55 protein-coding genes, 2 pseudogenes and 1 riboswitch (1 of these 58 running past the window's edge) are annotated in these 57671 nt (G+C 39.9%); of the genes and pseudogenes, 39 read left to right on the plus strand and 18 right to left on the minus strand.

All coding sequences use genetic code 11. The annotated features are described in order from the left end of the window. Nucleotides 1-227: 227 nt before the first annotated feature. Entirely contained in the window at nucleotides 228-1247 is a 1020-nt protein-coding gene (locus ACG916_RS14660; protein ID WP_419330279.1) for a carbon-nitrogen hydrolase family protein, read from the minus strand. A 247-nt stretch (nucleotides 1248-1494) separates the two neighbouring features. Between ACG916_RS14660 and ACG916_RS14665 the strand changes: the two genes are divergently transcribed. The 3 genes from ACG916_RS14665 to ACG916_RS14675 all read left to right on the plus strand — a co-directional run bounded on the left by ACG916_RS14665 (nucleotide 1495) and on the right by ACG916_RS14675 (nucleotide 3547). Further along, nucleotides 1495-1806 carry a cupin domain-containing protein gene (locus tag ACG916_RS14665; RefSeq protein ID WP_419330280.1) on the plus strand — a complete coding sequence of 104 codons (312 nt, stop codon included), beginning with the start codon at nucleotides 1495-1497 and terminating at the stop codon, nucleotides 1804-1806. 39 nt (nucleotides 1807-1845) lie between these two features. Next, on the plus strand, nucleotides 1846-2436 hold the full coding sequence (locus ACG916_RS14670; RefSeq protein ID WP_419330281.1) for a helix-turn-helix transcriptional regulator: 591 nt from the start codon (nucleotides 1846-1848) through the stop codon (nucleotides 2434-2436). Nucleotides 2437-2788: 352 nt separating this feature from the next. Continuing rightward, entirely contained in the window at nucleotides 2789-3547 is a 759-nt protein-coding gene (locus ACG916_RS14675; RefSeq protein WP_034611176.1) for an SIMPL domain-containing protein, read from the plus strand. 67 nt (nucleotides 3548-3614) lie between these two features. On the opposite strand, the gene ACG916_RS14680 is transcribed toward ACG916_RS14675, so the two are convergent. Beyond that, entirely contained in the window at nucleotides 3615-4934 is a 1320-nt protein-coding gene (locus tag ACG916_RS14680; protein ID WP_419330283.1) for a DUF445 domain-containing protein, read from the minus strand. A 28-nt stretch (nucleotides 4935-4962) separates the two neighbouring features. After that, nucleotides 4963-5529 (minus strand): CC0125/CC1285 family lipoprotein, encoded by a 567-nt coding sequence (locus ACG916_RS14685; RefSeq protein WP_004718687.1) that lies wholly within the window; start codon nucleotides 5527-5529, stop codon nucleotides 4963-4965. 239 nt (nucleotides 5530-5768) lie between these two features. Here ACG916_RS14685 and ACG916_RS14690 point away from each other — a divergent pair, with 239 nt between their 5' ends. Continuing rightward, entirely contained in the window at nucleotides 5769-6296 is a 528-nt protein-coding gene (locus tag ACG916_RS14690) for a dihydrofolate reductase family protein (protein ID WP_419330285.1), read from the plus strand. A gap of 99 nt (nucleotides 6297-6395) precedes the next feature. On the opposite strand, the gene ACG916_RS14695 is transcribed toward ACG916_RS14690, so the two are convergent. Further along, entirely contained in the window at nucleotides 6396-6935 is a 540-nt protein-coding gene (locus ACG916_RS14695; RefSeq protein WP_004718682.1) for a DUF924 family protein, read from the minus strand. 210 nt (nucleotides 6936-7145) lie between these two features. Between ACG916_RS14695 and gshA the strand changes: the two genes are divergently transcribed. The 3 genes from gshA (at nucleotide 7146) to ACG916_RS14710 (ending at nucleotide 9838) form a co-directional block, all read left to right on the plus strand. Then, on the plus strand, nucleotides 7146-8723 hold the full coding sequence (gene gshA / locus ACG916_RS14700; protein WP_419330287.1) for a glutamate--cysteine ligase: 1578 nt from the start codon (nucleotides 7146-7148) through the stop codon (nucleotides 8721-8723). Between the two features lie 28 nt (nucleotides 8724-8751). After that, entirely contained in the window at nucleotides 8752-9246 is a 495-nt protein-coding gene (locus ACG916_RS14705) for a disulfide bond formation protein B (protein ID WP_004818338.1), read from the plus strand. 76 nt (nucleotides 9247-9322) lie between these two features. Next, nucleotides 9323-9838, plus strand: a complete 516-nt coding sequence (locus ACG916_RS14710; RefSeq protein WP_419330288.1) for a hypothetical protein — start codon at nucleotides 9323-9325, stop codon at nucleotides 9836-9838. 36 nt (nucleotides 9839-9874) lie between these two features. Here ACG916_RS14710 and ACG916_RS14715 read toward each other — a convergent pair whose 3' ends face one another. Then, nucleotides 9875-11206: a PGAP1-like alpha/beta domain-containing protein gene (locus ACG916_RS14715; protein ID WP_004818342.1), complete on the minus strand. Its 1332-nt coding sequence runs from the start codon at nucleotides 11204-11206 to the stop codon at nucleotides 9875-9877. 243 nt (nucleotides 11207-11449) lie between these two features. Here ACG916_RS14715 and ACG916_RS14720 point away from each other — a divergent pair, with 243 nt between their 5' ends. The 7 genes and pseudogenes from ACG916_RS14720 (at nucleotide 11450) to urtE (ending at nucleotide 20158) form a co-directional block, all read left to right on the plus strand. Further along, nucleotides 11450-12034, plus strand: coding sequence for a YqiA/YcfP family alpha/beta fold hydrolase (locus ACG916_RS14720; protein ID WP_419281163.1), 585 nt, complete (start codon nucleotides 11450-11452; stop codon nucleotides 12032-12034). Nucleotides 12035-12050: 16 nt separating this feature from the next. Next, nucleotides 12051-13931 carry a DNA topoisomerase IV subunit B gene (parE, locus tag ACG916_RS14725; protein ID WP_004718669.1) on the plus strand — a complete coding sequence of 627 codons (1881 nt, stop codon included), beginning with the start codon at nucleotides 12051-12053 and terminating at the stop codon, nucleotides 13929-13931. Between the two features lie 575 nt (nucleotides 13932-14506). Then, on the plus strand, nucleotides 14507-15796 hold the full coding sequence (gene urtA / locus ACG916_RS14730) for an urea ABC transporter substrate-binding protein (protein WP_151802412.1): 1290 nt from the start codon (nucleotides 14507-14509) through the stop codon (nucleotides 15794-15796). A gap of 227 nt (nucleotides 15797-16023) precedes the next feature. After that, a pseudogene (urtB, locus tag ACG916_RS14735) lies at nucleotides 16024-17538 on the plus strand (urea ABC transporter permease subunit UrtB); the annotation flags it as partial. Nucleotides 17539-17542: 4 nt separating this feature from the next. Then, nucleotides 17543-18613, plus strand: coding sequence for an urea ABC transporter permease subunit UrtC (gene urtC / locus ACG916_RS14740; protein WP_419330290.1), 1071 nt, complete (start codon nucleotides 17543-17545; stop codon nucleotides 18611-18613). Further along, nucleotides 18613-19449, plus strand: a complete 837-nt coding sequence (urtD, locus tag ACG916_RS14745; protein WP_410004151.1) for an urea ABC transporter ATP-binding protein UrtD — start codon at nucleotides 18613-18615, stop codon at nucleotides 19447-19449. Before urtC ends, urtD begins: the two co-directional genes overlap by 1 nt. A 10-nt stretch (nucleotides 19450-19459) precedes the next feature. Beyond that, complete coding sequence (gene urtE / locus ACG916_RS14750; RefSeq protein ID WP_419330292.1) at nucleotides 19460-20158, plus strand: urea ABC transporter ATP-binding subunit UrtE; 699 nt, start codon at nucleotides 19460-19462, stop codon at nucleotides 20156-20158. Between the two features lie 62 nt (nucleotides 20159-20220). On the opposite strand, the pseudogene ACG916_RS14755 reads toward urtE, so the two are convergent. From ACG916_RS14755 to ACG916_RS14765, 3 genes and pseudogenes are all read right to left on the minus strand, one after another. Then, nucleotides 20221-20959, minus strand: a pseudogene (locus ACG916_RS14755) (hypothetical protein). Between the two features lie 106 nt (nucleotides 20960-21065). Next, a complete protein-coding gene (locus ACG916_RS14760; RefSeq protein ID WP_096732573.1) occupies nucleotides 21066-21569 on the minus strand; it encodes a GNAT family N-acetyltransferase in 504 nt (167 codons plus the stop codon). Nucleotides 21570-21682: 113 nt separating this feature from the next. Next, nucleotides 21683-22405 carry an outer membrane protein OmpK gene (locus ACG916_RS14765; protein WP_239046670.1) on the minus strand — a complete coding sequence of 241 codons (723 nt, stop codon included), beginning with the start codon at nucleotides 22403-22405 and terminating at the stop codon, nucleotides 21683-21685. Nucleotides 22406-22908: 503 nt separating this feature from the next. Here ACG916_RS14765 and ACG916_RS14770 point away from each other — a divergent pair. The 4 genes from ACG916_RS14770 to ACG916_RS14785 all read left to right on the plus strand — a co-directional run bounded on the left by ACG916_RS14770 (nucleotide 22909) and on the right by ACG916_RS14785 (nucleotide 25609). Beyond that, nucleotides 22909-23262, plus strand: coding sequence for an HPF/RaiA family ribosome-associated protein (locus ACG916_RS14770; protein WP_004718651.1), 354 nt, complete (start codon nucleotides 22909-22911; stop codon nucleotides 23260-23262). A 195-nt stretch (nucleotides 23263-23457) separates the two neighbouring features. Beyond that, complete coding sequence (locus ACG916_RS14775) at nucleotides 23458-24000, plus strand: ankyrin repeat domain-containing protein (protein WP_034611217.1); 543 nt, start codon at nucleotides 23458-23460, stop codon at nucleotides 23998-24000. A gap of 15 nt (nucleotides 24001-24015) precedes the next feature. After that, nucleotides 24016-24783, plus strand: coding sequence for a transporter (locus tag ACG916_RS14780; protein ID WP_004818363.1), 768 nt, complete (start codon nucleotides 24016-24018; stop codon nucleotides 24781-24783). A gap of 145 nt (nucleotides 24784-24928) precedes the next feature. Next, nucleotides 24929-25609, plus strand: a complete 681-nt coding sequence (locus tag ACG916_RS14785) for a glutathione S-transferase family protein (protein WP_419330295.1) — start codon at nucleotides 24929-24931, stop codon at nucleotides 25607-25609. A gap of 15 nt (nucleotides 25610-25624) precedes the next feature. Here ACG916_RS14785 and ACG916_RS14790 read toward each other — a convergent pair whose 3' ends face one another. The 3 genes from ACG916_RS14790 to ACG916_RS14800 all read right to left on the minus strand — a co-directional run bounded on the left by ACG916_RS14790 (nucleotide 25625) and on the right by ACG916_RS14800 (nucleotide 28846). Then, nucleotides 25625-26812, minus strand: coding sequence for a GGDEF domain-containing protein (locus ACG916_RS14790; protein WP_419330297.1), 1188 nt, complete (start codon nucleotides 26810-26812; stop codon nucleotides 25625-25627). A gap of 184 nt (nucleotides 26813-26996) precedes the next feature. Then, the gene (locus ACG916_RS14795; RefSeq protein WP_303576965.1) at nucleotides 26997-27599 is read right to left on the minus strand and encodes a GGDEF domain-containing protein; all 603 of its coding nucleotides are present in this window, start codon (nucleotides 27597-27599) and stop codon (nucleotides 26997-26999) included. Nucleotides 27600-27931: 332 nt separating this feature from the next. Beyond that, nucleotides 27932-28846 carry an alpha/beta hydrolase gene (locus tag ACG916_RS14800; RefSeq protein ID WP_004818371.1) on the minus strand — a complete coding sequence of 305 codons (915 nt, stop codon included), beginning with the start codon at nucleotides 28844-28846 and terminating at the stop codon, nucleotides 27932-27934. A gap of 153 nt (nucleotides 28847-28999) precedes the next feature. On the opposite strand from ACG916_RS14800, the gene ACG916_RS14805 reads away from it, so the two are divergent. Next, entirely contained in the window at nucleotides 29000-29431 is a 432-nt protein-coding gene (locus ACG916_RS14805) for a DUF2147 domain-containing protein (RefSeq protein WP_034611232.1), read from the plus strand. Nucleotides 29432-29496: 65 nt separating this feature from the next. Here ACG916_RS14805 and ACG916_RS14810 read toward each other — a convergent pair whose 3' ends face one another. Together ACG916_RS14810 and ACG916_RS14815 are read right to left on the minus strand one after the other, a co-directional pair. Continuing rightward, nucleotides 29497-29853 carry a Spx/MgsR family RNA polymerase-binding regulatory protein gene (locus ACG916_RS14810; protein WP_034611235.1) on the minus strand — a complete coding sequence of 119 codons (357 nt, stop codon included), beginning with the start codon at nucleotides 29851-29853 and terminating at the stop codon, nucleotides 29497-29499. A 517-nt stretch (nucleotides 29854-30370) separates the two neighbouring features. Next, on the minus strand, nucleotides 30371-31189 hold the full coding sequence (locus tag ACG916_RS14815; protein WP_004818376.1) for an exodeoxyribonuclease III: 819 nt from the start codon (nucleotides 31187-31189) through the stop codon (nucleotides 30371-30373). Nucleotides 31190-31229: 40 nt separating this feature from the next. On the opposite strand from ACG916_RS14815, the gene pyrE reads away from it, so the two are divergent. Both pyrE and ACG916_RS14825 read left to right on the plus strand, forming a co-directional pair. Then, entirely contained in the window at nucleotides 31230-31880 is a 651-nt protein-coding gene (gene pyrE, locus ACG916_RS14820) for an orotate phosphoribosyltransferase (protein ID WP_004718641.1), read from the plus strand. Nucleotides 31881-31955: 75 nt separating this feature from the next. After that, nucleotides 31956-32489, plus strand: a complete 534-nt coding sequence (locus ACG916_RS14825; RefSeq protein WP_419330301.1) for a hypothetical protein — start codon at nucleotides 31956-31958, stop codon at nucleotides 32487-32489. 2 nt (nucleotides 32490-32491) lie between these two features. On the opposite strand, the gene ACG916_RS14830 is transcribed toward ACG916_RS14825, so the two are convergent. The 4 genes from ACG916_RS14830 to ACG916_RS14845 all read right to left on the minus strand — a co-directional run bounded on the left by ACG916_RS14830 (nucleotide 32492) and on the right by ACG916_RS14845 (nucleotide 34678). Continuing rightward, nucleotides 32492-33202 (minus strand): VanW family protein, encoded by a 711-nt coding sequence (locus ACG916_RS14830; RefSeq protein WP_419330303.1) that lies wholly within the window; start codon nucleotides 33200-33202, stop codon nucleotides 32492-32494. A gap of 16 nt (nucleotides 33203-33218) precedes the next feature. Then, a complete protein-coding gene (locus tag ACG916_RS14835) occupies nucleotides 33219-33923 on the minus strand; it encodes a class I SAM-dependent methyltransferase (RefSeq protein ID WP_419330304.1) in 705 nt (234 codons plus the stop codon). Between the two features lie 66 nt (nucleotides 33924-33989). Next, nucleotides 33990-34400 carry a hypothetical protein gene (locus ACG916_RS14840; RefSeq protein ID WP_051670976.1) on the minus strand — a complete coding sequence of 137 codons (411 nt, stop codon included), beginning with the start codon at nucleotides 34398-34400 and terminating at the stop codon, nucleotides 33990-33992. 89 nt (nucleotides 34401-34489) lie between these two features. Further along, nucleotides 34490-34678, minus strand: a complete 189-nt coding sequence (locus ACG916_RS14845) for a DUF3565 domain-containing protein (RefSeq protein WP_419330318.1) — start codon at nucleotides 34676-34678, stop codon at nucleotides 34490-34492. A gap of 110 nt (nucleotides 34679-34788) precedes the next feature. Between ACG916_RS14845 and gshB the strand changes: the two genes are divergently transcribed. From gshB to lpxC, 8 genes are all read left to right on the plus strand, one after another. Continuing rightward, nucleotides 34789-35724: a glutathione synthase gene (gshB, locus tag ACG916_RS14850; RefSeq protein ID WP_270383104.1), complete on the plus strand. Its 936-nt coding sequence runs from the start codon at nucleotides 34789-34791 to the stop codon at nucleotides 35722-35724. Nucleotides 35725-36039: 315 nt separating this feature from the next. Next, complete coding sequence (gene murG / locus ACG916_RS14855) at nucleotides 36040-37137, plus strand: undecaprenyldiphospho-muramoylpentapeptide beta-N-acetylglucosaminyltransferase (RefSeq protein WP_270383102.1); 1098 nt, start codon at nucleotides 36040-36042, stop codon at nucleotides 37135-37137. A gap of 13 nt (nucleotides 37138-37150) precedes the next feature. Next, nucleotides 37151-38599, plus strand: a complete 1449-nt coding sequence (gene murC / locus ACG916_RS14860) for a UDP-N-acetylmuramate--L-alanine ligase (RefSeq protein WP_004818388.1) — start codon at nucleotides 37151-37153, stop codon at nucleotides 38597-38599. A gap of 81 nt (nucleotides 38600-38680) precedes the next feature. Beyond that, nucleotides 38681-39610 (plus strand): D-alanine--D-alanine ligase, encoded by a 930-nt coding sequence (locus tag ACG916_RS14865; RefSeq protein ID WP_004818390.1) that lies wholly within the window; start codon nucleotides 38681-38683, stop codon nucleotides 39608-39610. 4 nt (nucleotides 39611-39614) lie between these two features. After that, a complete protein-coding gene (locus tag ACG916_RS14870; RefSeq protein WP_303576957.1) occupies nucleotides 39615-40469 on the plus strand; it encodes a cell division protein FtsQ/DivIB in 855 nt (284 codons plus the stop codon). 63 nt (nucleotides 40470-40532) lie between these two features. Next, nucleotides 40533-41795 (plus strand): cell division protein FtsA, encoded by a 1263-nt coding sequence (ftsA, locus tag ACG916_RS14875; protein WP_004718623.1) that lies wholly within the window; start codon nucleotides 40533-40535, stop codon nucleotides 41793-41795. A 163-nt stretch (nucleotides 41796-41958) separates the two neighbouring features. Continuing rightward, on the plus strand, nucleotides 41959-43152 hold the full coding sequence (gene ftsZ / locus ACG916_RS14880; protein WP_004718620.1) for a cell division protein FtsZ: 1194 nt from the start codon (nucleotides 41959-41961) through the stop codon (nucleotides 43150-43152). A 125-nt stretch (nucleotides 43153-43277) separates the two neighbouring features. Further along, on the plus strand, nucleotides 43278-44180 hold the full coding sequence (gene lpxC / locus ACG916_RS14885; RefSeq protein ID WP_016539103.1) for a UDP-3-O-acyl-N-acetylglucosamine deacetylase: 903 nt from the start codon (nucleotides 43278-43280) through the stop codon (nucleotides 44178-44180). Nucleotides 44181-44277: 97 nt separating this feature from the next. On the opposite strand, the gene ACG916_RS14890 is transcribed toward lpxC, so the two are convergent. Beyond that, nucleotides 44278-44727, minus strand: coding sequence for a hypothetical protein (locus tag ACG916_RS14890; RefSeq protein WP_034611264.1), 450 nt, complete (start codon nucleotides 44725-44727; stop codon nucleotides 44278-44280). A 105-nt stretch (nucleotides 44728-44832) separates the two neighbouring features. Between ACG916_RS14890 and ACG916_RS14895 the strand changes: the two genes are divergently transcribed. The 10 genes from ACG916_RS14895 to recJ form a co-directional block, all read left to right on the plus strand. Continuing rightward, nucleotides 44833-45510, plus strand: a complete 678-nt coding sequence (locus ACG916_RS14895) for a M23 family metallopeptidase (protein WP_004718614.1) — start codon at nucleotides 44833-44835, stop codon at nucleotides 45508-45510. Nucleotides 45511-45798: 288 nt separating this feature from the next. Continuing rightward, nucleotides 45799-48507, plus strand: a complete 2709-nt coding sequence (gene aceE, locus ACG916_RS14900) for a pyruvate dehydrogenase (acetyl-transferring), homodimeric type (RefSeq protein WP_004818397.1) — start codon at nucleotides 45799-45801, stop codon at nucleotides 48505-48507. Nucleotides 48508-48509: 2 nt separating this feature from the next. Further along, on the plus strand, nucleotides 48510-50495 hold the full coding sequence (locus ACG916_RS14905) for a 2-oxo acid dehydrogenase subunit E2 (protein WP_244015942.1): 1986 nt from the start codon (nucleotides 48510-48512) through the stop codon (nucleotides 50493-50495). A 362-nt stretch (nucleotides 50496-50857) separates the two neighbouring features. After that, nucleotides 50858-51015: riboswitch (yybP-ykoY riboswitch) on the plus strand. Nucleotides 51016-51103: 88 nt separating this feature from the next. After that, nucleotides 51104-51682: a TMEM165/GDT1 family protein gene (locus tag ACG916_RS14910; RefSeq protein WP_004818402.1), complete on the plus strand. Its 579-nt coding sequence runs from the start codon at nucleotides 51104-51106 to the stop codon at nucleotides 51680-51682. Nucleotides 51683-51895: 213 nt separating this feature from the next. Further along, nucleotides 51896-52693 carry an oxygen-binding di-iron domain-containing protein gene (locus tag ACG916_RS14915; RefSeq protein ID WP_004718609.1) on the plus strand — a complete coding sequence of 266 codons (798 nt, stop codon included), beginning with the start codon at nucleotides 51896-51898 and terminating at the stop codon, nucleotides 52691-52693. 89 nt (nucleotides 52694-52782) lie between these two features. Next, nucleotides 52783-53148, plus strand: coding sequence for a YkgJ family cysteine cluster protein (locus ACG916_RS14920; protein ID WP_081407361.1), 366 nt, complete (start codon nucleotides 52783-52785; stop codon nucleotides 53146-53148). 223 nt (nucleotides 53149-53371) lie between these two features. Further along, nucleotides 53372-54838, plus strand: coding sequence for an IMP dehydrogenase (guaB, locus tag ACG916_RS14925; protein ID WP_004718605.1), 1467 nt, complete (start codon nucleotides 53372-53374; stop codon nucleotides 54836-54838). A gap of 118 nt (nucleotides 54839-54956) precedes the next feature. Beyond that, on the plus strand, nucleotides 54957-56288 hold the full coding sequence (gene glmM, locus ACG916_RS14930; RefSeq protein ID WP_004818404.1) for a phosphoglucosamine mutase: 1332 nt from the start codon (nucleotides 54957-54959) through the stop codon (nucleotides 56286-56288). 32 nt (nucleotides 56289-56320) lie between these two features. Beyond that, a complete protein-coding gene (gene pdxH / locus ACG916_RS14935) occupies nucleotides 56321-56977 on the plus strand; it encodes a pyridoxamine 5'-phosphate oxidase (protein ID WP_224964561.1) in 657 nt (218 codons plus the stop codon). After that, a protein-coding gene (recJ, locus tag ACG916_RS14940) for a single-stranded-DNA-specific exonuclease RecJ (RefSeq protein ID WP_303576956.1) crosses the window boundary here: on the plus strand, nucleotides 56978-57671 show its 5' portion. It continues 1010 nt past the right edge of the window; 694 of the gene's 1704 nt are visible here — the first part of the coding sequence; its start codon is at nucleotides 56978-56980; the stop codon falls past the right edge of the window. It abuts the gene before it with no gap.

Consider the following 57671-nt stretch of genomic DNA (forward strand, 5'->3'; position numbering starts at 1 on the left):
TTTTGATTGTTGCTTCATCCATGTGAAGTACCTTTTGTAATTATCCTCTGAAGGATAAATGAAAATTAAGTACTTACACAAAATTTAGAACAGTCCCGAGATTTTAATTACATAAAACATTTCACATAAGAGCCTCTATTAAAGAAAGGCCCTTATAGAACCTTCCTTTAATTAAAAATTGACCAAGATTGAGTTCGCCTTCACAACTAAAAATAGCAAATCCTTATTTATTCTCCTTCAACCTCCAATTCTGCTGTCACATCTACATTTGTTGGCTCTATAGCGGAACGTACAGAGGGTGCTGAATAAATCACGTTGGGTTTATGTTGAGCATTAAATACCAACTGAAAAACATCTGGACGAGAATAATGCCCTACAGGATCTGCTGCATTTTTGGCAAAAATAATATGATTAAGATCAATGTCAGCGATTAACAGACCTTCTTCATCTTCGGCAAGTGGAGTGACAAGATTACCACCATCAGGGCCATAAATTCGTGATGCGCCACCACCAGTTTTTAGTAACTGTTTCTTTGTTTCATCGGTACATAAAGCGTCAATCATTTCCTGCGAAACCATCGCACAAGATGCAAGCACAAAACACTGTCCTTCAGCTGCATACAAACGTGAAGCCGCATTGTTGACTTCTGCACCAAGTGCGGCAGTCATATCTGTATATAAGCTAAAACTAGGCCATGCTGCGATATGGATTTGTTCGTGCTGAGAATACATTGCATAACGATTTAAGGGTTGTAAATGTTCCCAGCAGCACAGCGCTCCAATGCGACCAAGCGCAGTGTCATAGACTTGCAGAGAACTACCATCACCTTCACCAAATAAAGTCCGTTCTACATGGGTGGCTTTTAATTTTCGACGAACAGCAATGGTTTCCCCATGATGATCAATAATCCATTGGGAAATATACAGACTGCCATGATCACGCTCACTCAAGCCTAAAACCACATGCATATTATATTTTTTTGCAGCATCCGCAATTTGTTTGGCTTGTTCACTGTTAAGTTCAAGAGAGTTGAGATGGTATTGATATACCCAAGGCATATTTGCAGCGGGAGAATCTAACCACAAAAACCATGGGTAGCCTGGAATCCAAGTCTCTGGAAAGGCGATAAGTTCAACTCCTTTTTCCGCTGCTTCGGCAATAATTTTGATGGTTTTGTCTACGCTTCCTTGTAAGTCGAGAAATGCAGGAACCGCTTGTACACAAGCGACTTTAATTGAAGTTTTCATGAGTGATCCTTTCTCAATAACTAAGCAATATTGCACTTTTGGTTATAAAGCCAAAGATTGATCAGGGGGTATGCTGAGCAGGAACAAAAAATAGATCTATACGGAACTAAAAATCCAAAAATGATTTCAAATTTAAAAGAGATAAATTTTGCTTGATCTCAAAATTAGGGGGCGCTGAGTTGAAGGTTTACAAATTATGCTAAACGGATTAGCTTTATTGCATAAGCGTCTAAAAATAAGAGAGACAATGATGTTTAACTATGACACAAGGCGTGTCAAAAATAAGCTGCAACGTGACTATTGGCAGGATGCGATTAGTCAAGTATTTGTACCATTGACCTGTAATGTTTCTGTACAGCATGGCTTTTTTGGTGCTTTGTCTGCAAAACATATAGGCAATATTCAACTGGTTGAAATCAAAGGCTATGGTCAACATGTTGAACGGCATGCCTCCAATATTAGACATAGTCATCATGATGAGATTTTATTTATCTTCCTGATAGAAGGCCAAATGGGTGTTCAGTATCATGGTCGTGAACAATGCCTCAGCAAAGGGTAATTTATTTTTCATGATACCCAGCAGCCGTATGATTTGTATTTGAATGGACAATTCAATCAACTGGTTCTCATGTTCCCTCGTGAACAATTTCAACAGTATTTTGGGCGACCTGACCAGTTGTGCGGTCATGCTTTTGGTGATGGGCATCCACTGAAAATTTTATTATTAAATTACGCACATGATTTATTTTGGTTCCCTGAGCAGGCTTCAACAGAACTTCAGCAGGTGGTACTGCATAAATTTTTTGATTTACTCCGTTATGTGGTTCTTGATCAGATCAAAGACAAAACGCCTCGATCAAGTAGCCACAGCATGCTCGTACAGGTCAAGCATTTAATTCTGGAGCACTTAAACAATAGTGGGCTGAGTATTCATGATATTGCTCAAGATCTTCGTATTAGTTCGCGATATATCAGTAAACTTTTTCAACAGAACGAAACCACATTTGGCCGTTATGTGATGCAAAGTCGTCTGCAATTAGCCAAGAAGATGTTGATACAGACCAATGAACATACGCATAAAATTAATCAAATTGCCTATCAATGTGGATTTGATGATATGTCGAAATTCTCACGTGAATTTAGAAAACATTATGGTATATCGCCGAGTATGATGCGTAAGATTAACTAAATAGAACTACAAAATAGTGAGAAGTAAAATTACCGATAAGATGAATGCTAAATTTTTCATTTTTAAGCCCACAAGTTTAAGGCCATAAGGTCAAAACTGAAATTTCATTCATGCGTTTCAGAGCAATTTTAGATGGCTTAAACGCACTTTAGCAGTGATTTTAAGCGCTGAATCAGATCATGTAAATTTCATATAATGATTAGATGAATTATTTTGATTTTTATAAGGCGTTATTAATCTTTATCAGCAATGCAAACCATAAAGCAATATTGTTTATAGGGGCAAAGTGGGTTGACTTGTTGTAGGATCCTTACTATAACTTATTTATAATAATTTTAGCGATACTAAAATAATGGAAAATAAATCAATCACATATAAAACTTTATGGGTCTTTGCACTCATTCTAAGTTTAGGATTCATTATCTCAGCAAGTGTCATGGGCTATGCACTTAAGCAGTTTAATGGTGAAAAAAATTCAATAGTGGTCAAAGGGTTGGCTGAAAAACCCATACAAGCAGATCTAGCGCGCTGGGAAATTCATCTGCAAACCAGTCGTGCTTCAGACAGTGTTTCAGCCGCCTATCAATTGTTGGATCAAGAAATAAAAGCACTACAAGATTTCTTTATTGAGCATGGATTTAAAGCAACAGAAATGAAACTGGGTAATAAAAGCTCTCAACCCTATTATGAAGAAGTGAATCAAGGTGAGGGAAAATTTACCCGCGAGTTTAGAGGTTATACTGCGATGCAATCGCTAGTGATAAATAGTCGTGATATTCAAAAGATTGAGAAAGCCGCAAAAGATGCGTATTTATTAGATGAAAAAGGCATCTCCATCGAGCAAAAACCGCAGTATTTGGTGTCGAATCTAGAAGAAATAAAAATGTCATTGATCGCCAATGCAACTAAAAATGCGCATAGCCGTGCCAATGAGTTTGCAAAAGTTGGTGGGGTAAAAGTCGGTGCAATGCGTTCTGCAAGTCAGGGTGCGTTTTATATTTTACCTGAAAGTGGTTCTGATGATGATAGCGATTATGGTGGTGCTTACGACAAAGCCACCATTAATAAAATTGCGCGGGTTGTGGTGACCATCAATTATGCGATTGATTGATACAGCATTTAAATTGATAAAAGTGCAGTGCTAAAAAATGGGAGCTAGACTCCCATTTTTTATATTCTTAAATCGCAAAATCAATCACAGCACGAATCACACCTAAACTTAGACCAATAAATGCACCCACCACAACACCATTAACACGGATCATATGTAAATCACCGCCTACCTCATTTTCAATCTTGGCGATCATTTCGGTAGAGTCCCATTCATGGATACGTTGACTAATAAACTTAATCACTTTCTCACTATATTGGTCACTTAAATTGATGGCAATTCCGCTGATTCGATCATTCAGCAATTCACGTACAGACTTATTTTGCATCAAGTTTTCACCAAGCTGTTGAATGGCGATTCTTAAATTCATGGCAATACCCGAGTCTGCTTTAAGTAAGTCAGATTTAACCGCATCACATAAAATCACCACAGCACCAGTAATAAAGTTGAGTACCGGTTCACTGTCTAAAAGGGCATTCTTGGTTTCATTTAAGCTTATGCTGGCATGACTGTTGTTATCTGCCAATTGCAGCATAAGTTCATGTGCAGCTTCTTCAATTTTTTGACGAATAGGATGTTCTTGATCAGCAAGCATGGATTCCACTTTTTCAATCACTGAATCAATGGTGCGTTGCTCAACATCAATCCCAATCCAGCTGGCACCTTTGGCAAGGCGTGAAACACCAAGCTCTTTAAACATGGTTTGAGTGATTTCACGGGTTTTTTCAGGATGGGTCATCATCCATTCATGAGCAATATCTAGTCCACGTTGTAATACATCTTGATGGAAATCATTTTCTAAAACCGCACGCAGCATTTCACTTGCCAATTGGTTCATTCGAGTATTTCGAATCCATTGCACACTGTTGTTTTGAATAAAGCGTCCAATTTGATCCTGCCCCACAAATTCGAAAATTTTCGGAACCGTTTGCTGAATAACATCCACCACTTGACCGTTATTTTTAGGATTGGCTAGCCATTGACCCACAGCAAAACTAAGATCAATACTTTTTAAACTACGCTCAACAATTTGTGGGGAGAGAAAATTCTCTTGGACAAATTTACCCATCGATTCCGCAATACGTGCTTTATTACGTGGAATGATTTCGGTGTGATCTTTGAGAAATTTAGGAATGGGAATTTTCCCAAAGGGATTACGAAACAACACGGTAATCGCATACCAATCGGCTAAGCCTCCGACCACGCCAGCTTCAGCACCCAGCATGAGAATATGAATAAACCAAGCATACTCAGGCATCAGTTTGGCGGAAATGATCAAAGCAAACCATGCGACAACAGCCACCACCAAGGCGATGGTCGCAAAGCGTTTGCTTCGATCTAAGTTTGGAATTTCATTGAGAACTTCACTTTGTTCAATTCCGCTCATTCATTTTCCTAAATCGATTTCTGCATTTTTATTTCGTTGATGTTACCGCATCAGGCTGTGGTTGCAGTACTTGTCCTGTCGGACTAACACCATATTTTTGTCCTAAAGATTGCAAAATCAGACGAGCGTCAAATGCATCATTTGGCGATGACTTTTTATCTTTATAACATTCTATCGTATAGGAAATTTGCACAGGGTCAATGGTCACCACTTGTGGCATATCATAAAATGGGTCATTCCAGAACACAGGATGACGACGATAGCCCCAGCCATATGGATAGTAGTTTGATGAAGGGTAAACTACCGCTTTACGAGGCGGTTGCTGAGTGCGATTGCTTGGGTCATCTAAAACCTTGAAGTACGTAAATCCATTTAAAAGCGTGGTTTGTGCGGCTTTAACAAGATTAATTTCTTCAGCTGTCCCAAAACTCATATTGCTATTGCCTTGGAAGCTGATGCGATAGCTATGATCGTTAAGTGGAACCGTAGTGTATTGCCCAAGTTGGTCAAAGGTACGTGGTTTGCTTGGTGTCGTCGCACAACCTGTGATGGTGAGCGCCGCTGCAATAGTTAGACCAATGAGTACTTTGTTCATGTGTCTCTCCTTTCCATTCTTTTGGATGGAATTTAATGAATTTATAATCCTCAGTATATTGTTCTAAATTGATGGACTGACAATGAATTTCAAGAAGAATTTTGTTAATTCAGGATGATACTCAACAAGATAAATGACTGTTCACGTAAAATTTAAACAACAAGCACGGTATTATGCGTATTTGATCCATGATAAAAAATCAAGACTGTTAAGAGTGAAGGCTGTTGAGAGAGGGTTAAATGAGTATTCAAATTAAAGGTTATATTGCAACAAGTGCAGATGGTTATATCGCAACACCAGATGGTTCTGTAGCCTTTTTAGCGCCATTTCAAAGTATTGACTGTGGATATGATGATTTTATCCAAGATATCGATATTGTGATTATGGGGCGTAAAACCTATGAAGTGATTTGTTCTTTTGGTGAGGCGTGGCCTTATCCAAACCAGAAAGGATTTATTGTCACTTCTAATCCTGATTTAGCTTTAACACATGCCTCGCTTTCGCGGTGGAACTTAGCTGTGGATGAACTTGTTGAGCACCTTAAACAGAATTATAACGGCAATGTCTGGATTGTCGGTGGAACACAATTGCAGAATACCTTTATTGAACAGAAGCTGCTCAATACTTTAGAGGTTTTTATCATGCCTGTTCTTCTTGGAAAGGGCATACCGCTATTTCCAAGTTTTGACTCGCATGAACAGCAGTTAAAGTCCATACATGCTGAAATGATTGAAAATACCATTATTAAACACAGCTATGTTTTCTAACGCTTGTTGTTTCTGATGGATCAGTATGCTTTGATGTGCGGGTCAAACAGCTTATGCAAAATGTTTCTGCATAAGCTGTTTAGATAAAAATAAATAGGATTAAAAATGACTATTTGGTTGTTTTAAAAATTCAATTTCTTCTGCCGTTGAGCTTCGCCCTAAAATTTGATTACGGTGAGGATAACGCCCAAAACGATCAATAATCACTTTATGCTTTTTCTCAAAATCTAAATTGAGTGGATTGCCCAACTCTTCAAAAAGCTGTAAAGCTTGGATATGGATAATTTTTGATTCACTATGCATAAATGGCATATACAGGAATGAACGCTGTTCGGGGCTTAATTGTTGATCTAAATTCAGCTGAATTGCTTCTTGTGCTAGCGCAAGTGCCAAGGCATCTTGTGCAAAAGATTCAGCATGATCTCGATACAAATTACGCGAGAATTGATCTAAAACAATAATTTCAGCCAAGCGACCTTCTGCTGTGGCACGCCAAGTCCATAGCTCACAATGTTTGGCTTGATCCAAGGTATGTGCAAATCGCTGGTGCAAAGTTTGATCGAATGCGTCACTTTTTGCGAACCAAAATGGTTGAGTTTCTTCACTAAACCAAAAATCGATAATTTCTTGATAATTCATAGTAGTTACAATTCTTTAGTGGTAATTTTTCTATAAAATCACAAATTTTAGATGTCTTGTAGAGGTAGTTTGTGTTAAAAACTTTTCCGAAATAAAGTGAATAATTCATTTAAAACAACGATGCTTATACGTGTATATCGATAAATAACGTTATACTGCGCGCATCAAAACATTTTATTTTAAAAAATTCTTTAAGATAAGCGAGTAAGTATGAGTCAACCCGAAACGATTTCCCAATCTTTAGTACCAAATTGGGTGGATTCTACCTTATTCAGAGGCATGTTACGTGGCATCGAACGTGAAAGCCTGCGTATGCAAAGTAATGGCTTTTTATCACAGGCTGATCATCCTCAGTCTTTAGGCTCAGCCCTAACACATCCGCATATCACCACAGATTATTCAGAAGCTTTGATGGAGTTTATTACACCTCCCAAAGAAAGCATTCCTGAAGCGTTAAGCTTTTTAACCGATGTACATGCTGTTGTGCATCGCCATTTAGAAAATGATGAAAAGCTGTGGACTTTGTCCATGCCATGTATGTTGGATGACAAAGAAGAAAATATCCGTTTGGCACAATATGGCACATCCAATATTGGTCAATTCAAAACCTTATACCGTCATGGTCTCGGCATCCGTTATGGGCGCCGTATGCAGACGATTTCGGGTGTGCACTATAATGTGTCTTTCCCAGATACGTTATTTGAACAATTACAACAACACGAAAGTAATGAAGCGCTTAAAGCATTAAGCCTGCAAGATTATCGCAGTCATCGTTATCTTGGGTTGATCCGTAACTTTATTCGTTTAACTCCTCTCGTGATGTATTTGGTAGGTGCTAGCCCTTCAGTCTGTAAATGCTTTATGACAGGGCGTGAACATCAATTGTTGCCTTTAATCAAAGGCACATTATTTCTACCTTATGCCACAGCATTGCGCATGGGGCGTTTTGGTTATCAAAATTCCGCCCAAAAACAATTGGGTATTCATTACAACAATTTAGAAAGTTATGTGGCTGAATTACAAAAAGCGGTCAATTCACCTTATGCACAGTTTAGTCATTTAGGTTTAAACGATGCCTATGGTCAGCCGATTCAAATTAATGATCACGTCTTACAAATTGAAAATGAATACTACAGCTTAGTCCGTCCAAAACAAGTGCCACAAGCAGGGGAAACGCCATCTCAGGCCTTGTCAAATCGTGGGATTGGCTATGTTGAGTTACGCGCGGTAGATGTAAATCCATACAGTGCGATTGGCATCGATGAGGATACAGCAGGCTTCTTGGAAGTGGTTGCGTTGTATTGCTTGCTTAAAGAAAGCCCAGATCTATGGGATGAAGAACAAGATATTATTGAGCAAAATCAGGCTGAAGTGGTCAATCGTGGTCGTGCGCCAAATGCGAAAATCATTGAAGCGGGTGTTGAATATCCATTACTTGAGTGGATTCAACAGCATGTCACCGCCATGCAACCACTTGCAGATCTACTCAACCAATCCTATGCCACAGATTTATATCGCCAAGCATTGACGGTGATGCAAACACGTATTGATGATGTGGATGAAACGCTATCAGCGCATGTGATTGCCGATACTGTAGAGCAAGGTGGCACATGGAATTTTGGTGGCTATATGGCCAATCAACATATCCAAAGTTACGAACAACATGTATTAAGTCCAGAAACTTTAGCGTATTTTGAGGGGCTTACTCGAACATCTCTCGCAGAACAACAGCAACTTGAACAAAATACAAGTATAAGTTTCGAGGATTATCTGAGTAAATTTAGATAAAGCATTAATTAGATAATGAGGAAGTTCCATGCAATGGCGTAGTTATCGCTTCGTAAGTGGTCTTTTATTTTTGGCAAGTGTGATTGGTATGTCATTTGCGCTCTATTTAGAGCATGTACAAGGGCTTGAGCCATGTCCACTGTGCGTATTTCAACGTATTGGATTGATTGGTCTAGGGCTAATTTCATTGATTGCCTTTTTGCATAACCCAAAAACAAATGTATTTAAGCGCATTTATAGCGTTTTGGGTTTAGCTGCGATTTCTTGGTCAGTTGGTGTTGCCGCTCGTCATGTGTGGCTACAAAACCTACCCAAAGATCAGGTCCCAAGTTGTGGTCCCGGTCTGGACTATTGGGTCAACACTTTACCTTTAAAGGCTGTGTTTGAAAATGTGCTTAAGGGTTCTGGCGAATGTGCCATGGTTGATTGGACTTTCTTAGGACAGTCTTTACCTGTTTGGTCATTACTGTTTTTCAGTGTATTGGCATTGATCAGTCTATGGCAGTTGTTTAGAAAGTACTAATTTAAAAACATTAAGAGCCAGTCTAAACTGGCTCTTTTTCATATAAACTTCAATTATTTATAAATCAAGCAAAATCATGAAACATATAATAAATTTAGCCGGGATCGGCATACTGGTCTGTTTGGCTACAGCACAAGTCTCTGCAAAACCAGCCAGCAAAGTGGTCAGTAAAGATGTGTCTTGTCAGTTTAAATCTGAATTTGATGACACCATTCCAGCCGATGTTTCCTATATCAAATTGGGTGCTCAGCCATTTAAAAAATTTATTGTCAATCCAGATTATTTTTCAAGTCGAATCGAAGACTGTCAATTACATGGCGGCAGATACTACGTATTGTCTGTGTCGCAGAGCCATCCAGCAAGAACGCTTGCTCAGTCGCTGATTGAGGTGACGCAATTTGACTTAACAGGCAAAAAGCTCAGCCAAAAAATTTATAATAAAGCTTGGACTTGTGAATTAAAACAAGATTTTATTGTAAAAAATCAGCGCTTATTGATCGATACCCAATGTGCAGAAAAATCAAACTTTGATGAATATGGTGACATGATTGATCCTCAGCAGAACAAGTCTTATCAAATTGAAGTGAAATAGCAAAAAAGGCTGACTGAAGATCAGCCTTTTTTACAATTAGGTCTCAACAATCCCTTGCATACTTTCTAATTTAATCAAATATTTGCGAATTTGTTCTTCTGCCAATTCGTCATGGTGCGGATAAAACCATTTGGCAATTTGTTCCGAAACCAAAGGATGATATTGAATCTCAAGATGGTTTAAGCCATAAAACACAGCTTTATGCGATTCAGGTAATTTCAACTGGAAACGTGGGTTCGGGTGTTCACCCAAGGCACTTTTAACGCTGACCAGATAGTCGCCAATCACTTTTAAGGTGCGGTTTTTACGGTTTTCAAACTCCAAGGTACCTGCAATTAAAAAGGTATTGATATGCGATGGTAGCGGAGCTGGTTTGCGGTTGTCATCCATCAAACCAATACGGGCATTGTTATGCTCCCAGTCATCATCTCGAACACTTCCATAACGCAAGTCTAAGATGCCATTACTGCGGATATTGACGATATGGCTGATCATTTTAACAATCGGGAAATTACCCACTTTCTCTTGCATGGCAAATCCGAAACGTTCTAATAACGCACCATGATGCGGAGAACCAATACAAACCAGATTCTCAACCATGTGGAACCACTGGTGCATGTTTTGTTTGCCATAGAACAGCGCACTGCGAGAAACCAAGCCGCCCATACTGTGGCCAATTAAATCAATGCTGGTAATGCGAGGGTTACGTTTGATTAAATCTTCTAAAAGATTTGCCAATGAACGTCCATTGGCTGAAATTCTGCGTCCAGTATTGTAGTGAAAATACAACATGGTGTTGTGATCACGTTGCGCCAAGAGTTTCTCACCAATACCGCCATTGTTACGATTGGTCCAGTCTTGATAATTCATACATAAACCGTGAGAGAAAATCACCACACGGCCAGCCAAATCACCTTGCTGTAATGAACCATAATGATCATAGAGCACAGGTGACAGTGCGAGCGGATTATGGGTTGCCAATAAATAATCGCCCAGTACCCCATTTAAAACACTGACCAAAAAAGTCATGTGAGAGGTCAATGGCTTATCATGTAAATTTGGAAAACGTTCAATGGTTTTACGTAAAATTGGAGCAATCAGGTGGCTACCATAATTTTGCAATGCGTGATAACCAAATTGATAGAATTTATCGACAATTGGACGGGATTGGAATCGTTTGGCTTTTTGTTTACTTAAGCCAAAAATACTCAGCAACATTTCACGTTGAATCGACTGGATGAAGTCTTGAACCATGCCACTGAGTGGCGTACTCACTAACTGCGCTAAACCTTCTAATACGTCGGCCTGACTTGGAGGCGAACGATCCCACTTACAATAGGTTTCGTGTAAAGGGGTTAAGCTTGGCATTGTTATTTCCTCATCCATATTGATCTGGAACAAAGACTTTATTTTTGCTGTAGATCAATGTATAAATCCCTAGGCAATCATCTTATCTTGTTCATCCTGAACGCTATTTAAAATACCGATAATTGCGATTAAGTTTTAGTTTTTTGTCGGACAATATCCTGACATATACAAATTAAAACAATAATGTGATTTGAATCACATTAAAAACTAAAACATTGGTGGTAAAAAAGCAAACTATTTTCAATGAATATTATTTATTTACATGGTTTTAAAAGTAGTCCTTTATCAATAAAAGGGCAACAACTAGATGATTATTGTCGATGTTATTCATCGCATAGTGTGCATTTGCCTGATTTAAACCAGCATCCGCAACAGGTTTTAGATCAAATTTCAGCGCTCATTGAAAAATTGCCTGATGTTGCACTGGTGGGGAGTAGCTTTGGTGGCTTTTATGCGACACAATTGGTCGCAAAATATGGTGTGCCTGCTGTTTTAATTAATCCAGCTATGCGACCATGGCAATTGTTCAGTAACTTATTTGGAATTGAACAGATTCCCTATAAGATCAATGAACAATGGACTTTAGATCGTTTACAACTTGACTATTTGGAAGCGATTGCCGTGCCATTTGTACAAGATGCAGACAAAATACTGGTCTTATTGCAACAAGGTGATGAAGTTTTAGATTATCGTGACGCTGAACGGTATTATAGTGCAGCTCCACACACATCATTGATCATGACAGAAATGCATGGTAATCATGCGATGGAAGATTTTGCAGATAAAATACCCATGATTCTGGAATTTTTATCATACTCCGTAAAATAAAAGGAAAAAACTCAACGTGTCTCAATATACGGCCCAATCACTTGAAGTATTATCTGGTCTAGATCCTGTACGTCGCCGTCCAGGTATGTATACCGATACCACTCGTCCAAACCATTTGGCGCAAGAAGTAATTGATAATGCTGTCGATGAGGCACTTGCAGGACATGCCAATAAAATTACTGTTACGGTATATAAAGATGGTTCGTTGTCGGTCGAAGACAATGGGCGTGGTATGCCAGTCGATATTCATCCTGAATACGGACAAAGCGGGATTGAAATTATCCTGACGAAACTGCATGCAGGCGGTAAATTTAGCACCGATAACTATCAGTTTTCGGGCGGTTTGCATGGTGTAGGGATTTCCGTGGTCAATGCCTTGTCTGATCGTGTTGAGGTTGAAGTTCAACGCCACGGCAATCTTTATAAAATGGCGTTTGAACATGGTGAACCTGTTGCGCCTTTAGAGGTTTTGGAAGGTAAAGCGCCAAAACGTGCTACGGGAACAACAGTACATTTTTGGCCAGAAGCGAAATATTTTGACTCACCTAAATTTGCTTTAAAAGCGTTAAAACATAATCTCAAAGCCAAAGCTGTATTGGCTGCTGGTCTACAAATTAATTATATTGACCAGATTAATGACGAAAAAATTGAATGGCAGTTTGAAAATGGTCTCGTCGATTATTTGATGGATGAATTACAAGATCGTGAAATCATTCCAGATCCTGCCTTTGTTGCAACGGGTGAAGCTGAACGCGCCAGTGCTGAGTTTGCAATTTGCTGGAATGCTGAGGGTGGCGAACAAATTCAGGAAAGTTATGTGAATTTGATCCCGACGGCACAAGGAGGAACCCATGTAAACGGGTTACGCTCAGGTGTTACCGATGCGATGCGTGAGTTTTGTGAGTTACGTAACTTGTTGCCACGTAATCTCAAATTGTCTGCTGAAGATGTTTGGGACGGGGTCAATTATATTCTGTCGCTTAAATTCCAAGAGCCACAATTCTCAGGACAAACCAAAGAACGTCTTTCAAGCCGAGAAGCATCTAACATTGTTTTAAATATTGCCAAAGATGCTTTTGCACTCTGGCTAAATCAAAACTCTGAAGTGGCCATGCAATTGGCTGAGATTGTGATTGCGAAAGCGGGTCGCCGTTTAAAAGCAGCTAAAAAAGTTGAACGTAAAAAGATTGTTGCCGGTCCTACCTTGCCCGGAAAACTATCAGATTGTGTCGGTCATACCCTTGAAGAATCGGAACTGTTTATCGTCGAAGGTGACTCTGCCGGTGGTTCAGCAAAACAAGCCCGTGATAAAAACTTCCAAGCGATCATGCCGATTCGTGGGAAAATTTTAAATACTTGGGAAGTGTCTTCTGACGAGGTGTTGGCTTCTCAAGAAGTGCATAATATTGCGATTGCAATCGGTGTAGATCCGGGCAGTGATGATCTTTCCGAATTACGTTATGGCAAAATTTGTATCCTTGCCGATGCCGATTCAGATGGTTTGCATATCGCGACCTTGCTTTGTGCACTCTTCGTCAAGCATTTCCCTGCAATGGTCGATGCTGGGCACCTATATGTTGCAATGCCACCATTGTTCCGTATCGATGATGCCAAAGATGTTTATTACGCGCTTGATAACGAAGAGTTAGAAGCTATCTTAAAGAGAGTTAAATCTAAAAACCCGCAAATTACTCGATTTAAAGGTTTGGGTGAAATGAACGCCAGTCAATTGCGTGAAACCACCTTAGATCCAAATACACGTCGTTTGGTGCAGTTGGATTTGGACGACACGCATCACACAACAGGCTTACTGGATAAATTACTTGCCAAAAAAAGGTCAGGTGATCGTAAAGACTGGTTAGAGCAAAAAGGTAATTTAGCTGATCTGAGTGTTTGATCGCTGAACTTATGCATATTTAAAAAATGATGCCTGAGAGCATCATTTTTTTGGTACCTCTTAAATATCGCATTGATGCAAACAGAATTATATTGATCGTAATACAAACTATTTCTGTATTGCCTTTCTATTTTTTCTCCTATTCTTTTACCTCGACTCCATCCATCTTAGGGATTGGATTATCCCGTCAAAATCGTTTGGTGCTGTAAAGCAAAATTTATCCCGAAAGCCCTAAAAATTTAATTTTGGGTAAATTTTTTGCACTCTCATCGCTCATTTTAAACAAAAAAAATCGCACTTAATTTGACCAGTGTGGCTTTTAATCTCGCATTTTTACTTGCTAAGTGCTGGCTATATCCAGTGATTGAAAGGCATTTGATGCCTATCAATGTATCTTCAATTTATATAAAACTAATAGCATTTAATGTTTTGATTTTATTATATTTTATCAAGAAAAATATTCAGCGATAAAAGCACAAATTCTCCACTTGGCATAAAAATTGAATTAAGCCTGTCAGGTAAAAGCAAAATCGCGCATTCAAAAATGCACCAAAAGGTTTGGAGAGAAAAAGATGATGTTCCAACAAAAAATGTTTTCAAAAACACTTCTCGCTGTGGCAATGATGGGGAGCATTGCGCTGACAGCTTGCTCAAAGCCCGCAGATAAAACGGAAGCGAAACCCGCAGCAGAAAATAAATCGGCAACTGCCACAAGCGGTGACACAATTAAAGTGGGCATTTTGCATTCATTGTCTGGAACAATGGCTATCTCTGAAACGTCGCTTAAAGATACGGCACTGATGGCAATCAATGAAATTAATGCCAAAGGTGGGGTGATGGGGAAAAAGCTTGAGCCCGTTGTCGTTGATCCTGCATCAGACTGGCCATTATTTGCTGAAAAAGCCCGCCAGTTGATAACTCAGGATAAAGTCGCTGTCATTTTTGGCTGCTGGACTTCAGTTTCTCGTAAATCAGTGTTACCGGTTGTAGAGGAGCTCAATGGTCTGTTGTTCTATCCAGTGCAATACGAAGGCCAAGAACAGTCTAAGAATATTTTCTATACAGGTGCAGCACCTAACCAACAAGCGATTCCTGCTGTTGAATACTTAATGGGTGAAGAGGGAGGTAAGGCGCAACGTTTTGTCCTATTAGGTACCGACTATGTTTACCCGCGAACCACCAACAAAATTTTACGTGCATTCTTAAAGTCTAAAGGCGTTGCCGATGCAGACATCATGGAAGAATACACGCCATTTGGACACAGTAATTATCAAACCATTGTCGGCAATATTAAGAAATTCGCTGCGGGTAAAAAGACTGCGGTTATTTCCACCATCAATGGCGATTCTAACGTACCGTTCTATCGTGAATTGGGTAACCAAGGCATAAAAGCTTCGGATATTCCTGTGATGGCTTTTTCAGTCGGTGAAGAAGAATTACGCGGGATCGACACCAAACCACTGGTCGGGCATTTGGCATCTTGGAACTACTTCATGTCTGTGAAAAATCCAGTGAATACTGAATTCGTCAATAAGATGAAGCAATATGCAGTGGAATATAAGCTACCCAATGCCAGTAAATTGGTGACCAATGACCCAATGGAAGCCACCTACGTTGGTATCAATATGTGGAAACAAGCCGTTGAAAAAGCGGGAACAACGGATGTGGACAAAGTCCGTGAAGCGATGGCAGGTCAAAGCTTTAAAGCACCGTCAGGCTATACCTTAAGTATGGATGCTACTAATCATCACTTACATAAGCCAGTGATGATTGGACAAATTCGTGGTGATGGGCAATTTGATGTGGTTTACAAGAGCCCGCAACCGATCAAAGCGGAACCATGGAGCCCGTACATTCCTAAATAAAGACTTTACGACCCCAAAAGCCCGCTATATGCATAGTGGGCTTAACTGATGACTCAACTTTAAAGGTCATTGTATTTAAACAAAAATAGGGGGAGTTGCACATGTCACTTAGACTGAAACTTGCAGCACTTTTTTTTACGATCTCTCAATTATTTCTTATTCAACAGATTTTTGCTGAATCTGTGCATAGCGCGCAATCGTCATCCGCTCAGCCAACGGCAAGTCATGATGATGCCATTCAAAAATTTGTACGTGCAGATTTTGCAAAGCGTCGAGCGATGCTGAATCAATGGCCAGCAAGTATAGACGAGCTTGATAAGCTGGTGGCCTATGTCGAAAACGACGAGCTTTATACCGACAGTTCGGGCAATACCTACATCATGAAAGCTGGCGATAAACTGTTCAGTTATCCAGATGAACAGGCAATTACTGATTGGCCAGGTGATTTAAATCAAGTGACGCTGGTCAACACTTTGCATAAAGCCTTGAGCTTTGGTCAGGCGAAGATCAAGTTACAGTCCACAGACGCATCACAGCGATTGGCTGCGATTGATATCTTGGAGAATAATTTAGATGAACTGGATATTAAGGTCATCAACCAACTTTATCTCAATGAAAAAAATAATAAAGTGAAGGCACGTTTAGCCCAGTTAAAAGCACGAATTGATTTTAATAGTCCAGATACGCTCACCAAAATTCAAGCGGTTAAAACCCTAAAAGATTCTAGTCGTCCTGATGTTTTGGCGATCATCGAACAAGCGCTAACACAGCCAAACTTAAATCCAGAATTAAAGGCTGCATTGGTCAGTGCGCAAAGTAGTATTAAAACCCGCATTCAAGCCAGTGAATGGACAGGACATGTTTTTTCAGGCCTCAGTACCGCAAGTATTTTATTGCTCGCAGCATTAGGACTGGCGATTACTTATGGCTTACTCGGTGTGATCAATATGGCACATGGCGAGTTGATCATGATCGGTGCTTATACCACTTATGTGGTGCAAAGTTTCTTTAAAACCCATTTGGGTGCTTATGTCGATTGGTACCTGATTGCAGCAATTCCAGCAGCGTTTTTAGTCAGTGCTTTGATTGGCATGTTGATAGAACGAACCGTGATTCGCCCGTTGTATGGCCGTCAGTTAGAAACCTTGTTGGCGACCTTTGGTGTCAGCCTTATTTTGATGCAATTGGTCCGGATGATTTTTGGTGCGCAGAATGTGGAAGTATCAAATATTTCATGGCTTTCAGGCGGGATTTCGCTTACACCTAGTTTGATGCTGCCGTATAACCGTATCGCGATCATCGTCTTCACCATCACTGTATTACTTTTGCTGGTTTACCTGCTCAATAAAACCCGATTTGGTCTATTCGTCCGTGCAGTCACGCAAAACCGTCAGATGGCACGTGCTGTCGGTATTCGCTCTGCACGAATCGATATGATGGCCTTTGGACTGGGTTCAGGACTTGCAGGGCTGGCAGGCTGTGCCTTGGCACAAGTTGGCAATGTCGGACCTGACTTAGGACAAAACTATATTATTGATGCTTTCCTTGTGGTTGTAGTGGGTGGTGTTGGTCAAGTTTGGGGGGCTGTGCTTGCCGCATTAGGTTTAGGTGTGAGTGGAACAATTCTCGAAATTGGTATGGGCGCAGTGCTCGCCAAAATTATTCTCTTGGTTCTTGTGATTCTGTTTATTCAAAAACGCCCACAAGGTTTATTCGCTATCAAAGGTCGTTTTGTGGAGTAAGCCTATGAAAATCACATCATTACTTTCAGATAAACCCTATAGTGCAATCGCCATAGCTGTATGTTTCGCTGTGATGCTGATTTTGCCGTGGTTTCATGTGTTGCCACAAGATTCCGCTTTACACCTCTCAGCATACTGGGTGACTTTGATTGGCAAAATCATGTGTCTCGCCTTGGTTGCACTGGCTTTGGATCTGGTCTGGGGTTATGCCGGCATCCTGAGCTTAGGGCATGGATTATATTTTGCTTTGGGTGGTTATGCTTTTGGTATGTACCTGATGCGAGAGTCAGCAGGCGAGCAATTACCTGACTTTATGCGCTTTCTGAGTTGGACTGAGCTGCCTTGGTATTGGGTCGGAACCCAGCATTTCTTATGGGCTTTGGCTTTGGTGATTTTAGTACCAGGCGTGATAGCCTTTATCATTGGATTCTTTGCCTTCCGTTCTAAAATTAAAGGTGTGTACTTTTCGATTATCACCCAAGCCATGACTTTTGCTGCAGCACTGTTGTTCTTCCGCAATGAAACAGGTTTTGGCGGGAACAATGGCTTTACTGGATTTAAAACCATTCTTGGGATGGATATTACCTCTGCTTCTATGCGAGCAACATTGTGTTTCCTTACGGCCTTAGTGTTGTTACTCAGCTTTATCGGCTTACGTAGTTTAATGAATAAGCCTTATGGTCGAGTGTTGGGGGCAATCCGTGATAGCGAAAACCGGTTGCAATATTTAGGCTATCGTACCCTGTGGTACAAACTGTCGGCATGGGTCCTTTCAGCGGTGATTGCCGGAATTGCAGGTGCATTGTATGTCCCACAAGCAGGCATCATTAATCCAAGCGAAATGAATCCTGTGAATTCGATTGAAATGGCGGTTTGGGTTGCAGCAGGTGGTCGGGGCACATTGATTGGCCCAATTCTAGGTGCAGGTCTGATCAATGGAGTTAAAACCTATTTTACCGTTGCATATCCTGAAATATGGTTATTGATCCTTGGTGCATTATTTATCGTTGTAACCATCTTCCTCCCTAAAGGGGTGATTGGATTGCTTGAGCGTTTTAAAAAGGAGGATCACTAATGTCAGAGCTATTGTCAGATTTGGGCTTAAATTCGCAGCATGGTGGTCAAATCGGTGAGGGTTATGGTCGTCCTAAAGCTGAAGGTGCTGATTTCAGTCATGGTATTGCGCTTTATTTAGAGAAAGTCAGTGTATGGTTTGATTCTTTCCGCGCTTTAAATGATTTGTCTCTTTACATTGAAGAAGGGGAGTTGCGCTGCATTATTGGGCCAAATGGTGCGGGAAAAACCACATTGATGGATGTCATCACCGGTAAAACACGTCCTACCGAAGGTTCTGCTTTTTTTGGTCAAAACTATGATCTTGCCAAAATGAGTACAGAGCAAATTGCAGAAGCGGGTATTGGTCGTAAGTTTCAGAAACCAACTGTATTTGAAAATTTTACCGTGATGGAAAATCTGCTCCTTGCTGCGCCAAAAGACAAAACCGTGAAAAAAAGTTTTTTTAGCAAGTTAAGTTCCGATGCACAGTTGGCTTTGGATGAGTCTTTGCAACAGATTCGTTTACAAGAGTTTATTCAAAAGCCTGCGGGATTGTTATCACATGGACAAAAGCAGTGGCTAGAAATTGGCATGCTGTTGATGCAACGACCTAAACTGATTTTGTTGGATGAGCCCGTAGCGGGAATGACCGATGCTGAAACTGAACGCACAGCAGAGTTATGTTTGGAATTAAAAAAGAATCATACCTTAGTTGTGGTCGAGCATGATATGAGCTTTATCGACACCATCAGTGAGAAAGTTACGGTTCTGGCACAAGGAGCCATTCTTGCAGAAGGAACCTTGGCGGAAGTACAAGCCAATGAAGATGTGATTGAAAAGTATTTAGGACGTTAAGGGGAGCAACATGCTAGAAATAAAAGACGTCAATCAATTTTATGGGGGCAGTCACATTCTCCGTGATGTGACTTTAGCTGCGCCGATTGGTGAGTGTTCTGTGGTTTTAGGACGGAATGGTGTGGGTAAAACCACCTTATTAAAATGTTTGATGGGAATTTTACCGATTAAGTCTGGGCAAATTTTATTGGATGGCAAAGACATTGCTAAAATGAGCCCTGAACAGCGTGTACGCGCGGGTTTGGCCTATGTTCCTCAAGGGCGAGATATTTTCTCAACCCTGACTGTAGAGGAAAATATTTTGATCGGCATGGCGAAGTTTTCAGGCGCAAAAACCCGTAAAGTTCCTGAGCTCTTATATGAAATTTTTCCTGTCTTAGATGAAATGAAACATCGCCGTGGCGGTGATTTATCGGGTGGTCAGCAACAGCAATTAGCCATTGCACGTGCTTTAGCTTCCGAACCGAAAGTTTTGATTTTAGATGAGCCGACCGAAGGAATTCAGCCTTCGATTATCAAAGATATTGGTCGAGTGATTCGCAAATTGGCTGATGGTGGCGAAATGGCGATTGTATTGGTCGAGCAATTTTATGATTTTGCTGAGGAATTGGCAGATAACTATACCGTCATGGCGCGTGGTCAAGTGGTAGCACAAGGCATCGGTGAAGAAATGCCTGAAAAGGGGATTCGTGATTTAGTGGCGATATAACAGAATCGTAAAAACATTTTGTTCACCTCCCTGAGTCAAGGGAGGTGTGGTGAAACCCTATATTATTGAGGCTCAACTTTCTGATAATAGCCCGTTGATGAAACATTCATACCAAAGCCACAATCGGCTTGTTCATTTAATTCTTTCACTTTAATAAAATTGCCTAAAGAGGAGTTATAAGTGAAATTGATGTCAATTTGACAATTTTCAAAACGATAGCTTGCTTTCTTGGCATGAAGAGGCATTTCTGTTTCAAACTCGCCAATATTTGGACCATAAATTAGGCTTCGAGCACCCATCCATAGACCAGTGAATTGAATGAGATATTTCTGATCACGTTTTTTAATGGTGATATTGTTCCATTCGCCAAAACCTGCATAACTGGCATATTCTCCTGTTAAGTCATTGTTTGGTTTTGGTGTTACTAACTTTTTTAAATTAAATTGACTGGTTTTTGTGGGTTTAATTTGAAACCACGCTCTTGCCCATAAGGGTTGATTGAGTTTGCTATACGTTAAACCCACATTATTATTGGCAATATCGGTCATTATCTGAAACCCGAATGCCAGTGTCTTCTTCACCCACAGACTGACAAAAAGCACTCCAAGATGCTTGTCTTTGAAACTGATCAAGCGCTTTTTTATAGTTTCTCTGGTCGTAAAATTTTTGTCCCAATTTACGATATTGACTGAGTTTGGCACAACCCTGTTTTATATTTTGTTCATCGTAGTCAGCAGCATGGCTTGCTGTATTAAGTATCAATGCAAATGGTGCCAATAGACTGATTATCATTTTATTCATCGATATTCGCTCTGAAGTTCAGCAATATTGTTTATGGTTATACAACAGATTTTGAAAAAGCGACAAAAAATTTTTACGACGGATGCTGTATAAATACTGCTCTATTTTAATCAAAATTTAATTGCATCAACACCAAATCACGCCACTTCCCAAATTTTTGTCCGACTTGTGGCATGTAACCTGTTTGTTTAAATCCGAGTTGTTGGTGGAGATAAATCGAACCAGTATTTTCGTGGTCAATTGCAGCAACCATAACGTGGATATTGTGCTGTTGAGCATGTTCAATCAATTTCAGCATTAAGCGTTTGCCGAGCCCTTGTCGAGTAAATTCTGGGTCGATATAAACAGAGTGCTCAACGGTATATAGATAACCGTTGATTGCTCTAAAGCTTGCATAATCAGCATAGCCTGCAATGGCATGAGTCGCTGTTTCTTCAGCAACAAAAAGTGGAAATTGCTGTTGTTGTAATTCTAGAAACCACTGCTGGTAATCTGCGAAAGTCTTTAATTGGCTGTTCCATGTTGCTAAACCTGTTGCAATTTCATGATTATAAATACGCATAATCTCAGTTAGGTCAGAAGCTTGAGCAGGGCGGATCTGAAAATTCATGGATACAGGTCAATGGAAAATTGATAGGGGTATTCTAAAAAGAATTATTTTTAAGGGCAATAAAAAAAGCAAAACCGAAGTTTTGCTTTTTGATCAATTGATTTAGCTTAGTCTTAGAAATGATACTTGATTAAAGCACTGACATTATTTTCATCTTTGCCTGGAACACCATATTTGTTGTGCCATACAGAGTGTTCAACACCAAGATATAGACGCGTATCTGGAGAAATGTGTTTACCCGCATTCCATTTCCATTGTGTCGTCCAGTTCAACTCGCTTGAGTGAGAAACTTGATCTTTTTCTGCAGTTGACCAATCAAGGAAACCATCTACAAGGAATTCTTCAGATGCAATTTTAAATGGAATTCCATAAGTAAATGTCAATTGATAGTCATCTTCTTGGATTTCATTATTGGCACGGTAGAAATTTAATTGCGCATATTGAAAATAAGGAATGGCTAAATCAACACCAACACCGTATAGGTAGTTGTTCATGTCTTTACCACCTTCCCAAGTGGTCGCGATTAATACGTCTTTAATTGGGCCTAATTCAAGTTTTTTCCCAGAAACAGCACCTAAGCTAAGACGTGGAGAAACCTCAAAATAAGTATCCGACTGACCATCACTGTTGGTACGGTCAGCAAAAGCAAAGAAATCACCGTATTTAAGTTTTGCAGCATACTCAAAAGTGATGGTAGATTGTTTCTCATCTGGTGTTAATTCATAGTTTTCACCATAAAGACCAGTAATACTAAAATCTTGCCAAACAGGCGCAGCTTGAGCCAAAGTTGCAGTTGAAGCGATTGCGCAGATAGCCGCAATTTGTGTAAGTTTCATGAATTCTTCCTTTCCCCCAAGAAAAGCGCTTCAAGAATACAGATTCTTAAATAAAAATAAAGCGAAAATTAGATGGAATGAAAATAAATATGTAAACATCAAGAGGTGAAATGTTTTAAAACGTGAGTCGCATATTTAAAGCAAAGATTTAAAATTTATATCCATTAAAAGCTTAAGAATTAAACATAGTTGATGTTTTTAGTTGGAATTAGCCATTAAAAAATCAATTAAATCATTTAATTATAAAGTAACGTAACAAGATGTCATTTTTCATATTCTTTTCATAAAAAAGTTAAAAATCTACTTGCATATTTTCCAATATGGCCTGATATTGAATGTATAAGAACACCTATCTGCAGATCGTTAAAAGTGTTCATCTTTGCAATAGAGGAGTTACGGTTCCAATTTATTGTAGGTGAAAAGCTGTCTTATACAGCAGGCGCAAAGTGTGCCGTAAATATAAGTTTTGCACTCGTTTTTTGATTAGAAAGAGGATGTTTTTTATGAATATAGAAATCCGTACAGATAAAAATATTAGAAATAGTGATCGTTTAATTACTTACGTACGCGATGAGCTAAATCAAGAATTCCAACGTCATAGCGAACGTATTACCCAGTTTTCAGTTCATATCAGTGATGAGAACGGTGACAAAGGTGGGGCGGATGATATCCAGTGTATGATTGAGGTCAAAGCAGCGGGTTTGAAGCCAGTCGTGGTAAAACATCGAGCGAAAAACATTGATCTTTCATTACACGGTGCGATAGATCGCGTAAAGCGTAGCCTAGAGCACGTATTAGAGAAAATTGAAAATCCACGTGGTGGAAAACTAGAACTTGCTGATGCAGATGAAGCATGATCTGATAAAAAGCCCTTCGGGGCTTTTTTATGGTCTTCAATTTTATTGTTCTAAAAGAGTTATGGATTGTCTTCTTTGTCATAAATGAACAATAAATGCCATTTATAAAATAAAAGCGACACGATTAAAATTTTTCAAAGCTATTTTAAAAATATTCGTCATAATGCTGTATAGGAATAGAATAGTCAGATCAACATGTTATCAGCACAACAACAAGTCTTTATACAGGCTTTAGAAGATTTAGACCTTGCTCAAGTCAAACGTTTGCTTGCAGATGGATTTGATCCTAACTTTATGGAGCCTGAAAAAGGGCCAGCTGTTTCAATTTGGTCAGATGGATTGTTTAAATGGTGGGAAAAAATTTGTGATGCTTATGAAGCAGGTGATCCTTTAACAGCAGAACAAAAAGCGCAAGATTTACAACCACATTTAGATATCTTGGATGCTCTAATAAATGCCAAAGCAAATTTTTATTTGTGGGATGCTGAAGAATGCTATGGTCCATTGTGGGATGCTGCAAGCGCAGCCTGTGTACCTGCAATTGACAAGCTTTTAGATCATAAGGTTGATCCGAATACCAAAGATGAAGAAGGTAAAACCATTTTATCTTCGATCAGTGATTTGTTCTTTGATTGTGAATTTGATCAAATAGATTGGTCTCAGGCTTTACCTGAAGAGAAAGAATCTTTAGAGTTACTACGTAGTCGCGGTGCGAAAATGTCCAAAGAATTATCGTAAATTTTGAGTCTTGATATGGCAATTTTAAATAGAATCACATTAGCCCTTGCTTCGAGTCTAAGTATAAGCGCAATGGCAGCAGAATTTTCTTTTGATCGTCCTGGAACAGGTTTTGGAACAGGAATCACGCCAGTGGGTCAATTGGCTTGGGAGCAAGGTCTTCCAAGTGCGACCTATACAGAAACTAAAGTAGATGGCGCAAAAGCAAAAACTGTAACCCTCAATGGCGATATGCTGCTCCGTACTGGTTTAACCTCAAGTATGGAATTACAGTTAGGCTGGCAGGGTCCAGCTTGGACACAAACCAAATACAAAGGCATGAAAGAGGATGACTCTGGCTTAGGTGATGTTTCTATTGGGATTAAAAAAGCCATCGACTTAAAAGATGATAAATTATCTATGGCGATTTTGGCTCAAGCCTTGATTGCAACGGGCAATGATGGTTTTAGTGAAGAAGATGATATTTATAGCATCGGCACATCATTAGCTTATCAGTATAACGATTTGGTCAATACTGGAATCACCATGAACTATGCTGTGCAAGATGGGCATTGGTCAGTGACCGCTGTACCTACTGTTGGTTATAAAATTGCAGGTAATCTTTCAGGGTTCTCTGAGTTTGTTTATTCAAAAACAGAAAGCCAAGACTATAAGTATGGTCTAGGCTCTGGTTTGATCTATGCAGTCAATGAACGTACCCAACTTGATGGAAGTGTTGGTGTAGATTTGGAAGGGCGAGACCGTAGTTATAAAGCTGGTTTAGGTGTGGCATTCTTATTCTAATCAATTCAGTCTGATACATCATCAAGGAGTAGTTGATCTACTCCTTGATTTGTTTTAAAAGCGAGCATTTTTTGAAATGCTTTTAGAACAGTCTTATCTTGTGTATGCTGAGTTCAAAATAAGCAATAAATACAGGAGTATTAGAATGTTCGAACTGTTTATTGGTGATAAAAATTATTCGACATGGTCGATGCGACCTTGGTTAGTAATTCAGCATTTCAACATTCCATTTACAGAGCATCTTATTGCTTTCGATCACTTTGATGTCGATAGCCAATTTAAACAAAGTATTTTAAAAATAAACCCAACTGGCAAAGTCCCAGCCTTAGTGGACGATGGCTTTTTAATTTGGGATTCTTTGGCGATTTGTGAATATCTGGCAGAAAAGTTTCCTGAAAAACACTTGTGGCCTCAAGATGTAAAACAACGTGCACGCGCAAGATCGATGTCCGCTGAAATGCACAGTAGTTTTATGGCTTTGCGTAGTTGTTGTGATATGAATTTAGATGCTGATTTAAAGCATATTGGGGCACAGCTTTGGCAGGAAAATTTAAAACTACAGCACGATGTAAAACGGATTGAACAATTATGGTCGGAGCGACCACATCCTGACAGTTTTTTATGTGCTGATGAATTTACGATTGTCGATGCTTTTTATGCGCCAGTTGTGATGCGTTTCATCAGTTATGGCATTGCCGTATCAGCGAGCAGTCAGCGTTATATCGACAAGATATTAGCGGTCCCTGCTGTACAACAATGGATAGCAGAAGCCCATGCAGAATTTCGATTTGTAGCGTGTGAAGAGCAATATCGTAGCCAAGTTTAATCTAGTGAATACCGCTTAAGCTATTTCATTGATTTGAGTATGATAGAGCTGGACTTGATTGCGCCCGGATTGTTTGGCCCGATATAGCGCTTTGTCTGCGAGATGAATAATTTTACTGATATTGTCATCGTCATTCGAGGTGGCAATACCAAAACTGGCGGTCAGCTGAACATAATGATGATCAAGTGATTCAAGCACTTGGTTTTGAATCGCCAATCGGCAGCGTTCAGCAAGTGCTTGAGCAATGTTTAAAGAAGTTTCAGGCAAGGCAATAATAAATTCTTCACCGCCGTAACGAGCCACAATATCTGACTGACGAATGTGAGATGATAATAATTTGGCAACTTGACACAATGCTTCATCACCAAAATGATGCCCATATAAATCATTGATTTCTTTGAAATGATCAATATCAATCAAGATAATGGCGTAGTGGGTTTGCTTATTTTGGATATCATCAAGCTTTTCATTAAAAAAACGACGATTATATAAATTGGTCAGTGGATCCGTTTCACTGAGTTTTTTAATTAATGATTCTCTATAGCGCCACTGAGACAGCAAAATTTCACATAAAATCAAACATACAATTAAAATAGGGACAATAAAATACAACATCGTTCCTACCCAGAAGGTATTGTCATGCCGATTGTTTTCCAACAGATGTTCATTAAAAATTGGAGCGTACGGAATGATGCGCCAATAGGTACAGAACATCATTGCAATATAGAACAGCAGGGCGGTACTAATTTGCAGATAAATAATTTTTCTATTGAATAAGATTAAACCCACACCAGAAATACACACGAATGCAAAAACAGTGGCTGGACTATAGATACCGACAAGAAAGCCATCAGCAAGCATTAAGATAATAAAAATACTGATGACGATATGGGGGAGGATGGTATTTGCCCATTTTTTATTCTGAAAGAAATAACAAAATGCGATCAGGAAAAAAAGCAGTAGGGTGGAGCCAGCATTGACCATAAGTTGTGAACGAATCAAGGAGATATTGACCCATTGCCAAGTTTCTGGATTGAATAAAATAAAAACTTTCCACGCAATCCATGATAAATGAAGGGCAATAGTCAGGAACAGAATCAAGATACATTTATGTAAACTGCTCCAATTCATAATGATATTTGAATCTAATTGTTGTTTCAGCTTTTGCCAGTAATGATTAAGTCCTATATTCGATACCTTCATTCATAATTATTCCAGGTTTTTTCAGTTTGCTATTCATTAAGTACTGATTAATAATTTTTTAAATTATAGTGATTAAAATTTATTAAAACAAAGAATTGTTATCATTTATTTGTTAATAAAAGAATATTTTATTATTAATATAAAATAAATAGTGGTGTAATTAATTTTTAAATATATAGCTGTTTTAAGATAAAACACCTGTACCCGTATAACAAGCTTTGCGATTGGTTTTCGCAATATATAACGCTTGGTCTGCTTGCTGTAATACCGCATTACTCATGCTGTCATGTTTAGAAACAGATGCACCACAACTTGTTTGAAGTGGAATGACTTTGTTATTGATCTTTAAATCATAATGATTCATTAAAAGTGATAGACGATCTGCGATATGATGAGCTTGATCTTGAGTAACATCACTGAGAATTAAAATAAATTCAGATTCGCTATAACGACCAACAAGATCTGTTTCACGGATATTTTGTAATAACTCTTGGGCGATTGCGGCTAAAGCCTTATGTGCGATTTTTAGAGTGTATTTATTCTTGATTTCACACCAGTTATCCACACTGAGTAAAACGATACCAAAATTTGATTCAGTCTGAGGATGTAACTCTTTTAAATAGGTATTAATTGCAAACTGATTATAAATACCTGTATGTGGGTCGATTTCCAGATCATTACTGAGTTGGTTTTTATGGATTAATTTGGCAATAAAAGAATGTTTCAATACTTGATTGAATAAGGAATGAATTTTACGTCGTTTTTCTGAATAAATTTTATTACGCATAATCTAATCCATCCACACTTGGATTTTTATTGTTGATACTTAGAATGTAGCAACTTATTGGCTTAAACTCAAACTAAAGTTGAAGTAAATACTTGAAGGATATATACATAATTTTAAAAAGTGTGATTAACTTTGTAGTATAGGTTAAGAGTCTATTCGGACTAGGAAAATCCCCTAAAAATAAATCTGACAAGCAATATAGTTTCAATGAATTGTATAATTATTATTCTAGTGAATGCTCATTTTGTTTAAATGGATGATTTTATTTTTAAAGGTGAACAACAGTTTGGCTTTTAAAGCGCTTGTTGTTCACCATTTGGTCAATATTGGGATTAATCTTTATCAATTTTATGAGCGAATTCAGCAATATCTGCTAAAGATTGTTTTGCTTCATCAAACCACGGGCTAAACATTTGGAAATTATGCCACATTCCCGTATACAGCTTGTAATTGACTTGCACGCCTGCAGCTTTGGCTTTTTCTTCGAAACGTTGCGCATCTGACAACAGAATCTCTTTAGAGCCAATTTGAACTAAAGTCGGTGGCAGCCCTGCAAAATCTCCGAATATAGGCGAAAGTGGCGGTAAAGAACGATCCATGTTTTTCGGTACGTAAAAATCAATACCAGATTCAAGCGCTTCGATTGACAGTAAAGCATCATGCTTCTGATTATAGCGTAGAGATTCACCTGTTAAAGTCAGGTCTAAGAAAGGTGACATCAGAATTAAGGCACTTGGGAGTTGTTGTTTATTTTCTTGTTTGATGCGTAGAGCGAGTGCCAAAGCCAGATTTGCACCACAGGAATCACCAGAAACAATAATGTCTTTCGCTTGCACACCTTGATCTAAAAGTTGCTGATAAATATCATAAATCGCATCACCTGCTTCAGGAAATTTGCTTTCAGGTGCGAGCGGATAATCTACATGTAAAACTTGCATTTGCGTACGTGCAGCAACTTCAGATAAAAACGCGCGATGGGTTTTGATTGAACCGACAAAAAACGCTCCACCATGAATATGAAAAATCATTTGAGTCGCATGCGCTTGCGGTTTAATTTCTTCTGCCCGAATCCCCGCAATGCGTAAAGAGCGAATCTGTACATCTTTACGTTGTGGGAAAACACGCGCAAGTTGTTCTATTCCAAAACGTGCAGTTGCAGGAGGAAGATTGAAACGACTTGGAAATTTGAAGCTAGATTTAAGAATAGATTCTGTAAGATATTGTTTCAGAGCTGAGTTAATCTTCATGTTCCTTCCATATTGTTAAACTTTTGACTTTATTTTTGTTGATTTATCAACATTTGTTACAAGGGTACACTATATAGTCACATTCAAGAATTGCTAATTCGACGTAAATTTTTGATACTATAAAGTGTCAATTAGACTAGGGAAAACAAAACAATGAAAAAAATTGTACTTGCATTAGGCTTATTATCAGCAACAGTTCTTGCAAATGCTGCGGATCCACTCAATGGAACAGTTTGGAAAACAATTGATGACACAACGAAACAGCCCAAAGCAATTGTGAAATTCACTGAACAAAAAAATGGAACATTGACGGCAACGATTCAAAGTATTTTAACGCCAGGTGAAGAAAACTCTTGTACCAAATGTGAAGGTGCTTACCACAATAAATCATTGAAAGGTGTGACGATTGTCAATGGCCTAAAAAATGTTGGTGGTAAAAACTATGACAATGGTACGATTCTAGATCCTAAAAATGGCAAGACCTATAAGCTTAAAGGTGAACTTGCTGGTAACCAGTTAAAGTTACGTGGTTATATGGGTATTTCTGCTTTAGGTCGCAACCAAACTTGGGTGCGTGCAAACTAAGCAGATTGATTCACCACAACAAAAAGCCTGATCTATTGATCAGGCTTTTTGTTGCTCGATGATTTTTATGCTGTAAGTTTTAAAGCTTTAATTTTATCTTCATCAAAACCAATTACATACTGGCCATTTTGATCAATCACAGGGCGCTTGATTAAACTGGTGTGTGTGGTAAGGGCTTGAATCAGTGCTTGTTCACTCGACAAAGCTAGTTGTTGTTCTTGTTCACTGAGCTTTTTCCACGTTGTACCTTTTTTATTGAGTACAAGATCTTGCCCAATATGATCGAGCCATTGTTTAACCGTCTCTGCATCTATGCCTTGTTTTTTATAATCATGAAATTCATAACTCAAGCCAAGTTCAGTCAGTAAATCAAAAGCTTTTTTCATGGAGTTACAATTTTTGATTCCATAAATTTTCAACATGTCTTAACCTAATATTCAATTGTTTGATTTGACAGAAAGAGTAGCAAAATTGCCAATATGTACAGTATAAGAATAGATAAAATATTTTAAAAGGCGTGATTGCTGTCATCAGAATTTAACAATTTGCGCTTAATATTTTATTGAAGCGAGCAGTAGACTGGCTGATTAAATGATTTGAATCTAAAAAATAAAAAAATTGAAACTAAAGAAAATTGAAATTAAAAAAAGAGAAAACCCGCATCTAATCATCCTGATTATGCGGGTCTCATTACAACGTCCAATGTCACATCCTTGAAAAATAAATATTCAAAATACTTATTTCCTTTTCTTCCTACGGCGTCCTATCCTTTTGCTGTCATCCTGACAATGTCCCTGTGCCGTGCGTGTATAATGCGCTTGTTGATATGAAGAAAATATAAGATAACACGACAAAATTTGTAAGTTATTACCCTGTAATCAGTGAACACTTGTTCACAAAAATACTCAATTTTTATTTAAAAATTGAGTATAGGACTGTTTAAATTTGATAATCAATAATCACAGGGGCATGGTCGCTATACCATTCATCTTTATAGACCCAAGCATTGACTGTGCGATCTTTCCAGTCAGGTGAGCATGCTTGATAATCAATTCGCCAACCGACATTTTTCGCACGCGCTTGTCCACGATTGGACCACCAAGAATACAGTTCTGCTTCTTTACGGACTTCACGAAATGTATCGACATAGCCCAGTTCATCATAAATATGATCTAACCAAGCACGTTCATGCGGTAAGCAACCTGACGATTTTTGGTTACCTGACCAGTTTTTAATATCGATTCGTTTATGCACGATGTTGTAATCGCCACATACAATGATTGATTTATCTTCATCACGCCATTGTTTTAAAATTTTTCGATATTCTTCTAAGAAGTGATCTTTACGGGCTTGTGCTTCATCACCTGATGAGCCTGAAGGTAAATACAGCGAGCAGATGTGCACAGGTTTGGCTAAACCGACATCAAATTCCGCGCTAATAAAACGACCTTGGCTATCGGCAAGTTCAAAACCCAAACCATTCTGGATCGATTTAAACGGCAAGCGACTGTAAATCGCTGTACCTGCATAGCCTGATTTTTCCGCAGGGAACAGATGGGTAAACCAACCTTCGGGTTTAAATTTATCGGTCCACTGTTCATGCGTAATACGGCTTTCTTGGATACAGATCACGTCTGCATCTGACTTTTCCATCCATTCAAGTAGGCCTTTAGTGACGGATGAACGTAAGCCATTTACGTTAATTGAGACAACTCTTAAAATTTTTTGATCACTTGGATAGCTACTCTTTGGTATCATGCGCAGTCATAACCTCAATGTATGAATTTTGGAGCACCTCATGTCAACGCCAGCTCAGTTTAACCCGCAAGCTTTTATCGAACTCGCATTATCACGTGGTGTGCTTAAATTTGGTGAGTTTACTTTAAAATCAGGCCGTGTGAGCCCTTATTTTTTTAATGCAGGTTTACTCAACGATGGTGAAGCATTATCGCTTTTAGCTCAAGGTTATGCAGATAAATTAACACAATGTAACAACGTTGAAGTGATCTTTGGACCAGCATACAAAGGAATTCCTTTTGTTGCCGCAACAGCTGTGGCTTTGTCACAAGTACATGGTGTCAGTGTGCCTTGGGGCTTTAACCGTAAAGAAGCCAAAGACCATGGTGAAGGCGGTGTATTGGTCGGTGCTTCAGTAGAAGGCAAAAAAGTCTGGATTATTGATGATGTGATTACAGCGGGTACCGCAATTCGTGAAGTTGTCACAATTCTTAAAAATGCAGGTGCGACAATTGCAGGCGTATTGGTTGCGCTAGATCGTCAAGAAAAAGGGCAAGGTCAATTGTCTGCCATCCAAGAAGTTCAACAAGAACTTGAGATTCCAGTGCATGCTTTAATTAGCATGAAAGACTTAATGGATTATCTTGATGCCAAAGGTGAGCAAGATGCTTTAGCAAAAATGGAAGCTTACCGTGTGAAATATGGTATATAAGTTAAAAAAAAGGATAAGATAAGGAGCATAAGCTCCTTATTTTTATGGACTATAAAGGATTAGGTGCCATTTTTAATGTTCATTCTATTGATAATCGTCGTGGTTGCTGTACTTGGCATTATGTTGGTCAAACATATCGACCAACGACGTTGGCAACGTTACCAATTTGAGCGGGATATGTTTTTTCGGCAATATCCATTTCAATGGCATGGTTTAGAACAGTTTGAGCTGGTTTTAAATATCAACGTGCACGCCCAGAAAAAATTAATCAATGAATTGATGTTAAGAGCATCTGAGAACAGTTATATCAAGAAATCACGTATTCAACGTGAACCTGAATGTTCGAGACAAAAATACTCAATTAAAGTCATGATTCAAGATTTAACTATTGGCCACTTAGAAAAGAAATATGCAGACTTATTGGGAGAAAGTTTAGATCAAACCGATTTTGAAATTGGTCGTCCAATAGAGCTGGATGTTGAAATCATTGTGTTTGAAAAAGATGATATCGAGTTGGGCTGTCGTGTCAAACTGGCCTTACCGCGTGATCCACGGACTGCACATCAATACCTGATAGAAAATAGCCAACAACAATTTCAAGAAAAATAAGCTTAATCAGCAGGTGAATTGAGCAAGTAGATACTTTGCTCAATCTGTTTTTGATCTTGCAAGGTGCGGACAATTCGATGGGTTTTAGAATCTTCAACAATAAATTTGAGAGTATATTCCTTTAAATGCTGTTGAGCGACCAAGGTGGCGACCAGTTGGTCATGTTGTCTGAAAATTTGAATCTGTAGTGCCTGATCTAAACAATTTTGAAACTGTAAGTCCTTATAGCCATACACCACAGTTGCATCACTGCCTAAGGGGGTAATGCGTTCATATTCTTGGTAAATATCAATCGAATGTGAATGTCGTTCTATGATGGTTAAACCCGCTTTTAACGCATTGATATAGAGCAAACAAGAAATTTGACAGATCCCACCACCCAGATCTTCTGAAATTTTTCCATTGACCAGATTACGTCCTGTTTTATAGCCATTGTTTAACGTCGGGGCTGTTACCAAATACCAAAATGAAAAGATTTGATTTGGCTCAATGACCAAACCGTTTAAGGCTTCAATCGCAAGATCAATGTTATGGGTTTTATTTTCAAAATAATGATTTATCTTGATGCTTTGTTGGGTTGAAATTTGCTGGTCTGCTTGCCACAGTGCTTGATGTTTTAAGGCAAACTTTAGCTTCGAGAAAAGGTGTTCACGACAATACCTGCGTAATAACTGATAAAGCAGTTTCCATGATTTGGGTAAATATTGCCGCATATTCCACCTGCTTATTCTAATTGTTTACTGACGGTTGTTTTTCTAAAACGACAACCAAGTATGATGCATATTCTTTTAAAAATGAACGGCACATCAAGTTGTCTAAGCTTCTAAACAGTGGGCGTAAAATCGTTGGAATACGATGGATAGGGAAAAATAAAAAGCCCTGACTTTCAACCAGCTTCCATTGAGTGCCAAGCAGCTTTTCAATCTCTGCCAATGTCATTTGATGAGCAGCATGCCAGCTTTGTTGTTGATGCTTTACAGCTTGTCGACGTTTGGCGGAGGGGAAATCAAAAATAAGCTTGCCATTGGGTTTTAATTTTTGCTGTGCCTGATTTAGAAATTGTTGTGTGGTTGCATGGTCTTGATGCATGATCACATGAAAGCTATAAATCACCTCAAGCTGATGATTTTCGATTGGAATTTCAGTCAGAGAGCCTTCAAGAAAAATTTTATGTGGATATTTTTCTCTAGCAACTTTCAGCATTTCAGGGCTGAAATCTACACCATAATCGGCATAATCGAGTAAACGACCTGTACCACAACCGATATCCATACAATGTGTAGGTGCTGTTTTACTGAGAATACGCTTGAGAAAAGCACGCTCTTGTTGATCTAAATATTGCCCATAACTGTTGTTAAAACGGTTGTTATCGTAGTCGTGCGCAAGTTTGTTATAGTAATTTTTAATCTCTGATGAGTCGTTTTGATCTAGCATAGTGATCACGCATTAATTATCTGTTTTGCCATTGATGTGCTTGTACTTACTGGGCTGATGTTAGATCTATGCGGTAGGGCATAAATTTTTTATACCTTCTACTTTTTGATAGGTATAGGTTAAGGCATAATTTTCAAGAAAGGTCTGTTCTAATACCAACTGATCTTTTTTTAATGCTTTGATGACGAGCGTTTGGTTTGCTGCTTCATCTGGGTAAAGCAAATAGAGGCTGTTATTTTTAATTTTGTATTTTGAAACCTCAGGTGGTTCTGGCGAGCTGACGGTTTTATTTTTAAAGTCACACTCAAAAGGATATAAGGTAGCGGTGTCTTTGCCATCTAAATAAGCGACATTGGCAATTCCATTGTTCAAAGGCAACATCGCCCAATAACCTTGTAATAAATCATTTTTTTGCGCAAATGTATTTGATGTAATAAATAAAATAGAACACGCAATATAAATATTTTTTTTCAACATGTTATATATCCCACTATTGTTTTATTCGTCGAAAATATTGATTTAGAGTCAATCCTACTCCGAATATTATTTTATTTGAAGGCTTATTTCTAGGTTATTTCACAAGCCTTACACTCTAACAGCATGCCTATTTTTTCCTGCCGTCCTTGTTCTGTCAACACCCACGGACGATTCTGCCAAGGCGGAAGATGACGTACATGTTGTTGATGCCCACACGCAAGTTCAGCAACATAATGTTGCTCCTCATCCAAATGAAATCCCACAATGGCTTGTTGCATTTCGATCATCATATTCACAATAATTGCTAAGAGTTTAGCGAAATTTCGAAAAAGTACACCAGATTCTCCGCTATACTGCATTCAATCCAAAATTTTATAAGAGCATCAATATGCGCGTACTTGTTGTGATGGATCCCATCGAAAGTGTAAACCTGAAAAAAGACTCAACAATGGCAATGTTATGGGCGGCTGCACGTCGAGGGCATGAGTTAGGCTATGCATTACAACAAGATTTATATATTGACCAAGGCAAAGCCTTTGGTTTGATTTCACCGCTTCAGGTTTTTGAAGATTACGATCACTACTATGAGTTAGGTGAAAAAGCCAAAGAGTCGCTTGCAACGTATGATGTGGTGTTGATGCGTAAAGATCCGCCTTTTGACATGAATTTTGTTTATACCACTTATATTTTGGAACAGGCAGAGCGTGAAGGGGCGTGGATTATTAACAAACCACAAAGTTTGCGTGACTGTAATGAAAAATTGTTTGCGACCCAATTTCCAGATCTACAAGTACCCACTTTAGTGACCTCACAACAAAGCTTGATTCGTGAATTCTTAAAAGAACATGGTGACGTTATTGTTAAGCCACTGGATGGTATGGGTGGAATGGGGATCTTCCGCTTATATCAAGATGGGGTCAATATTGGTTCAACCATCGAAATTTTAACTGAAAATGGCACACAACCGATTATGGCACAACGTTATATCCCTGAAATTGTGGATGGTGATAAACGTATTTTGATGATTAATGGTGAGCCTGTACCTTATTGCTTGGCTCGTATTCCTCAAAATGGTGAGGTGCGTGGGAATTTGGCAGCAGGTGGTTTGGGTGAAGCTCGTCCATTGACTGAAAATGACAAAGCCATCGCCGCCAAAGTTGGGCCATTCTTAAAAGCCAAAGGCTTGGTTTTTGTCGGATTAGATGTGATTGGAAATTATGTCACTGAAATCAATGTCACCAGTCCAACCTGTATTCGTGAAATTGATGATCAATTTGGTACTTCAATTGCAGATGATTTGTTTAATGTACTAGAAGCCGGCTAGTCAGTTTAATTTAAGCTGGGATACTGCATTCTAAATCTCAACTAAAAAATTAGAGTCGTTCGCGGCTCTATTTTTTTGCTGTCGATTGACTATAAAAATGATAAATCATCGAGAAATATAAAAAAATAACGTTTAATTCCACTTTTTTTAACGGATTAATGATAAAAGTAGTTTAAACTTTCAAATCAGTAGAAAAAAACAATGAAAGGCTTGGTGAAAAAAAGTAAATAAACTTTTCCCCATAGCGGATTGTGATTACAATTGATTGTTTAAGATATTCGTTAAATATTTATTTTTGCATTGAAGAATTAGACCGTGACCGAACCCCAGCAAAGCACACCGAAACACATCATGATGATGGCGGCAGGTACAGGTGGACATGTATTCCCTGCACTGGCAGTTGCAAAAGAATTGCAACAACAAGGCAGCCAAGTGTCTTGGTTGGCGACTCCGACAGGTATGGAAAATAGACTTTTAAAACAACATGATATTCCAATCTATCACATTGACATTCAAGGTGTACGTGGCAACGGTATTGTACGTAAATTGGTTGCACCGTTTAAAATTTTAAAAGCAACCTTGAGCGCAATGCGCTATATGAAACAGCTCAATGTCGATGCAGTGGCTGGTTTTGGCGGTTATGTTGCGGGTCCGGGTGGTTTGGCTGCACGTCTGTTGGGTATTCCTGTGATTATTCACGAACAAAATGCAGTGGCAGGCTTTACCAATACCCAGCTTTCAAGAATTGCTAAAAAAGTCTGCGAAGCATTTCCAGATACTTTTCCGAAAAGTGAAAAAATTGTGACGACAGGTAATCCTGTACGGTCAGAAATTACCGCAATTTATAATCCTTCTTTTCGTTATAAAGAACGCGAAAATGCGGCTGAACCCTTACATATTTTAATTGTTGGTGGTTCTTTGGGTGCACAAGCCCTGAATGAATGTGTACCTCAAGCCTTAAAACAATTTGATGTTCCATTAAAAGTATTTCATCAGTGTGGGCAAAATAAGCAAGAGACCACACAGGCTTTATATGCGGATGCGCCTGCAAATATACAGGTTGAGGTTCAGCAATTTATTGAAGATATGGCACTGGCCTATAGCAACGCAGATTTAATTATTTGTCGTGCAGGTGCACTAACAGTCACTGAAGTGGCGACTGCTGGTGTGGCGGCTGTATTTGTGCCATTACCAAGTGCGGTGGATGATCACCAAACTGCCAATGCACGATTTTTGGAGAAAACAGGTGCGGCGAAAATCTGTCCGCAACAGAGCATGACTCCAGATTCGTTAAAGGATTTACTAACACCGTTGATGAACCGCCAATTATTGATGGAAATGGCGGTAAAAGCTCGTCAACAAGCTCAACCAGATGCAACACAACGTGTGGTTGGTTTAATTCAAGATTTGTAAGTTAGAGTTGATTATGTCTCCAACAAGCCCTGCTGATAAAGCAAAAAACCTAATTAAAATTCCAGAGATGCGCCGTATTAAACATATCCATTTTGTGGGTATCGGTGGTGCTGGGATGTGTGGTATTGCAGAAGTATTGAAAAACCAAGGCTATAAGGTTTCTGGTTCTGACATTAAGGCATCAAAAACAACAGTTCAACTTGAAGAAAACGGTATTAAAGTTTTTATTGGACATACGGCAGACAATATCAAAGGTGCAAATGTACTGGTTGTTTCTACTGCAATTGATCCTGAAAATTTAGAAGTAAAAGCAGCAATTGAAAATCGTATACCCGTAGTGCGCCGTGCAGAAATGTTGGGTGAATTGATGCGTTATCGTCATGGTATCGCGGTTGCAGGAACCCATGGTAAAACCACCACAACCAGTTTAGTGACCTGCATGTTGGCAGAAGAAAACATGGATCCAACTTATGTGATCGGTGGTCTGTTAAACCGTACCGGTGTTAATGCTGCGTTGGGTGCTAGTCGTTTCATTGTCGCAGAAGCAGACGAATCAGATGCATCATTTTTACATCTAGAACCTATGGCGGCCATTGTTACCAATATTGATGCAGATCATATGGATACCTATGGCGGTAGTTTTGATGTACTTAAAGACACCTTTATCAAATTCTTACAGAAAATGCCGTTCTATGGCTTGGCTGTAGTGTGTGGTGATGATGCCAATATTCGTGAAATCATGCCACGTATTGGTCGTCCAGTATTGACCTATGGTTTTAATGAAGACAATGACATTCGAGCAATTGATGTTGAACAAGTCGGTATGCAGTCAAGCTTTACCGTATTACGTAAAGGTCGTGAGCCATTACGTTTAACCATTAATCTTCCTGGTTTGCATAATATTCTAAACGCACTGGCTGCGATTGGTATTGCAACGGATGAAGGTGTATCTGATGCTGCGATTGCACGTGCCTTAGAAAGCTTTAGTGGTGTAGGTCGTCGTTTCCAAGTTCAAGGTGAGTTTGAATTGGATGAAGGTACAGTAAAACTTGTAGATGATTATGGGCATCATCCGAAAGAAGTTGAAGCAACCATTAAAGCTGCACGTGCCAGCCATCCAGATCGTCGTTTGGTGATGATGTTCCAGCCACACCGTTATAGTCGTACTCGTGACTGTTTTGATGATTTTGTAGATGTGTTGTCACAAGTCGATCAATTGTTGTTGTTAGAAGTATATCCTGCAGGTGAGAAACCGATTGTTGGTGCAGATAGTCGTTCATTAGCTCGGAGTATTCGCCTGCGTGGTGAAGTTGAGCCGATCTTGATTGACCCAGTGGAAGGCAATTTGCAGAACGCGATACAAAAAGTGTTACAAGCGAATGACTTGTTATTAACACAAGGTGCGGGTAACGTGGGAGCAATTTCTGTAGAATTGGCTCAAAACCAACTGTATTTAAAATAATTGATTTGGCTTTGTTTAAATTTGGATTTGAATAAAGCCTCGAAATTAAATTGACTAACTTATAAGTTTAAGGATTTAAACGTGTCAAATGCTTCTAAATTCGGCAAAGTAGCGGTGTTGCTTGGTGGGAAATCTGCTGAGCGTGAGGTGTCATTAGATAGTGGTAAAGCTGTTTTAGAAGCATTATTACGTTCGGGTGTGAATGCGGAAGGCTTCGATCCTCAAGAACGTAGCGTGACGGAACTTGTGGGCTATGATCGCGCATTTATTGTATTGCATGGTCGTGGTGGTGAAGATGGTCAAATCCAAGGCGCGTTAGAATGGATGAATGTACCGTATACAGGTACAGGGGTTCAGGGTTCAGCGATTGGGATGGACAAAGTTAAAACCAAACAAATCTGGCAAGGTTCAGATTTACCGACTGCACCGTATCGTATTATTTCCAAAGATTCTGATTTAACTGAAGTGATTGAAAGCCTTGGCTTACCATTAATCATTAAGCCTGTACATGAAGGTTCTAGTGTTGGTATGAGCAAGGTTGAAAAAGCTGAAGACCTTGCTGCTGCAATTGAAAAGGCCACAGTACATGATGCTGTGGTGATGGCTGAAAAATGGATCACGGGGCGTGAATATACCATTTCTTTCCTCAATGGTTTGCCATTACCCGTGATTCGTTTGCAACCACCTGCTGATGTTGCATTCTATGACTATGAAGCAAAATATAACCGTAATGACGTGGAATATGGTATTCCATGTGGTTTAAGCGAGTCAGAAGAAAAGAACTTACAAGAATTGTGTTTACGTGCTTTCCAAGCAGTCGGTGCCAGTGGTTGGGGACGGATTGATGCGATGTTAGATGAACAAGGTCATTTCTGGTTGTTAGAAGTGAATACAGTGCCTGGCATGACCAGTCACTCGCTTGTACCTAAAGCCGCAAAAGCTGTAGGTTATAGCTTTGATGAATTGTGTGTTGCGATTTTAGCGCAAACGCTCACGGAACAAGCACACTAAGTTTATGGCTCAACTTCCTGCTTCGATGCGTCGCAAACGTGCGGCAATTACATCAATACACGATAAGCCGCCAACACGTCAGGAAAAGCTTCTCAACGTGGGAAGCTGGTTGCTTATGGTCATTGCTATTGCTGTGCTATTTGCAGGAATCTATGGTCTGTATAAAGTGATTACCGATGCTCGGGTGGCCACACTTCAAGTGGTAGGTACCACCTCACCGGTAGAGTCACAAGCGATTACACAACATTTGGCGCCTGTTGTTAAAAATAATTATTTCACCTCGGATTTAGAACAGATTCGAGATAAAGCACTAGAAGTATCATGGGTGGATCGTGTTGTGGTTTCACGGGCATGGCCAAATGGTATTCGTGTGCGGATTATGCCGCGTCATGCAATCGCACGTTGGGGAACCGGGCGATTACTGAGTGATGCTGGAGATGTCTATACAGAAGCGGTGGCGAAGAATTATTCAAACTTGCCATTGCTTCATGGGCCGCTCAGCCAATCCAAAGTGATGATGCGTCGCTATAATGAAATTAATCAATTATTTCACCCAGTCAACTTACGTTTAAAAGAGCTTTATCTCACTGAACGTATGACTTGGTTTATGCAGTTTGATTCGGGACTACGGGTTATCGTAGATCAAGATCAAACCATGAGTAAGCTACAACGTTTAAGTCACTTGGCACAAACTGATTTGAAACCTACTTGGTCGAATATTTCCGCCATTGATTTGCGCTACCGAAATGGTTTGGCAATTCAATGGAGAAATTCTATTTCACCAAAAATTGTGAATGGTCAATTTGTTGTAACCAGTAATGACATAAGCGTTGCAGGTGGGATGGTTGCAAAGCCATAATACGTGGCTTGAAAAAGAGGCATATAGCCAAACATAAACAATGAAGATAATGGTAGCAAAGTGATGAATGAAGCTGTTCCCTCAGTTGTTGCAATTGACATTGGGACACATAAAGTTTCAGTACTGATTGGTAAAGTACATGCCCCTGATAATATTCAGGTTATTGGCATGGCAAGCGCACGCAATAAAGGAATGAATAAAGGCAAAATTGTGAGCCTTGATAAAGTCACAAATGCAATTAAACAAGCCGTTCAAGAAGCTGAAGATATGGCTGAGTGTCGTATTCATTCAGCTTGGGTTTCAATTCCAAGCACCGAATTACAAAGCCATTATGCGATTGGTCGTACGCCGATTTCAAATTCAGAACATACCATTACGACAACTGAAGTGGTGCGTGCATTAGAGCTTGCTAAAGCCAGTCATATGACAGCCGATCATTACTTAGCAAGTGCAGTGCCTTTAGGTTTTGAGCTGGATGATTCAAGTGAGTGGGTACAGAACCCAATCAATTTATCTGCCAATAGTATGACAGCCCATTATCAATTGATGATGATGCCAATCAGCACTATGCAGAACTTGGATCGTGCAATGAAAGGCGCCAACATTTCGGTTGAAAAAATGGTGGTGTCTTGTTTGGCAACTGCAGAAGGCAGTTTGCTGAAAGATGAAAAAGAATATGGCGTTTGTTTACTCGATATCGGTGCTGGAACGACCAATATTGCAGTCTATATTGAAGGGCATTTGGCATTAGCTCATACCATTCAGTGTGGTGGTGAAAATGTCACCCGTGATATTGCCACTGTATTGCAAACCACAACCGAAGAAGCTGAACGGATTAAGTTACTGCATGGTTGTGTCGACATTCACCAAGTGAAACCGGATCATATGATTCAGTTTGAGGCAATTGATGGCCCACAAACCATTAGTCGTATTGAGTTGACTGAAATTATTATCGCACGTTATGAAGATATCTTAGGTAAAGTACGATACGAATTAGAACAACGTAGTGCACTACAAAGTTTGTATCATGGTGTAGTACTGACAGGTGATGTTTGCCAGATTGAAGGCATGGTGACATTGGCTCGTCGTATGTTGGGTATCTCTGCACACTTAGGCAATCCACCGTTACAAGTGGTGACCGATGATCAGAATTTACCATCTTTACGTCGTTCAATGTATGCTACAGCAGCAGGGTTACTTTTGTTTAGTCAAAGTGACATGCAAGAGGCGATTGAAGAACCTGAAGTTCAAGGTGGAAGACCATTCTTTGATCGGATTGTGAATGGTTGGAATGCCTTAAATAACAAATTAAAAGGTATTTTTTAGGTGTGGTTTTTTGGGGAATATTGTTAGGAAGTTGTAAGTGTTCTGTCCAATACTTGACAAGCTCTGCAATGAACAGCATCCTAAAAACAATTTTTATTATTGAAGATCAAGGCAGTATACGGGCTTAAGTGACTGCCAAATTATATTAGGAAATCTAAAGGTCATGGCCTCATTTGAATTTTTAGACGATGGACAAACCGATAACAACGGTCAAGCCCGTTTTACTGTGTTTGGTGTTGGTGGCGGCGGTGGTAATGCCGTACAACACATGGTGCAATCTGACATTAAGGGTGTGAAATTTGTTTGTGCAAATACAGACAAGCAAGCCCTTGATCGTATGAATGCGCCTTTTAAAATGCAACTTGGTGAGCAAAGCACACGTGGTTTGGGTGCCGGTGCTAATCCAGATGTAGGTCAAATTGCTGCTGAAGAAAGCCGTGAGCAAATCCGTCAACATCTTGAAGGTGCGGATATGGTATTTGTGACTGCTGGAATGGGCGGTGGTACAGGTACAGGTGCTGCACCCGTTGTTGCTGAGATTGCTCAAGAAATGGGTATTCTTACTGTAGGTGTAGTGACAACACCATTTAACTTTGAAGGTCGTCGTCGTCAACGTTCGGCTGAAAAAGGGATTGAAGCATTAGAACAACATGTTGATTCTTTAATTATTATACCGAACCAACGTTTACTCAGCGTTTATGGCGACATCTCTATGCAAGATGCTTACCGTAAAGCAGATGACGTGTTGCTGAATGCGGTACGGAGTATTTTTGATCTGGTTGTTCGTCCGGGTCATATTAACCTTGACTTTGCTGACTTGAAAACTGCGATGAGTACACGTGGTTATGCAATGATGGGTGAAGGAAAGAGTAGCGGTCCAGACCGTGCTGAAGAAGCTGCACGTTTGGCGATCCGTAGTCCGTTATTGGATAATGTAAATATCATGAATGCCAAAGGGGTGTTGATTAACATCACGGGCGGTGCTGATGTGACTTTACGTGAAACTGAAGTGATTACAGATGTTGTGAACCAGATTGTTGACCTTGAAGAAGGTGAAGTATTCTTTGGTACTGTATTTGATCCAGACGCACGTGATGAAATTCGTGTCACTGTGATTGCTACAGGTTTAACACGTAATGCCAGTGATGCAACTGAAGCAAAACGCAGAACCCATATCAGCAATGTTGCGCAATCATATAGCCAGCAAGCCAGCCACAACACTGTGGTTGATGAAGATGATGTTCCAGCGATCAATAAACGTCAAGAAGATGGTGCACCTGTTGCAGCACCAAGTTCAAGCGGTCGTTCTACGCCAATGAGTATTCAAGATTATTTGAAAAATCAACAGCGTAAATGATTGATAATTATTAAAAATAATTAATATCAACGAAAAAGGTAGTGAGATTCATTACCTTTTTTGTTTTTTATCAATGGCTAAATGTGCTAACGTATAGCGGATTTGAGAATGAAGACCGAATTAGCATGTTGAAACAACGTACCCTGAAGCGAGTCGTTAAAGCGAGTGGCATCGGACTACATAGCGGACAAAAAGTCATGATTAACTTTTTGCCACATGTGGCGGACGGGGGTATTGTATTTCGCCGTATCGATTTAAATCCACCTGTCGATCTGCCAGCAGATGCCATGCTGATTCAAGAAGCATTCATGTGTTCCAATTTGGTCAGTCATGAAACCAAGGTTGGCACCATTGAACATGTCACCAGTGCAATCGCTGGCTTGGGTATAGATAACCTGATTATAGAAGTGTCTGCTTCTGAAATACCAATTATGGATGGTAGTGCAGGTCCATTTATATACTTACTCATGCAGGGCGAATTAGTAGAACAAGACGCACCGAAAAAATTTATTCGGATTCTCAAACCTGTTGAAGCACTCATAGAAGATAAGCGCGCAATTTTTACCCCTCACGATGGTTTTCAAATCAACTTCACCATCGACTTTGATCATCCTGCTTTTGCAAAAGAATACCAATCGGCGACCATTGATTTTTCAACAGAAACGTTTGTCTATGAAGTCAGCGGCGCACGTACTTTTGGTTTTATGAAAGATCTCGATTATTTAAAAGCCAATAATTTAGCCTTGGGTGCGAGCTTAGATAATGCTGTTGGTTTAGATGATACCGGCGTGGTCAATGAAGAAGGTCTACGCTTTGCAGATGAGTTTGTTCGGCATAAAATTTTGGATGCAGTTGGTGACTTATACCTACTTGGACATCAAATTATTGCCAAATTCGATGGTTATAAATCGGGACATGCACTGAACAATCAACTTTTACGCAATGTTAAAAGTGATCCAAGCAGCTATGAAATTGTAACATTTGATGACGAGAAGCTGTGCCCAATTCATTTTGTCAACGTGACATAAGTCTTTGTCTTTTAGGCATTGTGTTATAGTGTAACAATAAAAAGTGTGATATCTGTCATATTTTGATCAGTTTTAATCTTAATTTAATCTAATCAGTTTACTTTTTATTGCTTGCCAAACGTAGTAAAGCTTGGCTAAGCTTAGGGTCGCTCACAAAACTAGCGGCATTTTGTAACATTTCAGATGTTGCAGGTTGTATGCTTTTTACAGTTTTATGGCGTTGTGGGGGTGTTTCAGTATTGCTGTTTTGAATACGTAAACGAACTTGCAGTTTTTGTAAATCACGAAGTTCGTTGATTTGTGATAATTGAGAAATATACTGTTTTTGAAGATAACCGAGTTGACTAATCATGGCTTGATTTTCACCGGTGATGGTCAAAATACCGTATTGATAACAGACAACTCGCCAATTCTCAGGTTGAGGAAGTAGCGGTTGAATTAATTTAGTAAGTTTTTGCCATTCGGCAACTTGCTTTGTAAGAAACGATAAGTTTCCTGTTTTTAAGTGTTGTCTTGTTGGTTGAAAGACGTTTTTTGGTTCAGACATACATGGTTCCTACATATTTATGTCCTATCTTAAGCGCTCATTTCGATAGATATCAAGGATGAGATCACTCAAGAAACTTGACTAAGAACAGTTAAAGAGGTTTTTATGCATACGCGACGTATTTTATTGGCTTTTACTTTAGCAGCTTCCGCTGCAACCGCTGCATTTGCAGACTTGGTTCAATCACCAGATCGTTTAGAACAATTATCCAAGACTCTATCTCAAGGCTCTTATAATCCAGATGATTTAGATCTTCCTGCTTCAGCAAAGATGAATATTACTTTACGTAGCCAGGATGCGCCAATCGAGTTAAACAATGCAAGTATCGCTAAAAAATACGGTTCTAGCGCAAACTCTGCTTCTCGTTATACTGCAAACTCTCCATATTCTTGGTTAGTCACTCATCCTCTTCCAGACATGAAGCGCGTAAGCTCTGATTTTGGTGGTCGTACAATGGGTGGTCGTGCCGAACATCATTCTGGTTTAGATCTTTCAGCACCAAGTGGTACACCAATTTATGCAACAGGTCCTGGTATCGTAACCAAGTCTGGTTGGGGCACTGGTTATGGTCAATATGTAGAAATTAACCATGGCAATGGCTATATCACACGTTATGCGCATGCTTCACGTCTAATTGCCCGTGTGGGTGATCAGGTGAAGGCTGGTGAACATATTGCCAACGTGGGTTGTACTGGTCGTTGCACAGGTCCACATTTGCATTACGAAGTAGTGAAAGATGGTCAACGTAAAAATCCATCTTCTTACTTAGCCATGTTGCCATAACGCTAAACATTTAATTGTTGAGCTTATAATTGATGCTCTGTATGCATGGTTGAATTCGTAGTCGCGATGAATTAAATACTGTATTCAGACTATCATCAAATAAAAAATTATTTTGTATAAAAAACCGCCTTTATTGGCGGTTTTTTGTTATTTTAAGTGTTAATTAGTCAACAACTATTTAGTTGCTAAATAATCCTTACAATCTGCATTTGGCTGTAACGATAACTTAACAGGCCTAAAACATGATACATATAATATATAGAAAACTATTCAAGGAGTAAGTGGGAAATGGCGTATTATGGTGATAGCGACGCTCAGGAAACACAAGAATGGCAAGATGCCTTTGATTCAGTGCTCCAGCATATGGGTACGGATCGTGCTGCGTTTTTATTAGAAAAATTATATCAACAAGCAATTTCGAAGCATGTACCTATTCAGCGTCTAAATACCCCTTATTTAAATACCATTCCAGTTGAAGAATCTCCAGCGATGCCAGGCGACCAAGATATGGAGCGTCGTATTCGAGCATTAATTCGTTGGAATGCTTTGGCAATGGTTCTACGTGCCAATAAAACAGGTGATGACTTAGGTGGTCACTTGGCAAGTTTCGCGTCTTCAGCAACCCTATATGATGTCGGCTTTAACCATTTCTTCCGTGCCAATAGCGATAGCTTTGGTGGCGACATGATCTATTACCAAGGTCACTGCGCCCCAGGTATTTACGCACGTTCATTTTTAGAAGGTCGTTTGACCGAAGATCAATTGAGCAATTTCCGTCGTGAAGTGGGTGGTCAAGGGCTTTCAAGTTATCCTCATCCTTACTTAATGCCAGATTACTGGCAGTTCCCAACTGTTTCGATGGGCCTTGGTCCAATCATGTCAATTTATCAAGCGCATATTCAAAAGTACTTGATGAATCGTGGTTTGATCAAAGAAGAAAACCGTAAGGTTTGGGCGTATCTTGGCGATGGTGAAATGGATGAGCCAGAAAGCTTAGGTGCAATCTCGCTTGCGGGTCGCGAAAAATTAGACAACTTAATCTGGGTGGTTAACTGTAACTTACAGCGTCTAGATGGTCCTGTACGTGGTAACGGTAAAATCATTCAAGAGCTAGAGTCACTGTTCCGTGGTGCAGGCTGGCGTGTGATTAAGGTGGTCTGGGGTCGTCATTGGGATCCTTTATTGGACAAAGACACCTCAGGTGCTTTAAAAGCCCGTATGGATGAAACGCTAGATGGTGAATACCAACGCTACCAAGTAAAAGGTGGCGCTTATACCCGTGAAAAATTCTTTGGTAAATACCCTGAAGCTGCGGAGTTGGTAAAAGGCTTAAGTGATGAAGATATTGATAATCTGAATCGCGGTGGTCATGACCCATACAAAGTGTATGCCGCGTATGCTGCAGCAATGACCAGCAATGGTCAACCGACTGTAATCTTAGCGAAAACAGTGAAAGGTTATGGTTTGTCTGACGAAATTGAAGCTGTCAACAAAACCCACCAAATCAAGAAAATGCAACACGATTCATTGAAATATGTACGTGACCGTTTCAATTTACCATTCTCTGATGAGCAACTTGAAGAGCTTCCATTCTATCGTCCAGGTGAAAACTCACCTGAATTGAAATATATGAAAGCACGTCGTGAAGCTTTAGGTGGTTATTTACCTGCACGTCGTAAAGACAGTGAAGTATTGGCGATTCCTGAGATTTCAGTATTTGATGGCGTGCTTAAAGGTAGTGGTGGTAAAGAACAATCAACCACGATGGTTATGGTGCGTTTGATTGCAGCATTGTTAAAAGAAAAAGCCATTAAAGACCGTGTTGTGCCTATCGTACCTGATGAAGCGCGTACCTTCGGTTTAGAAGGCATGTTCCGTCAGTTGGGGATCTATGCTGCGCATGGACAAAACTATACCCCAGAAGACCAAGAACAGCTCATGAACTATCGTGAAGCGAAAGATGGTCACATGTTGCAAGAAGGGATCAATGAAGCAGGTGCAATGAGCGCTTGGTCAGCATTGGGTACCAGTTATTCAACCAATAACTTACCAATGATTCCGATGTATATGTATTACTCAATGTTTGGTTTCCAACGTATTGGGGATATTGCATGGGCAGCGGGTGACTCTCAGGCACAAGGCTTCTTGTGTGGTGCAACAGCTGGTCGTACAACATTAAATGGTGAAGGTTTACAACACCAAGATGGTCATTCTCATATCTTGGCAGGAACGATTCCAAACTGTGTAGCGTATGATCCTTGCTTTGGTTATGAGTTAGCTGTGATTGTGCATGATGGTTTACAACGTATGTATGTGAATCAGGAACGTGTGTTCTATTACTTGACGCTCATGAATGAAAACTATGACCAACCTGCATTGCCTGAAGGTGCTGAAGAAGGCATCAAACGTGGTATGTACTTGTTCAATAAAGATGAAAAAGCCACAGTTCAGTTATTGGGTTCAGGCGTGATTCTGCGTGAAGTGATTAAAGCTGGGCAAATTTTACGTGATGAATACCAAATCCATTCCAATGTATGGAGTGTAACAAGCTTCAATGAATTGGCACGTGATGGTATGGCTGTTGAAGAATACAATCGCCTACATCCACTTGAAGACGGTAAAGAGTCTTGGGTTTCTCAGCAATTACGTGACACGGATGGTATTGTTGTTTCAGCAACAGATCATATGCGTGCCTATAGCGAACAGATCCGTGCTTATCTTCCAGATAGCCGTCCATATGTAACATTGGGTACAGATGGTTATGGTCGTTCAGATACACGCAGTAATTTGCGTAGTTACTTTGGTGTAGATGCGGCACATATTGTGGTTGCAACATTGAAAAAACTTGCTGATGAAGGTGAAGTTGATCCGCGTTTGGTGAAAGATGCAATCTCTTCATTTGAACTTGATGTTGATCGTCCAGTTGCATGGTTACCGCAAGCGCACCCATCTGTACAAGAAGTTGCTGCTTATACTGAAGTGACAGAGGAGAAATAATGATGCAAGTTAAAACTCCTGATATTGGCGTTGATAAGGCCACTGTTGCAGAAATCTTGGTGAAAGTCGGGGATACCATCGCTGTTGATGACAGTATCGTTCTACTTGAGTCAGACAAAGCCTCTGTTGAAGTGCCAAGCACTTCAGCAGGTGTGGTTAAAAGTATTGCTGTTACGGAAGGCGATGAAGTTTCAGAAGGTGCTGTGTTGATCGAAGTTGAATCTGCGGATGCAACAGAGACAGAATCACCAGCACAACCTGCTCAAGAAGCTGCAAAAACTGAACCTGCTGTAAAAACTAAAGCTGAACCTGTGGCGTCTGTTGCACCTTCTGCATCTACGACAGCTTCATCTCAAACAGTTGAAGTTCAAGTGCCAGATATTGGTGTTGAAAAAGCTTTGGTCGGCGAAGTTCTGGTTAAAGTGGGCGACGAAATTGCGGTAGATGACAGCATCGTTGTAGTGGAATCGGATAAAGCAACGGTTGAAGTTCCAAGTACAGTTGCTGGCACGGTTGAAAGTGTTGTGGTCAAAGAAGGCGATAATGTTAAAGAAGGTGTGGTACTGATTACAGTGAAAACTGTAGGGGCTGCAACGACTTCGGCGGCAGCACCTGCTGAAGCGCCTCAACAAACGTCAGCAACACCAACTCAAGCTGCTGCACCAGAAGCATCAGCGCCAGCCCAATCGGGTAAAGTTGAAGTTGCTGTTCCTGATCTGGGTGTAGATAAAGCAACAATTTCTGAAATTTTGGTGAGCGTAGGCGATCAAGTTGAAAAAGACCAAAGCCTTTGCGTTGCTGAGTCGGATAAAGCCTCTGTAGAAGTACCAAGTACGGTTGCTGGTACGGTGACGGCGATCCATGTGGAATTGAATCAGTCTGTAAGTCAGGGCACTGCTTTGGTAACGATTGAAGCACAAGGTCAGACTGCATCAGCACCGCAAGAAAAACCAGCCGCTCCAGCATCACAAGCTGCATCAGCACCAGCCGCGAAAACGACAGCTTCAACGCCAAAAGCTGAAGTGGCCGTTGCTCAAGCGGGTACTGAAAAGTTATCTAAAGCACAACAAGCTGAAAATGCTAAAGTTTATGCTGGTCCAGCCGTGCGTAAGCTTGCGCGTGAACTGGGTGTGGTTTTATCACAAGTCGAGGCCTCTGGCCCTCATGCACGTGTGATGAAGGATGATGTTTTTGCTTTTGTTAAAGCCAAATTGACTGCACCGCAAGCAGCAGCTCAAACAACTGCTGCGCCAGTCGCTTCAGGTTTGCCTGCATTACCAGATTTCAGTGCATTTGGTGGTAGTGAAATTGCACCAATGACGCGTTTACAGCAAGTGTCTGTACCGCAATTGTCATTAAACAATTTTATTCCGCAAGTGACACAATTTGATTTAGCAGATATTACTGAACTAGAAGCTTGGCGCGGTGAGTTAAAAGGGAAATTTAAGCAAGATGGTATTAGCTTAACGATCCTTGCCTTTATTGCAAAAGCGGTGGCGTTTTTACTCAAAGAAGAGCCTTATTTTGCAGGTCACTTGGCAGATGATCAAAAGTCTGTGCTGTTGCGTAAAGAAATCCATATGGGAATCGCTGTGGCGACACCAGATGGTTTAACTGTTCCAGTATTGCGTAATCCTGATCAAAAATCGATTAAGCAAATTGCCATTGAATTGGGTGAGTTAAGTAAAAAAGCACGTGATAAGAAACTTTCTCCGAAAGACTTACAAGGTGCAAACTTTACTATTACTAGCCTAGGTTCAATTGGTGGTACTGCATTTACGCCATTGGTGAACTGGCCGCAAGTTGCGATTTTGGGTATCTCACCTGCAACGATGCAACCAGTATGGAATGGCTCAGGCTTTGATCCAAAACTGATGTTGCCATTGTCATTGTCTTATGACCATCGTGTGATTAATGGTGCGGATGCTGCGCGATTTACCAATAAATTGACCAAGTTGTTATCAGATATTCGTAACATCTTGCTTTAAGTTTTAAATTATAGAAGACCTCGCTTTAGGCGAGGTTTTTTATATGGATCTGATTTTGTTTTATCAATAATTTTCAAACCTGCTTTAAAGTCATTATTCAATATAGTCAATCTGTCAAAAAACTCAGGCACAAGAATATAATTTCTCTTAATTAATATTTTTAATTAAATCAATCGGCGACATCCCTGTCGCCCCACGATGGGATAACCATCGTGGGTTCAAAATTAGTGAAGAAACGAAATTGAATTCATCCTCTGCGGGCATTAAAAATGCTTCGGCACGATATTTTTTGAAGTTTATCTGAGCTTTAAATTTTTTAATTTTTAAAAATTGAAAATGATTGATAAAGCGTTGTAGAATAGCTGTACTTCATTGGGGAGTAGCCGCTGTTTGTCATCTGCGAGATGATAAATGGGTGATGATCAACATAATTACTCAACAGAGTATGGTCATCATAGCAAAGAACCAATTTAGCTGAAGGTGTTTACTCAGCTATCTTTTGTTGGCAAGACCTTTGATTTATCACTCCGCGTTGAATAGGCGACTATTCATATTGGCTAGCAGGAGGGGTAAGTCATCGGTAAATATTGCTAGCCAGAGACTTTGAAATGTTAAATGCCTTCCTCATCTCTTTAGTGGTTGTCGCTTTATCCGAAATGGGCGATAAAACACAACTGCTCGCATTACTTCTTGCTGCACGTTTTCGTAAACCTATTCCTATTTTATTTGCAATTTTATTAGCAACTATTGTCAATCATGGGGTATCGGCTGTGCTTGGTCAGTGGATTACCACAGTCCTTAGCCCGACAGTATTACTTTGGATTGTGTCACTTGGCTTTATTGGTATGGCCGGGTGGATGTTAATTCCAGATGAGTTGGATGATGAATCTGAAAGTATTAATAAATGGCAAAAATATGGGGTCTTTGGTGCAACCTTTGTATTATTCTTCCTTGCAGAAATTGGGGATAAAACCCAAATCGCCACAGTGGCACTTGCTGCACGCTTTGACAGCATCGGTTGGGTAACTCTAGGTACGACATTGGGGATTATGTTGGTCAATGCACCTGCTGTATTTATTGGCAATAAATTGGCAGATAAATTACCTATTGCTCTGATTCATAAAATTGGAGCTGCAATCTTCTTTATTATTGGTGTCGCCGCTTTAGTTCAGCATTACTTTTTTTAAGCGCAATTTTCCAAGCTGATTGAACATCAATAAAGGCATCTATTTTTAAAGCTGAAAACCCAACTTAATGTTGGGTTTTTTATTATTCTGAGAATGATGACACAAATAATCTTTAAACTTAGGTTGTAGATTTATTGTAACTTTGAAGAAAACCTTATATGTTGTATGGGATAACTAAAGATTTATTTTAAAAAAGGTTTTGGGGTTTCTGGTATGGCTTTAGATCGCACCACGTCGCAAGTTTTGTTTGATAATGGCACTCATAAATGTATAAGTTTTACCAGTTTGGTGAAAGGTGAAGGTGTACAAGCCAATCAGTTTCTTATTTTAAATAATGAACGTGCAGCAGTATTAGATCCGGGCGGTGATTTGACCTATGTGCCCCTGACCATGGAGCTCAATAAATACACCCGATTACAAAATTTAGACTATGTCATGGCATCTCACCAAGACCCTGACATCATTACCTCAATGCCGCGTTGGTTGGTCTATACCGATGCCAAAGTGGTCGCATCTAAATTATGGGCACGCTTTTTACCTCATTTAAACTCAGCATTTATGAGTGACCGTATGAAAGGGGGCTGGTTAGAACGTCTAATCGAATTGCCTGACCAAGGTGGCTCTATTCCATTGGGAGAAACGCGCATCATCGTAGTTCCTGCGCATTTCTTACATTCCGTTGGAAATTTCCAGTTTTACGATCCAATTTCAAAAATTTTATTCTCAGGTGATATGGGTGCATCGATTGTTGATGATGCCTCGAAACCAATTGAAGATTTTGCAATGCACATTCCAACCATGCATGGTTTTCATCAGCGCTATATGTGTACCAATCGGGTGATCCGTTTATGGGTGAAAATGGTGCGTCAAATGGATATTGAAATGATTGTGCCGCAACATGGTAAGCCGTTTATTGGTAAAGAGATGATTCATCAGTTTTTAGACTGGATCGAAAATTTACAATGCGGTGTCGATTTGATGGATGAGTCCGTGTTTACCTGTCCGCAATAAAAAATTCAAAAAAGATATTGAGTTTGAGTGCGACTTTTTTTAGGATTTTCTTGCCAAAATTTTAAATTGATAACGAGAATCTTAAAAAAATGTTGTCACAAATCTCAGCACAGGATGCGTGCTTAAGTTGCGGAGCGTGTTGCGCCTTTTTCCGAGTCTCATTTTATTGGGCAGAAGGAGAAGCCATGCCGCCAGATTATGTCGAACCTTTGACAGCCGTGTATTCTTGTATGCAGGGCACCAATCAAAAGCAACCACGTTGTGTGGCATTAAAGGGTGAGATTGGACAGCAAGTCAGCTGTAGTATGTATGAGCAACGGAGTTCTTCATGCAAACAGGTACATGCTGGGGATTCACAATGTGCAAAAGCAAGACAAGGCTATGGTTTAATTCCCCTGATCGAAATAGAAGTCGCTACCCCCAGCAATGATGAAGACTTTGATCAGGTGTGTTAACGCTTCATTGGGAAAATTTAGGATATTAAGGCAGAAACTGTAAGTCGACAGTCTACTGTGGTGTTAAATCCACGATAATTTTATATTCAAAGCCCATTTTTATTTCAATAAGATACTGAAAAATAAAGTGTGATCGAGAATAAGATAAATCGGCACAATAAAAAATGAAAATTGAACGGAAATTTGTATATAATAGCTCACGGAAATTACCAGCGAGACTGTTATGTTGACCATCGTTCAAGAAGCGCTAACCTTCGATGATGTCTTATTACTCCCTGCCTATTCTACTATCCTCCCAAAAGATGTCTCTCTAAAGACACGCCTCACACGCGGCATTCAACTGAACATCCCTATGGTTTCAGCAGCAATGGATACTGTGACTGAGTCACGTATGGCGATTGCAATGGCGCAAAACGGTGGTATTGGTATTTTACATAAAAACATGGATATTTCTGCACAAGCTGCAGAAGTTCGCCGTGTAAAAAAATTCGAAGCGGGAATGGTGAAAGATCCAATTACCGTGACACCTGAAACCACGATTCGTGATTTGATGGCAATTACACAAGCCAACAACATCAGCGGTGTACCTGTCGTTAAAGATGGCAAAGTGGTTGGGATTGTAACTGGCCGAGATACTCGTTTTGTAACGAACTTGGAACAACCAGTAAGCAATATCATGACAGGGCAAGATCGACTTGTGACTGTTCGTGAAAATGAATCGAAAGAAAATATTCAAGCATTATTGCAAAAACACCGTATTGAAAAAGTATTGGTGGTTGATGAAAGCAATGCATTAAAAGGCTTAATTACAGTTACAGATTTCCGTAAAGCGGAATCTTATCCAAATAGCTGTAAAGATGAATTAGGTCGTTTACGTGTTGGTGCTGCAGTGGGTACTGGCGCTGAAACCCCAAGTCGTGTTGAAGCTTTGGTTGAAGCAGGCGTTGATGCGATTGTAGTGGATACAGCGCATGGTCATTCTGCGGGTGTGATCGAACGTGTCCGTTGGGTGAAAGCAAACTTCCCTCAAGTTCAAGTGATTGGCGGTAATATCGCAACGGGTGATGCTGCTTTGGCATTACTTGATGCAGGTGCAGATGCGGTGAAAGTGGGTATTGGTCCTGGTTCAATCTGTACGACACGTATCGTTGCAGGTATTGGTATGCCACAAATCTCTGCAATTGACAGTGTTGCCAATGCATTGAAAGACCAAATTCCATTGATTGCTGATGGTGGTATCCGTTTCTCTGGGGATATGGCAAAAGCGATTGGTGCTGGTGCAAGCACAATTATGGTGGGTTCACTTATGGCGGGTACTGAAGAAGCGCCTGGTGAAGTTGAATTCTTCCAAGGTCGTTATTACAAAGCATACCGTGGTATGGGTTCTTTGGGTGCAATGGCTGGTGCGACGGGTTCTGCCGATCGTTATTTCCAAGACTCGAAAGCAGGCGCTGAAAAATTGGTTCCAGAAGGGATTGAAGGCCGCGTACCGTACAAAGGTCCAATGGGCAATATCGTACATCAAATGATGGGCGGTTTACGTTCATCTATGGGCTATACCGGTTCTGCAACCATTGAAGATTTACGTCAAAATGCAAAATTTGTGAAAATCACCGCTGCAGGTATGCAAGAGTCACATGTGCATGATGTAACGATTACCAAAGAAGCACCGAACTATCGTGTAGGTTAATCTTTTGTAATATTTTGATTGGAAAAAGCCGTCAGTTTATGACGGCTTTTTTATTTTGGTGTAAAGTAGTAAACCTTAAAAATTGATTGTTATACAACACATAATAAGTGGGTAAAAGATGAGTTATTTTGGAACAGACGGGATTCGTGGAAAATTTGGTGAACTCCCAATTACCCCAGAATTTGCACTTAAACTCGGATTTGCGGCAGGGAAAGTATTAAAGCAAATTAGCCCAAAATCAAAACCAATTGTGGTTTTAGGTAAAGATACCCGTTTATCGGGTTATATTCTTGAAGCAGCTTTACAGGCGGGTCTCAATGCGGCAGGTGTTTATGTACATTTGCTTGGACCGCTGCCGACCCCTGCAATTGCCCATTTAACCCGTGCATTGCATGCCAACTTAGGGATCGTGATTTCTGCTTCGCATAACCCTTATTTTGATAATGGAATTAAATTCTTTTCAGATGAAGGGAAAAAGCTCCCAGATACGATTCAAGATGCGATTAATCGAGAGCTTGAGAACGATATCATTATTGAAGACACCGCAAACTTAGGTAAGAGTGTACGTGTTAAAGATGCCAATGGTCGTTATATCGAGTTTTGTAAATCGACATTCCCATATCATTTCAATTTACGCCATTTAAAAATTGTGGTGGATTGCGCCAATGGTGCAGCGTATAGCGTAGGTCCAGCAGTATTTCGTGAATTAGGCGCAAAAGTTATTGCGCTTTATAACGAACCAGATGGTTTAAATATCAATAAGGATTGTGGTTCAACACATCCTGAAAATTTACAAAAAGCCGTGATTGAGCATCAAGCAGATTTAGGTATTGCTTTTGATGGCGATGCAGATCGTGTGGTTTTGGTCGACCGTTTTGGTAAATTGATTGATGGCGACCATATTCTGTATATTTTAGCAACCCAAGCATCTCAAAAACCGGCGGGTATCGTCGGTACAGTGATGAGTAACATGGCATTAGAATTGGCACTTGAAAAAGCCAAAGTGCCTTTTGTGCGTGCTAAAGTGGGTGATCGCTATGTATTGCAAAATTTAGAAGAAAACAACTGGGTGACTGGTGGCGAACCATCTGGTCATATTTTGACTTTAGACAAGAGCACAACAGGTGATGCAATTATTGCAGCCCTGCAAGTGTTAACAGTATTGGTTGAACAGAATAAATCTTTAGATGAATTGGTTGCAGATTTTAAAACTTTACCCAATGTTTTGGTCAATGTTCGTCTTGAACAAATGTTTGACCCATTTGCAGTGCCAGCATTGGTTGCCGAGTTTGATAAAGTAGAAGCCACACTTAAAGGACGTGGGCGAATTTTAATTCGTAAGTCAGGGACGGAACCGATCATCCGTGTTATGGTAGAAGGCGATAATCTGCAAGAAGTAACTGATTTGGCAAATCATTTAGCAGATGCTGTTCGTCAAAATGCGGCTTAAAATATTGTATCGTCTGTAGAAGGTTTTGCTTCATGCGTGATGTAATTAAAGACTTAAGTGAGCTTCGTCTTACTTATCAAAAAGGTGAACTACATGAGGAGCAAGTGGATGCTCATCCTCATGCGCAGTTTCTCAATTGGTTTAATTTGGCTTTAGAAGCAAAACTGCATGAACCCTATGCAATGTCGTTGGCAACCGCAAATGCACAAGGGCGTCCACATGTGCGTACTGTGTTATTGCGTGGTGCTACCGAGGCTGGTTATGATTTTTATACCAATTATGACAGTCAAAAAGGCTTAGATTTAGCTGAAAATCCTTATGCAGAATTGCTATTCTATTGGCCTGAGTTAGAACGTCAAGTTCGTGTGGGTGGTCAAGTTCAGAAAATATCTGAACAAGAATCTACAGATTATTATCATAAGCGTCCGCGTGATAGCCAAATTGCAGCGCATATCAGTACCCCACAAAGTGGTGTGATTGAAAGTCGTGAACATCTACAACAGCGTTTTCAAGCGTTGTATGATCAAGTGGCTGAAAAGAATGAATTGGCTAAACCCGAATTTTGGGGAGGTTATCGTTTAGAGCCGACGTATTATGAATTCTGGCAAGGTCGCCCAAATCGCTTACATGATCGCCTCACTTATGAAAAAGTCGGTGGATCTTGGACAATACAACGTTTGATGCCATAAATGCAAAAATTACAAATTAAACAACGACCATTGATTACACGCCCTGAAAACTTTCAGGGCGTGTTACCCTTTATTGCTGAAATTTTGGCTCGTCGTGGTGTGCAATCTGAACAAGAATTAGATTTAAAACTTAAATATTTACTTGCACCAGAAATGAAAGGTTTGGAGCAAGCCATTCAAATAATTGATCAAGCTTTAGATCAAGAAAAAAAAATTGTGATTGTCGGTGATTATGATGCAGATGGTGCCACCAGTACCGCACTGATGATGCTGGCTTTACGAGAAATGGGGGCCAATGTTGAATACCTTGTTCCAGATCGTTTTAAATATGGTTATGGCCTAACCCCTAAAATTGCCGATTTGGCTTTTGAAAAATATCAGCCTGATCTATTAATTACGGTCGACAATGGAATTTCCAGCCATGCAGGTGTAGCACAAGCACAGTCACATGGAATGCAGGTGATTATCACCGATCACCATTTAACGACCAAGGAAACGCCTCAAGCTGAAGCGGTTGTTAACCCAAATCAGTTAGGGTGCGAATTTCCAAGTAAGGCTTTGGCTGGCGTCGGCGTGGCATTTTACCTATTGGCAAAGTTAAGTAGCCATCGGACAAAACTGGGGAAATCCGCTGCAAAAATGCCGCAATATTTGGATTTGGTTGCTTTGGGCACTTATGCCGATGTTGCCAGCC

This window comes from Acinetobacter legionensis, assembly GCF_048552295.1.
Classification (GTDB): Bacteria; Pseudomonadota; Gammaproteobacteria; order Pseudomonadales; family Moraxellaceae; genus Acinetobacter.

Coding starts and splice junctions, on each gene's coding strand:
- ACG916_RS14660 (WP_419330279.1), bottom strand. CDS start 1,247: ATGAAAACTTCAATTAAAGTCGCTTGTGTACAAGCGGTTCCTGCATTT.
- ACG916_RS14840 (WP_051670976.1), bottom strand. CDS start 34,400: ATGTTGAAAAAAAATATTTATATTGCGTGTTCTATTTTATTTATTACA.
- ACG916_RS14835 (WP_419330304.1), bottom strand. CDS start 33,923: ATGCTAGATCAAAACGACTCATCAGAGATTAAAAATTACTATAACAAA.
- ACG916_RS14870 (WP_303576957.1), top strand. CDS start 39,615: ATGGCTCAACTTCCTGCTTCGATGCGTCGCAAACGTGCGGCAATTACA.
- ACG916_RS14710 (WP_419330288.1), top strand. CDS start 9,323: ATGAAACATATAATAAATTTAGCCGGGATCGGCATACTGGTCTGTTTG.
- ftsZ (WP_004718620.1), top strand. CDS start 41,959: ATGGCCTCATTTGAATTTTTAGACGATGGACAAACCGATAACAACGGT.
- aceE (WP_004818397.1), top strand. CDS start 45,799: ATGGCGTATTATGGTGATAGCGACGCTCAGGAAACACAAGAATGGCAA.
- glmM (WP_004818404.1), top strand. CDS start 54,957: ATGAGTTATTTTGGAACAGACGGGATTCGTGGAAAATTTGGTGAACTC.
- ACG916_RS14675 (WP_034611176.1), top strand. CDS start 2,789: ATGGAAAATAAATCAATCACATATAAAACTTTATGGGTCTTTGCACTC.
- guaB (WP_004718605.1), top strand. CDS start 53,372: ATGTTGACCATCGTTCAAGAAGCGCTAACCTTCGATGATGTCTTATTA.
- ACG916_RS14775 (WP_034611217.1), top strand. CDS start 23,458: ATGTTATCAGCACAACAACAAGTCTTTATACAGGCTTTAGAAGATTTA.
- ACG916_RS14770 (WP_004718651.1), top strand. CDS start 22,909: ATGAATATAGAAATCCGTACAGATAAAAATATTAGAAATAGTGATCGT.
- ACG916_RS14680 (WP_419330283.1), bottom strand. CDS start 4,934: ATGAGCGGAATTGAACAAAGTGAAGTTCTCAATGAAATTCCAAACTTA.
- pyrE (WP_004718641.1), top strand. CDS start 31,230: ATGTCAACGCCAGCTCAGTTTAACCCGCAAGCTTTTATCGAACTCGCA.
- urtD (WP_410004151.1), top strand. CDS start 18,613: ATGTCAGAGCTATTGTCAGATTTGGGCTTAAATTCGCAGCATGGTGGT.
- ACG916_RS14915 (WP_004718609.1), top strand. CDS start 51,896: ATGGCTTTAGATCGCACCACGTCGCAAGTTTTGTTTGATAATGGCACT.
- ftsA (WP_004718623.1), top strand. CDS start 40,533: ATGAATGAAGCTGTTCCCTCAGTTGTTGCAATTGACATTGGGACACAT.
- ACG916_RS14830 (WP_419330303.1), bottom strand. CDS start 33,202: ATGCGGCAATATTTACCCAAATCATGGAAACTGCTTTATCAGTTATTA.
- pdxH (WP_224964561.1), top strand. CDS start 56,321: ATGCGTGATGTAATTAAAGACTTAAGTGAGCTTCGTCTTACTTATCAA.
- ACG916_RS14715 (WP_004818342.1), bottom strand. CDS start 11,206: ATGCCAAGCTTAACCCCTTTACACGAAACCTATTGTAAGTGGGATCGT.
- ACG916_RS14910 (WP_004818402.1), top strand. CDS start 51,104: ATGTTAAATGCCTTCCTCATCTCTTTAGTGGTTGTCGCTTTATCCGAA.
- ACG916_RS14905 (WP_244015942.1), top strand. CDS start 48,510: ATGCAAGTTAAAACTCCTGATATTGGCGTTGATAAGGCCACTGTTGCA.
- urtE (WP_419330292.1), top strand. CDS start 19,460: ATGCTAGAAATAAAAGACGTCAATCAATTTTATGGGGGCAGTCACATT.
- ACG916_RS14895 (WP_004718614.1), top strand. CDS start 44,833: ATGCATACGCGACGTATTTTATTGGCTTTTACTTTAGCAGCTTCCGCT.
- ACG916_RS14785 (WP_419330295.1), top strand. CDS start 24,929: ATGTTCGAACTGTTTATTGGTGATAAAAATTATTCGACATGGTCGATG.
- urtC (WP_419330290.1), top strand. CDS start 17,543: ATGAAAATCACATCATTACTTTCAGATAAACCCTATAGTGCAATCGCC.
- ACG916_RS14790 (WP_419330297.1), bottom strand. CDS start 26,812: ATGAAGGTATCGAATATAGGACTTAATCATTACTGGCAAAAGCTGAAA.
- ACG916_RS14805 (WP_034611232.1), top strand. CDS start 29,000: ATGAAAAAAATTGTACTTGCATTAGGCTTATTATCAGCAACAGTTCTT.
- ACG916_RS14920 (WP_081407361.1), top strand. CDS start 52,783: ATGTTGTCACAAATCTCAGCACAGGATGCGTGCTTAAGTTGCGGAGCG.
- ACG916_RS14780 (WP_004818363.1), top strand. CDS start 24,016: ATGGCAATTTTAAATAGAATCACATTAGCCCTTGCTTCGAGTCTAAGT.
- ACG916_RS14690 (WP_419330285.1), top strand. CDS start 5,769: ATGAGTATTCAAATTAAAGGTTATATTGCAACAAGTGCAGATGGTTAT.
- ACG916_RS14720 (WP_419281163.1), top strand. CDS start 11,450: ATGAATATTATTTATTTACATGGTTTTAAAAGTAGTCCTTTATCAATA.
- urtA (WP_151802412.1), top strand. CDS start 14,507: ATGTTCCAACAAAAAATGTTTTCAAAAACACTTCTCGCTGTGGCAATG.
- ACG916_RS14765 (WP_239046670.1), bottom strand. CDS start 22,405: ATGAAACTTACACAAATTGCGGCTATCTGCGCAATCGCTTCAACTGCA.
- ACG916_RS14845 (WP_419330318.1), bottom strand. CDS start 34,678: ATGCAACAAGCCATTGTGGGATTTCATTTGGATGAGGAGCAACATTAT.
- lpxC (WP_016539103.1), top strand. CDS start 43,278: ATGTTGAAACAACGTACCCTGAAGCGAGTCGTTAAAGCGAGTGGCATC.
- ACG916_RS14810 (WP_034611235.1), bottom strand. CDS start 29,853: ATGTTGAAAATTTATGGAATCAAAAATTGTAACTCCATGAAAAAAGCT.
- ACG916_RS14685 (WP_004718687.1), bottom strand. CDS start 5,529: ATGAACAAAGTACTCATTGGTCTAACTATTGCAGCGGCGCTCACCATC.
- gshB (WP_270383104.1), top strand. CDS start 34,789: ATGCGCGTACTTGTTGTGATGGATCCCATCGAAAGTGTAAACCTGAAA.
- gshA (WP_419330287.1), top strand. CDS start 7,146: ATGAGTCAACCCGAAACGATTTCCCAATCTTTAGTACCAAATTGGGTG.
- murC (WP_004818388.1), top strand. CDS start 37,151: ATGTCTCCAACAAGCCCTGCTGATAAAGCAAAAAACCTAATTAAAATT.
- ACG916_RS14890 (WP_034611264.1), bottom strand. CDS start 44,727: ATGTCTGAACCAAAAAACGTCTTTCAACCAACAAGACAACACTTAAAA.
- ACG916_RS14760 (WP_096732573.1), bottom strand. CDS start 21,569: ATGAATTTTCAGATCCGCCCTGCTCAAGCTTCTGACCTAACTGAGATT.
- ACG916_RS14695 (WP_004718682.1), bottom strand. CDS start 6,935: ATGAATTATCAAGAAATTATCGATTTTTGGTTTAGTGAAGAAACTCAA.
- ACG916_RS14705 (WP_004818338.1), top strand. CDS start 8,752: ATGCAATGGCGTAGTTATCGCTTCGTAAGTGGTCTTTTATTTTTGGCA.
- ACG916_RS14800 (WP_004818371.1), bottom strand. CDS start 28,846: ATGAAGATTAACTCAGCTCTGAAACAATATCTTACAGAATCTATTCTT.
- ACG916_RS14825 (WP_419330301.1), top strand. CDS start 31,956: ATGTTCATTCTATTGATAATCGTCGTGGTTGCTGTACTTGGCATTATG.
- ACG916_RS14795 (WP_303576965.1), bottom strand. CDS start 27,599: ATGCGTAATAAAATTTATTCAGAAAAACGACGTAAAATTCATTCCTTA.
- ACG916_RS14815 (WP_004818376.1), bottom strand. CDS start 31,189: ATGATACCAAAGAGTAGCTATCCAAGTGATCAAAAAATTTTAAGAGTT.
- ACG916_RS14665 (WP_419330280.1), top strand. CDS start 1,495: ATGATGTTTAACTATGACACAAGGCGTGTCAAAAATAAGCTGCAACGT.